General features: G+C 64.9%; 54 protein-coding genes (1 of these 54 only partly in view). 24 read left to right on the top strand and 30 right to left on the bottom strand.

Translation table 11 applies throughout. The features are described 5' to 3' along the window. The 3 genes from HUI96_RS25820 to HUI96_RS25810 form a co-directional block, all read left to right on the top strand. On the top strand, positions 1–676 hold the 3' portion of the coding sequence (locus HUI96_RS25820; RefSeq protein ID WP_188257587.1) for an alpha/beta fold hydrolase. 308 nt of this gene lie to the left of the window's left edge; 676 of the gene's 984 nt are visible here — the last part of the coding sequence; the start codon falls outside the window, past its left edge; it ends in the stop codon at positions 674–676. Positions 677–754: 78 nt separating this feature from the next. Next, a complete protein-coding gene (locus HUI96_RS25815; RefSeq protein WP_188257586.1) occupies positions 755–2023 on the top strand; it encodes a cytochrome P450 in 1269 nt (422 codons plus the stop codon). Positions 2024–2069: 46 nt separating this feature from the next. Further along, positions 2070–3212, top strand: a complete 1143-nt coding sequence (locus tag HUI96_RS25810; RefSeq protein ID WP_188257585.1) for an iron-containing alcohol dehydrogenase — start codon at positions 2070–2072, stop codon at positions 3210–3212. Between the two features lie 94 nt (positions 3213–3306). On the opposite strand, the gene HUI96_RS25805 is transcribed toward HUI96_RS25810, so the two are convergent. Then, on the bottom strand, positions 3307–3771 hold the full coding sequence (locus tag HUI96_RS25805; protein WP_188257584.1) for a DUF3237 domain-containing protein: 465 nt from the start codon (positions 3769–3771) through the stop codon (positions 3307–3309). Between the two features lie 168 nt (positions 3772–3939). Between HUI96_RS25805 and HUI96_RS25800 the strand changes: the two genes are divergently transcribed. Further along, positions 3940–4764, top strand: coding sequence for an SDR family NAD(P)-dependent oxidoreductase (locus HUI96_RS25800; RefSeq protein WP_188257583.1), 825 nt, complete (start codon positions 3940–3942; stop codon positions 4762–4764). Positions 4765–4787: 23 nt separating this feature from the next. After that, positions 4788–5240: a nuclear transport factor 2 family protein gene (locus HUI96_RS25795; RefSeq protein ID WP_188257582.1), complete on the top strand. Its 453-nt coding sequence runs from the start codon at positions 4788–4790 to the stop codon at positions 5238–5240. 54 nt (positions 5241–5294) lie between these two features. On the opposite strand, the gene HUI96_RS25790 is transcribed toward HUI96_RS25795, so the two are convergent. From HUI96_RS25790 to HUI96_RS25775, 4 genes are read right to left on the bottom strand one after another with little or no spacing between them, the layout of a single operon-like run. Continuing rightward, positions 5295–6038 (bottom strand): NIPSNAP family protein, encoded by a 744-nt coding sequence (locus HUI96_RS25790; RefSeq protein ID WP_188257581.1) that lies wholly within the window; start codon positions 6036–6038, stop codon positions 5295–5297. Beyond that, positions 6035–6787 carry an NIPSNAP family protein gene (locus HUI96_RS25785; protein ID WP_188257580.1) on the bottom strand — a complete coding sequence of 251 codons (753 nt, stop codon included), beginning with the start codon at positions 6785–6787 and terminating at the stop codon, positions 6035–6037. Before HUI96_RS25785 ends, HUI96_RS25790 begins: the two co-directional genes overlap by 4 nt. A 30-nt stretch (positions 6788–6817) precedes the next feature. Next, positions 6818–7762, bottom strand: coding sequence for a nuclear transport factor 2 family protein (locus HUI96_RS25780; RefSeq protein ID WP_188257579.1), 945 nt, complete (start codon positions 7760–7762; stop codon positions 6818–6820). Positions 7763–7797: 35 nt separating this feature from the next. Next, a complete protein-coding gene (locus HUI96_RS25775; RefSeq protein ID WP_188257578.1) occupies positions 7798–9024 on the bottom strand; it encodes an NAD(P)/FAD-dependent oxidoreductase in 1227 nt (408 codons plus the stop codon). Positions 9025–9295: 271 nt separating this feature from the next. Between HUI96_RS25775 and HUI96_RS25770 the strand changes: the two genes are divergently transcribed. The 5 genes from HUI96_RS25770 to HUI96_RS25750 all read left to right on the top strand — a co-directional run bounded on the left by HUI96_RS25770 (position 9296) and on the right by HUI96_RS25750 (position 14704). Continuing rightward, positions 9296–10510, top strand: coding sequence for a cytochrome P450 (locus tag HUI96_RS25770; RefSeq protein ID WP_188257577.1), 1215 nt, complete (start codon positions 9296–9298; stop codon positions 10508–10510). Between the two features lie 5 nt (positions 10511–10515). Next, entirely contained in the window at positions 10516–11748 is a 1233-nt protein-coding gene (locus HUI96_RS25765) for a cytochrome P450 (protein ID WP_188257576.1), read from the top strand. A gap of 33 nt (positions 11749–11781) precedes the next feature. Continuing rightward, positions 11782–12996, top strand: coding sequence for a cytochrome P450 (locus HUI96_RS25760; protein ID WP_188257575.1), 1215 nt, complete (start codon positions 11782–11784; stop codon positions 12994–12996). A 20-nt stretch (positions 12997–13016) separates the two neighbouring features. Next, positions 13017–13340 carry a 2Fe-2S iron-sulfur cluster-binding protein gene (locus HUI96_RS25755; RefSeq protein WP_188257574.1) on the top strand — a complete coding sequence of 108 codons (324 nt, stop codon included), beginning with the start codon at positions 13017–13019 and terminating at the stop codon, positions 13338–13340. Positions 13341–13894: 554 nt separating this feature from the next. Continuing rightward, complete coding sequence (locus HUI96_RS25750) at positions 13895–14704, top strand: helix-turn-helix transcriptional regulator (RefSeq protein WP_188257573.1); 810 nt, start codon at positions 13895–13897, stop codon at positions 14702–14704. A 431-nt stretch (positions 14705–15135) separates the two neighbouring features. Here the strand turns inward: HUI96_RS25750 and HUI96_RS25745 are convergent, their stop codons facing one another. The 7 genes from HUI96_RS25745 to HUI96_RS25715 form a co-directional block, all read right to left on the bottom strand. Beyond that, positions 15136–16431 carry a TRAP transporter large permease gene (locus HUI96_RS25745; protein ID WP_188257572.1) on the bottom strand — a complete coding sequence of 432 codons (1296 nt, stop codon included), beginning with the start codon at positions 16429–16431 and terminating at the stop codon, positions 15136–15138. Between the two features lie 51 nt (positions 16432–16482). Continuing rightward, positions 16483–17010, bottom strand: a complete 528-nt coding sequence (locus tag HUI96_RS25740; RefSeq protein WP_188257571.1) for a TRAP transporter small permease — start codon at positions 17008–17010, stop codon at positions 16483–16485. A 23-nt stretch (positions 17011–17033) separates the two neighbouring features. Next, positions 17034–18074, bottom strand: coding sequence for a TRAP transporter substrate-binding protein (locus tag HUI96_RS25735; protein ID WP_188257570.1), 1041 nt, complete (start codon positions 18072–18074; stop codon positions 17034–17036). 178 nt (positions 18075–18252) lie between these two features. Beyond that, the gene (locus tag HUI96_RS25730) at positions 18253–19491 is read right to left on the bottom strand and encodes a cytochrome P450 (protein ID WP_188257569.1); all 1239 of its coding nucleotides are present in this window, start codon (positions 19489–19491) and stop codon (positions 18253–18255) included. Between the two features lie 70 nt (positions 19492–19561). Then, on the bottom strand, positions 19562–20599 hold the full coding sequence (locus tag HUI96_RS25725) for a TRAP transporter substrate-binding protein (protein ID WP_188257568.1): 1038 nt from the start codon (positions 20597–20599) through the stop codon (positions 19562–19564). Between the two features lie 54 nt (positions 20600–20653). Continuing rightward, complete coding sequence (locus HUI96_RS25720; protein ID WP_188257567.1) at positions 20654–21676, bottom strand: TRAP transporter substrate-binding protein; 1023 nt, start codon at positions 21674–21676, stop codon at positions 20654–20656. A 181-nt stretch (positions 21677–21857) separates the two neighbouring features. Continuing rightward, positions 21858–22400 (bottom strand): nuclear transport factor 2 family protein, encoded by a 543-nt coding sequence (locus HUI96_RS25715; RefSeq protein WP_188257566.1) that lies wholly within the window; start codon positions 22398–22400, stop codon positions 21858–21860. Positions 22401–22525: 125 nt separating this feature from the next. On the opposite strand from HUI96_RS25715, the gene wrbA reads away from it, so the two are divergent. The 4 genes from wrbA (at position 22526) to HUI96_RS25695 (ending at position 26788) form a co-directional block, all read left to right on the top strand. Continuing rightward, a complete protein-coding gene (gene wrbA, locus HUI96_RS25710; RefSeq protein ID WP_210320329.1) occupies positions 22526–23146 on the top strand; it encodes an NAD(P)H:quinone oxidoreductase in 621 nt (206 codons plus the stop codon). Between the two features lie 90 nt (positions 23147–23236). Further along, positions 23237–24502 carry an MFS transporter gene (locus tag HUI96_RS25705; RefSeq protein WP_188257564.1) on the top strand — a complete coding sequence of 422 codons (1266 nt, stop codon included), beginning with the start codon at positions 23237–23239 and terminating at the stop codon, positions 24500–24502. A gap of 154 nt (positions 24503–24656) precedes the next feature. After that, positions 24657–25874, top strand: a complete 1218-nt coding sequence (locus tag HUI96_RS25700) for a CaiB/BaiF CoA transferase family protein (RefSeq protein ID WP_188257563.1) — start codon at positions 24657–24659, stop codon at positions 25872–25874. Beyond that, positions 25871–26788: a hydroxymethylglutaryl-CoA lyase gene (locus tag HUI96_RS25695; RefSeq protein WP_188257562.1), complete on the top strand. Its 918-nt coding sequence runs from the start codon at positions 25871–25873 to the stop codon at positions 26786–26788. The genes HUI96_RS25700 and HUI96_RS25695 overlap by 4 nt, the downstream gene beginning before the upstream one ends. Positions 26789–26809: 21 nt before the next feature. On the opposite strand, the gene HUI96_RS25690 is transcribed toward HUI96_RS25695, so the two are convergent. The 9 genes from HUI96_RS25690 to HUI96_RS25650 all read right to left on the bottom strand — a co-directional run bounded on the left by HUI96_RS25690 (position 26810) and on the right by HUI96_RS25650 (position 34874). Next, a complete protein-coding gene (locus HUI96_RS25690; protein WP_188257561.1) occupies positions 26810–27814 on the bottom strand; it encodes a zinc-dependent alcohol dehydrogenase family protein in 1005 nt (334 codons plus the stop codon). A gap of 5 nt (positions 27815–27819) precedes the next feature. Next, positions 27820–28557: an SDR family NAD(P)-dependent oxidoreductase gene (locus HUI96_RS25685; RefSeq protein ID WP_188257560.1), complete on the bottom strand. Its 738-nt coding sequence runs from the start codon at positions 28555–28557 to the stop codon at positions 27820–27822. A 44-nt stretch (positions 28558–28601) separates the two neighbouring features. After that, positions 28602–29579, bottom strand: a complete 978-nt coding sequence (locus tag HUI96_RS25680) for a zinc-binding dehydrogenase (protein WP_237684377.1) — start codon at positions 29577–29579, stop codon at positions 28602–28604. 68 nt (positions 29580–29647) lie between these two features. Further along, positions 29648–30412, bottom strand: a complete 765-nt coding sequence (locus HUI96_RS25675; RefSeq protein ID WP_188257559.1) for an SDR family NAD(P)-dependent oxidoreductase — start codon at positions 30410–30412, stop codon at positions 29648–29650. Between the two features lie 69 nt (positions 30413–30481). Beyond that, on the bottom strand, positions 30482–31279 hold the full coding sequence (locus tag HUI96_RS25670; RefSeq protein WP_188257558.1) for an SDR family NAD(P)-dependent oxidoreductase: 798 nt from the start codon (positions 31277–31279) through the stop codon (positions 30482–30484). Beyond that, positions 31279–31665 (bottom strand): EthD domain-containing protein, encoded by a 387-nt coding sequence (locus HUI96_RS25665; protein ID WP_188257557.1) that lies wholly within the window; start codon positions 31663–31665, stop codon positions 31279–31281. The genes HUI96_RS25670 and HUI96_RS25665 overlap by 1 nt, the downstream gene beginning before the upstream one ends. A 314-nt stretch (positions 31666–31979) precedes the next feature. Beyond that, positions 31980–32291 carry a hypothetical protein gene (locus HUI96_RS25660; protein ID WP_188257556.1) on the bottom strand — a complete coding sequence of 104 codons (312 nt, stop codon included), beginning with the start codon at positions 32289–32291 and terminating at the stop codon, positions 31980–31982. Positions 32292–32312: 21 nt separating this feature from the next. Continuing rightward, positions 32313–33308: an NAD(P)H-dependent flavin oxidoreductase gene (locus HUI96_RS25655; RefSeq protein WP_188257555.1), complete on the bottom strand. Its 996-nt coding sequence runs from the start codon at positions 33306–33308 to the stop codon at positions 32313–32315. 33 nt (positions 33309–33341) lie between these two features. Then, positions 33342–34874: an AMP-binding protein gene (locus tag HUI96_RS25650; protein ID WP_210320328.1), complete on the bottom strand. Its 1533-nt coding sequence runs from the start codon at positions 34872–34874 to the stop codon at positions 33342–33344. 157 nt (positions 34875–35031) lie between these two features. Here HUI96_RS25650 and HUI96_RS25645 point away from each other — a divergent pair, with 157 nt between their 5' ends. From HUI96_RS25645 to HUI96_RS25620, 6 genes are all read left to right on the top strand, one after another. Continuing rightward, positions 35032–35823: an enoyl-CoA hydratase/isomerase gene (locus HUI96_RS25645; protein WP_188257553.1), complete on the top strand. Its 792-nt coding sequence runs from the start codon at positions 35032–35034 to the stop codon at positions 35821–35823. A gap of 184 nt (positions 35824–36007) precedes the next feature. Beyond that, complete coding sequence (locus HUI96_RS25640; RefSeq protein ID WP_188257552.1) at positions 36008–37177, top strand: thiolase domain-containing protein; 1170 nt, start codon at positions 36008–36010, stop codon at positions 37175–37177. A gap of 2 nt (positions 37178–37179) precedes the next feature. After that, positions 37180–37560 (top strand): Zn-ribbon domain-containing OB-fold protein, encoded by a 381-nt coding sequence (locus tag HUI96_RS25635; RefSeq protein WP_210320327.1) that lies wholly within the window; start codon positions 37180–37182, stop codon positions 37558–37560. A 50-nt stretch (positions 37561–37610) separates the two neighbouring features. Further along, complete coding sequence (locus tag HUI96_RS25630) at positions 37611–38531, top strand: SDR family NAD(P)-dependent oxidoreductase (protein WP_188257551.1); 921 nt, start codon at positions 37611–37613, stop codon at positions 38529–38531. Positions 38532–38558: 27 nt separating this feature from the next. After that, positions 38559–39758, top strand: a complete 1200-nt coding sequence (locus tag HUI96_RS25625) for an acyl-CoA dehydrogenase family protein (RefSeq protein ID WP_188257550.1) — start codon at positions 38559–38561, stop codon at positions 39756–39758. An 11-nt stretch (positions 39759–39769) separates the two neighbouring features. Beyond that, entirely contained in the window at positions 39770–40906 is a 1137-nt protein-coding gene (locus HUI96_RS25620) for an acyl-CoA dehydrogenase family protein (protein WP_188257549.1), read from the top strand. A gap of 14 nt (positions 40907–40920) precedes the next feature. On the opposite strand, the gene HUI96_RS25615 is transcribed toward HUI96_RS25620, so the two are convergent. The 9 genes from HUI96_RS25615 to HUI96_RS25575 form a co-directional block, all read right to left on the bottom strand. Continuing rightward, positions 40921–41820 carry an enoyl-CoA hydratase-related protein gene (locus HUI96_RS25615; RefSeq protein WP_188257548.1) on the bottom strand — a complete coding sequence of 300 codons (900 nt, stop codon included), beginning with the start codon at positions 41818–41820 and terminating at the stop codon, positions 40921–40923. Then, complete coding sequence (locus HUI96_RS25610; protein WP_188257547.1) at positions 41817–42932, bottom strand: acyl-CoA dehydrogenase family protein; 1116 nt, start codon at positions 42930–42932, stop codon at positions 41817–41819. Before HUI96_RS25610 ends, HUI96_RS25615 begins: the two co-directional genes overlap by 4 nt. Positions 42933–42934: 2 nt before the next feature. Next, positions 42935–44533: a long-chain-fatty-acid--CoA ligase gene (locus HUI96_RS25605; protein ID WP_188257546.1), complete on the bottom strand. Its 1599-nt coding sequence runs from the start codon at positions 44531–44533 to the stop codon at positions 42935–42937. 54 nt (positions 44534–44587) lie between these two features. After that, entirely contained in the window at positions 44588–45043 is a 456-nt protein-coding gene (locus HUI96_RS25600) for a MaoC family dehydratase (RefSeq protein WP_188257545.1), read from the bottom strand. A gap of 42 nt (positions 45044–45085) precedes the next feature. Then, positions 45086–46291 (bottom strand): acyl-CoA dehydrogenase family protein, encoded by a 1206-nt coding sequence (locus HUI96_RS25595; RefSeq protein ID WP_188257544.1) that lies wholly within the window; start codon positions 46289–46291, stop codon positions 45086–45088. 68 nt (positions 46292–46359) lie between these two features. Beyond that, on the bottom strand, positions 46360–47670 hold the full coding sequence (locus tag HUI96_RS25590; RefSeq protein WP_188257543.1) for a TRAP transporter large permease: 1311 nt from the start codon (positions 47668–47670) through the stop codon (positions 46360–46362). Next, a complete protein-coding gene (locus HUI96_RS25585) occupies positions 47670–48218 on the bottom strand; it encodes a TRAP transporter small permease (protein ID WP_188257542.1) in 549 nt (182 codons plus the stop codon). The genes HUI96_RS25590 and HUI96_RS25585 overlap by 1 nt, the downstream gene beginning before the upstream one ends. A 125-nt stretch (positions 48219–48343) precedes the next feature. Next, positions 48344–49492 carry a C4-dicarboxylate TRAP transporter substrate-binding protein gene (locus HUI96_RS25580; protein ID WP_188257541.1) on the bottom strand — a complete coding sequence of 383 codons (1149 nt, stop codon included), beginning with the start codon at positions 49490–49492 and terminating at the stop codon, positions 48344–48346. A 297-nt stretch (positions 49493–49789) separates the two neighbouring features. After that, a complete protein-coding gene (locus HUI96_RS25575; RefSeq protein ID WP_188257540.1) occupies positions 49790–51199 on the bottom strand; it encodes a helix-turn-helix domain-containing protein in 1410 nt (469 codons plus the stop codon). Positions 51200–51329: 130 nt separating this feature from the next. On the opposite strand from HUI96_RS25575, the gene HUI96_RS29965 reads away from it, so the two are divergent. From HUI96_RS29965 to scpA, 4 genes are all read left to right on the top strand, one after another. Beyond that, on the top strand, positions 51330–51464 hold the full coding sequence (locus tag HUI96_RS29965) for a hypothetical protein (protein WP_273033217.1): 135 nt from the start codon (positions 51330–51332) through the stop codon (positions 51462–51464). Then, a complete protein-coding gene (locus tag HUI96_RS25570; protein WP_188257539.1) occupies positions 51464–52996 on the top strand; it encodes an acyl-CoA carboxylase subunit beta in 1533 nt (510 codons plus the stop codon). Before HUI96_RS29965 ends, HUI96_RS25570 begins: the two co-directional genes overlap by 1 nt. An 8-nt stretch (positions 52997–53004) precedes the next feature. Continuing rightward, positions 53005–55008, top strand: coding sequence for an acetyl-CoA carboxylase biotin carboxylase subunit (locus tag HUI96_RS25565; RefSeq protein WP_188257538.1), 2004 nt, complete (start codon positions 53005–53007; stop codon positions 55006–55008). 1 nt (position 55009) lies between these two features. Beyond that, positions 55010–56874: methylmalonyl-CoA mutase (scpA, locus tag HUI96_RS25560; RefSeq protein ID WP_188257537.1), on the top strand; the 1865-nt coding region annotated here is incomplete at its 3' end.

Here is a 56874-nt window from a genome sequence, read left to right as displayed (position 1 = left end):
CTGGGGCGCGGTGCAGGTGCAGGCGGCGGCGCTGCTGCATCCCGCCAGGGTGCGCGGTATGGTCACCGTCTCGGTTCCGGCCGCCAACCATCCGCCGCAAAAACCGTCGGACGCCTGGCCGCGCCTCTATGGCGAGCGTGTCTTCTACCAGGCCTACTTCCAGCCGGAAGGCGTCGCCGAGGCCGAGTTCGAGCCGGATCTCGAACGGTTCATCCGCGTCTTCTTCCGCAGCCTGTCCGGGCAGGGATCGCTCACCGACAACGTCCTCGTCCGCCCGGCGGGAACCACCCGGCTGCTCGACGGCTTGCCCGACCCGGACGACCTGCCGCCGTGGCTCAGTCGCGAGGACGTGCGCTTCTATGCCGAGAGCTTCCGGCGCAGCGGCCTGCGCGGCCCGCTCAACCGATACCGCTGCATCGATCTCGACTGGACTCTGATGCGGCCGCATGCGGATGCACGCATCGAGCAGCCTTCGCTGTTCATCGGCGGCGTGCTGGAGCCGACGCGCTACATGATCCCCGGCTTCGACCGCTATGCCGACCCGGTGCCGCGCCTCGCCGACGTGCGCGGCGTGCATTTCCTCGATGGCGTCGGCCACTGGGTGCAGCAGGAGGCGCCGGAGGAGACGTCCAGGCTGATCCTCGACTTTCTGGCGATGCTCGAGGGGCCGCGGTGAATCGGTCCCTCCCGAGGTGACAGACCTGCGGGGGCCGGCGGGCGTAACACGATGGCCGGAGAGGATATCCGCACAGTCATGAGCGATCTCGCCAAAGTATGGGACATTCCGGCCGCGACCTGCCCGCTGGGCAGCGTCGGCCACCGCTACAAGCCGTTCGATCATGCGGAGATGCACGCGACGCTGGCCCTGGCGCGCGCCGAAGAACCGGTCTTCTACAGCCCCGACATCGATCACTGGGTGGTGACGCGCTACGCCGACGTGCTTGCCATCCTGCGCGACCCGGAGCGCTTCTCGGCCGCGAACGCCAACACGCCGATTTCGCCCGTGCCGCAGGAGGCTTTGAATATCCTCGGCGAGGGCGGCTATTCGCTGGAGGGCATCCAGGTCAACTGCGATCCGCCGCGCCATACGCGAATCCGCAATCTCGCCGCGCAAGTCCTCAACATGAAGCGCTTCGCGAGCATGGAGGACGACATACGCCGGCTGGTGGTCGCGGATCTCGAGCGCCTGCGGGGACGCGGACGCGTCGACCTCCTGAAGGAGTTCACCCACGAGCTTCCGGCCAAGGTGATCTTCAGGCTGCTCGGCATTCCCGAGGAGGACGCGCAGCAGGTCAAGGCGTGGTCGACCAACCGCCTGCTCCTGAGCTTCTCGCGCCCGACGCACGAGCAGCAGATCGACGCCGCGCGAAACCTGCTGAAATTCTGGCACTACTGCGTCGACCTCGTCGCGCGGCGCATCCGGGAACCGCGGGACGATTTCGCCAGCGAACTTCTGCGGCTGCGCGGTGGCGACGACGCCGCGCTGACGATCAACGAGATCAACTCGGCCACCTTCGGGCTGCTGTTCGCCGGGCATGAGACGACGACCAGCCAGGCGACCAACACGATCGACGCGCTGCTTGCCGATCCCCGCCAATGGGAGGCGATCCGCGCCGATCCGGGCCTGATCCCGAACGCCGTCGAGGAGGGCCTGCGGCTGTTCGGCGCCGTCGTGAACTGGCGCCGTCGCACCACATGCGACGTGACGATCGGCGGGACGACCATTCCCGCCGGCTCGAACGTCATGATCTCCTTCACCTCCGCCAACCGCGACGACGAGCAGTTTGCCGACGCCGACCGTCTCGACCTGACACGGCCAAACAGCCGCAGGCACGTGACCTTCGGCAACGGTATCCACGTGTGCCTGGGCGCGCCTCTTGCCCGTCTGGAGATCAGGGTGATGCTGGAGGAATTGACTCGGCGCTTCCCGGGCATGCGGCGGGCCGGCGACCTGCCCGTCCGCTACGCCCCGGCTTTCGCCTTCCGGGCGCCGCAATCGCTGTGGGTCGACTTCGACGGTTGATCCGCACTGCCGGCCGCGCCGGTTCAAAGAAAAGGAACAGGACCCGATGCAGATGGGACGCTTCCAGCCTCCTTCCCGCCAGATCGTCGTCTATGGCCAGTCGACCAGCACGGCGCTGACGCAGTTCCTCAAAGATTTCTGGGTCACGCAGGCCGTGCTGGTCACCAATTCGTCCCTCGCTAAGCGCGGCGGGCTGGCGGACAAGGTGGCGGCCGAACTCGGCGACACCTGCGTGAGGCGCCTTGAGGGCCTTGCCGCCAACTCGCCACGCGCCGACGTCGTCCGTGTCGCCGATGCGCTGCGCAGCCGCGGCATCGAGGCCGTGGTCGCTCTCGGCGGCGGATCGGTGGTGGAGACGGTAAAGGCGGCCCGCATCTGTCTCACCAACAATGTCGGCGACACCGCCGATCTCGACCGGCTGAAGCTGTCGACAACGGCGGCCTCGCCCCGACCCTATCTGGTCTCGATCCCGACGACGCTCTCGGCCGCCGAATACACCCAGTATGCCGGCATCACCGACGAGCGCACGGGCGTCAAGGACGCCTTCCATCATCCCGACCTCGCCGCCGACGCGGTCGTCCTCGACCCGGAGGCGACCATGGCCACGCCCGACGCACTCTGGTTCAGCACCGGGCTGCGTGCGCTCGACCATGCGGTCGAGACCTGGTGCTCTCCCGTCCGCGCGCCCTATGCCGACGCGACCGCGCTTTATGCGGCACGGGTACTGGCGCGGGCGCTGCCGCGGACGAAAGCCGAGCCGGGTGATCTGGCGGCGCGGCTCGACTGCCAGATCGGCGCCTGGATGTCGATCCAGGGGGCAACAATCGGCATCAGCCACGGCGCCAGCCATGGCATCGGCCATGGACTGAGCGGCGTCACCGGAATGAGCCACGGCGTGACCTCCTGCATCATGCTGCCGCATGTCCTGCGCTACAATGCGGAGATCAACGCCGACCGGCAGGCGGCGCTCGCCGAAGCGATGGGCCAGCCCGACGTGCCGCTCACCGAGATCGTGGCGGCGCTCGTCGCCGAACTCGGCCTGCCGTCGCGGCTGCACGACGCCGGCGTGCAGGAGGGACAGCTCGACGCGATCGCCGATGCGGCACTTGCCAATCCACGCGTGAAAGCCAATGCGCGCCCGATCCCCACGAAGGCGGACATGATGCGAATCCTGCAATCCGCCTGGTAGCAGCGATGGGGCATTTCCGTATTTCTCCGAACCAACGGAACTGCCCTATCTCCTTGTTTTCGCAATCCCGCTGCGCACTTTTGCCGGAATTGCTCTATTCGATCTCGAAGATCTCGTAGACGGCGCCTTCCACGGTGCGGTAGCCGGCGCCGACGGCCAGTATGCCATTCAGCCACATCAGGCGCGGCGCCGCCGTCTCAAACTGAACGATCGTGCGGAAATAGTCCTCGCCATAGGCGACTGCCTCGGAGTTCCTGTAACGCTCCATCACCTCGGGCGGACCGTGCCGGCGCCCGACATAGGTCATGTATATCAACTCACCGGCATCGGTCTCGAGGACCAGCCGCACGTCCAGATGCATACCCCCGTCCGGGCGCATCATCAGGAAGTCGCCGCCCCCCGGCAGGACCCTGCCGCTCAGACGCTCGCCTTCGAAACGGCCGCCGGTGACGAAGACAACGCGCCGTTGATAGCCGATGGGCACGGGCCCGACATGGGTCGCGCCGTTGGCCGTGTCGGCCTGCATCGTGAACAGCGGCTTCAGACGGATCTCTACCATACCTTCTCCCCTCCTGTTGCCGCACCACCATCGACTGGACCGCCCACGGAAGGCGGTCCCCGATATCGGGGACAGATGGCGGAACGGTCCGGCCTAAGCTGACGGACGCCGCGCTGGCAGTCCGTGTAAGCCGGCCCGCACGCCGACCATTTGCGACGAGAGGCTTCGATGAAGAACTACGGTCTCAAGGACCGCGTCGTCTGCATCACCGGCGGCGCGTCGGGTATCGGCCGCGCTGCGGCGATCGCGCTCGCGGGAGACGGCGCCCATGTCGCGATCGTCGACCTGCGCGATGCGGACATCGCGCCCGTGCTCGACGAACTCCGCAGCCGCGGCGTTAAGGCGGCCGGCTTCGCGATGGACGTGCGCGACGCCGCCGCGACGAAGCGGGCCGCCGATCATTTCGAGAGGGAACTCGGCCCGGTCGACGGCCTGTTCGCCTGTGCCGGGATTTCTCGCACCGCGCCTGCGGAAATCCTGCCGGAAGCGGATTTCGAGGACGTCCTTGAGATCAACCTGAAGGGGCTGTTCCTCACCTGCCGCGAGTTCGGCGGCCGCATGGTCGAGCGCGGCAAGGGCTCGATCGTCGTCATCGGCTCGGTGGACGGGCTGGGCGGCCATGCCGGCCGACTGCACTACGTCTCGTCGAAGCACGGCGTCAGCGGCCTGGCGAAGAACCTCGCGATCGAGTGGGGTCGGCACGGCGTGCGCGTCAATTGCATCGCGCCCGGCTTCGTCGACACGCCGCTCTTGCGTCGCAACATGCCGCCGGCCTTCATCGACGCCGTCGTGGACCGCACGCCGCTCGGCCGCATGGGTATGGCAGAGGAAATGGCGAGCGTGGCGCTGATGCTCCTGTCCGACGCCGCCTCCTTCGTCACAGGCGCCGTCCTGCCGATCGACGGCGGCCTGACCTCCGGCTTCTTCACTAAGAAGCAGGGCGGCGACTATTCGTCGAAGAAGCTGCTCGAAGCCGGCGTCTACAGCGAATAAGCGGATCGGGAAGGAGAGCGCAAATGCAGGACGATGCCGTTCCGGTCGCCGACGAACTCGCAATGCGCAACCTGCTGGCGCGCTATGTCCATCGCGCCGATGCCGGCGATCTCGACGGCTTCGCCGCGCTCTTTCTCACGGAGGGCACCTGGACGCGCGAGAACTCGCCACCCGCCGCGCAAGGCGGGTCGGGCCTGCCGGCCGAGACCATGACCGGCCATGAGCAGATCAAGCAGATGATCGAGAATTCGATCATCAAACGCTTCGACCGCAAGTTCCGCCACCAGATGACGGATGTCCTGATCGAGCCGGGTGATGGGCCGGACGACGCGCATGGCCGCTGCCGTGCGCTGATCACCGACTGGCGCGACGGGCCGGGCAAGATCGCGATGTGCGGCGCCTATAGTTTCCGCTTCGCGCGCACTCCGCAGGGTTGGCGCTTCAGGAGCGTCAGCGTGCGCGTTCTGCCGGATTGATTCCGGCAGTATTTGCGGTTGATCGTGGGGCCTTCGAGGCCCGATATGATCTTCTCAACCCCGAGCCGCCAGATTGGGCCGCGCGATTCCGTATCCGATCGGCTGCAGGATGTGGATGTCGGTGCCGCGCAGCAGCGGCCGGCCGTAGCGCCGCCGCTCCTCGTCGCGGACGGCAAGCAGGCCGGGATCAATCTGGTGGGCGAAACTGGCCTGCCGGCAGCTTTCCGCGTCGGGCCAGGCAAGCAGGGTCACGGCCTGGTTCATACGCGTGCCGAACCATGTCGCGAAGACGCCGAGCACGCGGGCTCCCCTCGCCCGCAGGAACGGAAGATCGTGATCGGCCAGTGACTGGTGCGCGAGATTGGGATCCTGGTTGAGCACGTCGTGGAAGCGCAGTTCGTGGACACCGCCGACCGGCTCCTGGCTGCCAGCCTCGCGGAACCGCTCCCACACCGGCGATGGGCGCAGGATGAAGACGTGCGAGCGCTCGACGCGTTGCTGCCCGCCATAGTTGGCGCCCATCTTCGCAACCCACTCGGGATCAGCATAGAAGCGCTCCCAGGCGTTCATCCGGTCGTCGAGGTCGCGCCAATGCAGGATGTAGCAGTAGAGCGGCGACAGTGGACCCGCATAGCCTTCCCAGAAGGCGAGTGGGGCCGGGATGCCGTTGCGGGCGAACAGCGGCGGAACGTCCTCGCCCATCAGCCGATGGAAATCCGGCATCCGCCCGGGAACCATCTGATAGAGGCGCAACTCGTAGTAGCTGTCGATCGTGAGCGGCGGAGCGAGCCGAGTCATGGCGTTACTCCGAGATTGGCTTGCGGCAGGTTCCAGGAGATGGGCCCCAGAAGATAGGCATCGGGCGAGCCGAACAGGTTGCGCCCGTGGCGCTGGCGCTCCGCCTCGCGCCGCGCCCGCACGGCGGGATGCCGGTCCATCTCGAACCAGGCACGCTGCTGCGAGGCCAGATCGGGCCAGGCGAGAAGGGTGACGAAGCGCGGCCGCTCCGGCCCGATCGTCACCTCGAAGAGGCCGAGGAGCCTGGCGCCAAGTTCGCGCAGCGCCGGCAGGTCGACGCTGCCGAGGCTGTCCCCCGCCTCGGCCTGCGACCCGTTGAGCACGTTCTGAATACGCAGTTCATGCACGCCGCCCACCGGGCCGGGGACGGGATCCGCACCGGCCTTGCGCCATGCGGTGGAAGGCTCCAGCAGCCAGGTCTCGATGCTGTCGACCAGCGGCTGGCCGTCGGTGAGCTCGGCGCGGCGGGCCCGCCAGAACGGGTCGGTCCAGAAGCGCGGAAAGCGCTCGTCGCGCTCCTTCATGCTGTTCCAGCGGATGATGTAGAGGAAGCCCGGCGCCTGGCGGCCGCTGAGCACCGCCCAGGAGCCTAGCGGGCGATGGACGCCGTAGCGGTCCCAGAGCGACTCGGCGTGCGCCGGCGGCCCGCCCGGCTCCTCCGGCGCGCCAGCAAAACCCATGTCATGCACCAGCGCAAGCTCGGAAGCCATGCGCCCAGGCGTTACGGAGTAGAAGCGGAATTCGAACATGAGCCCGGTATCTATGTTGCCGTCACGGCGTCAATTCGGCACCGCCCCCTCGCCCACCAGAAAGCCATCGAAAGCGTTCTGGAAGACCAGCGGATTGAAGTATTCGCGCGTCCAGGCGATTTTTCCGCCACGCAGATTGACGATCATCACGTAGCGCTGGTCGTACACCCTGCCGGTCTCCGGAACCTCGCTGCGCCCGCCCGCTTCCACGATGACCACGTCGGGGTCCGTGGATTGGTGCAGGTCGTAGATGGTGAAGACCGGGCCACGGCGCTTTTCCAGCACAGTCCTGTAGTGGTGGACGATGTAGTCGCGGCCCTCGAAGGTCTGCCTGAGCCCCTCCTTTGCCGGCATGAACGGATTGAACTGCGTGGCGTCCTCGGTAAAAAGCGCGCCCCAGGCGTCGAAGTCGCGCTTCATCAGCAGGCGGTAGAAATCGATCGCCACCGTCTCCTGCGGCGTCTTCGGCTGAAACGCGTCGACGGGCGTGCCGGGCCCGGTGGCCGATCGCGCAGCCGACGGATTGGGATTGGCGGTGACGTCGGAGCCGGCGAACGCCCGCTGCCATATGATCGGGTTGAAGTGCTCGCGGTTGAGCACGATCTTGCCGTCGCGCAAGCGGAAGGTGAAGACGTAGCGCTGATCGTACAGCCGGCCGGTCTCGCCGATCGTGCTGCGGCCAGCGGCCTCGACGACGATGACGTCCGGATCGGTTGTGCGGTGCAGCTTCTCGATCTCGAAGACGTGGTCGCGGCGGTTGGGGATCGATTTCCTGTAGTACGACAGGAGCTTCTCCTTGCCGTGCCAGGCGGACTCCAGCACCGCCACGCCGGCCGCGAACGGCATGTCCTGCACCGCATCCTCCGCCCACAGCTCGGCGAAGGCGTCGAGGTCCTTCTTCATCAGGTTGGTGTAGAAGCCGAGCACGGTGCGTTCGTTGGCGTCTCTCGGCGCGATCTGGTCGGCGCGTGTCATCCTTCCTTCCCTTGTGAAATTCGCGTGGCGCCCGATCAGCGGTTGGCCGCCTCCCAGGCGCGCAGGTCAAAGCCGTCCGACGCAGCCTCCTCCCAGCGCGGCGTGGCGCGGCTGGAAAGAATCTTGCGCGCCGCCATGAAATCCCCCGGACGGTTCACCGATTCGACGGCGATCAGCCTGCCCCTGTGGAATAGCAGGATCGAGAAGCTGCGGGTCGCGGGATCGCCGAGGCGCACGGTCGCATCGTGCCCGGCCGAGAGCCCCACCATCTGCAACTTGAGGTCACCCTGATCGGTCCAGAACCACGGCACCGCGGCATAAGGCGCGCCCTTGCCGACCAGCCGGGCGGCCACGGCACGCCCCTGATCGGCGGCGTTCTGCACCGACTCCAGCCGGATGAAGCTGCCGGCGTGCTGGCTCGGAAACATCGCGCAGTCGCCGATTGCCGAGATCGCCGGATCCGACGTCAGCAAGTAGGAATCGACCTTGATGCCGTTTTCAATATCGAGGCCGGCCTCGCAGGCGAGTTGCGCGTTGGGCAGCACACCGATGCCGAACACGACGAGATCGGCGGGAAGTCTGCGCCCATTGGTCAGTTCGACAGCAGTCACCCTACCCCGCTCACCGTCGATGCGCGACAGGCCCTGGCCGAAGTCGAGCATCACCCCCCAATCGCGATGGGCGTCGGCGAAGAACTCCGCCATCTCCTTCGATACGGCGCGCGCCATGGGCCGGTCGGCCAACTCCACGACATGCACGTTCTTGCCGTTGGCGCGCGCCACGGCCGCGAACTCCAGCCCGATGAAGCCGGCGCCGATCACGACGACGTTCTCGATCTCGCCCAGTCGCGTGGCCAGCGCATCGGCGTCGCCGAGATTCTTGAGGCCGAAGACGCCGTCCAGTTCCGCCCCCGGCACTGGCAGCGAGCGATTGTGCGCCCCGGTGGCCAGCACGAGGTGGTCATAGGGAAGAGCGTTGCCGTCGGCGAGGCTCACACGCCGGTTGGTACGATCGAGCGCGGTCGCCGCGCTGTTGACGAGGTCGATCCGATGATCGGCGAAGAATTTCTCCGGACGGAAAAGCAGGCCGGGCGCATCGGTCTTGCCGAGCAGATAGGCCTTGGACAGCGGCGGCCGCTGGTAAGGCATGCCGGCCTCGTCACCGACAAGCGTGATCGATCCGGCAAACCCGTCCTGGCGCAGGGAGGCGGCAGTCTGGAACCCGGCTTGGCCTGCGCCGACGATCACGATCGCGTTCAGCATGTCATCCTTCGTTCGTTGGCGTCGGCCCAGCCTCCGCCCTGATACCTGCAGATGATCGGCTTGCGGCGAAAGGACGCGTATCCCTCCGTCAAGGGACGCGGAGCTTTCCCCAGGAAGGGGGACAGATAAGGTGCATGTCGGGTGGTCTTCTAACGCCGATCATAGGACTTTGTACGAACCGCCGCGGCCATGCTTTGCGGGGGTGGCCTGCCCCCTGGGGTGGGCGGGCAAGACAATGCCAGAGCGATTGGTTTGAGGCTGATAGTCGAGCATGAGTGAAGCAGCGCTGAGCACGGAGACGGCCGATGCGCCGGTTCTCCACGTCGATCCCTATTCGCTCGAGGTCCTGCGCGATCCCTATCCTTTCCACGAGCGGCTGCGCGAGGCCGGCCCGGCCGCCTTCATCGAGCGCTACGGCGTCTATGCCGTCGGCCGCCACGCCGAGGCGACGATCGTGCTGAACGATCATTCTCGCTTCACCGCGCGCGGCGGGATCGGCATCCAGGACATCCGCAAGCCCGGCGACTTCCGCATCCCCAATCGCCTGCTTGAAAACGACCCGCCCGGCCACACCGCCATCCGCGCCACCCTGACGAAATACCTGTCGCCGATCGTGATCCGGCGCTGGCGGGAGCATTTCGAGACCGAGGCGAAGCGGCTGGTGGAGGATCTGGTCGCGAAAGGCGAGTTCGACGGCGTCGAGGATGTGGCGGAAGCCTTCGTGCTGAAGGTCTTTCCGGAAGCCGTCGGCGTGAAGCTGCCGCGCAAGGAAATCCTCGCCATCGGCGAGATGCGCTTCAACCAGAGCGGCCCGCCCAACGAGCTCTACCACCGCGCGATGGAACGGGCGAAGCCCTATCTCGAATGGTTCGAGAACAGCGTACGGCGCGAAGGCGTCACACCGGGTTCGATTGCCGAGATGCTGTTCGACGCCGAAGATCGCGGCGAGTTCGAGGAAGGAATCGCCTCCAACATGGTGCGCTCGTTCGTCGGCGGCGGCACCGATTCCACCATTACCGGCATCGGCCATACGCTAAACAAGCTGGCGCAGAACCCCGACCAATGGGCGATCGTAAAGTCCGATCCGAGCAAGGTGCGGGCCGCCTTCGAAGAGGCAGTGCGGCTGGAATCGCCCTTCCAGGTGACCTATCGCACGACCACCGGCCCCGTTGAACTCTCCGGCCTACGCCTTCGGCCTGACACCAAGGTCGGCGTGTTTCTAGGCTCTGCCAACCGCGATCCGCGCAAATGGGAGGATCCGGACAGGTTCGATGTCACGCGCGATACCACCGGCATCCATCTCGGTTTCGGTACCGGCGCGCATATCTGCATCGGCCAGATGATCGCGCGGCTCGAGGCCGAGGCGATTCTGAAGGCGCTGGTGACACGATTTGAGGTGCTGGAGCCGGCCGGCGAGCCACGCTACCGACCGATCAACCAGATGCGCACGCTCGATTACCTGCCGCTGCGCGCCGTCGTGACGTAACCGCCATGCTGCGCGAAGCCACACAAGCCACGGCGCAGGCAGGCAAGGACGGGATCGAAGCCCCGGTCCTGGACATCGATCCTTTCACCGAGACGGTGCTTGCCGATCCCTATCCATTCCACGCCGCATTGCGCGAGACCGGCGCGGTGGTGTTGCTGAGGCCGTACGGAATCTATGCGGTCGGACGGCACGAAGAAGCCAAGACTGTGCTTTCCGACGATGAGCGGTTCATGGCAAGCGCCGGCACGGGGATGTACGACCTGCGCAAGCCCGGCGCTTGGCGGCCGCGCAGCCCGCTGTTGGAAACCGACCCGCCCGAGCACACGAAGCTGAGGGCCGTGCTCACCCGCATCATCTCGCCCTTCGTCATCCGCAAGTGGCGCGCTGATTTCGAAGTCGAAGCAGAGCGGATCGTCGAGCGCATTCTCGACCTCGGCACCTTCGACGCCGTCAAAGAGATCGCCGAAGGTTTCGTGCTCACCGTCTTCCCGAATGCCATCGGCGTCGACATTCCGCACGAGAACGCGGTCGCCATCGGTGACATGAACTTCAACGCCATAGGTCCGAACAACGAGATCTTCCAGCGTTCGCTGAGGAAAGTGGAACCGATCCTGGAATGGTATCAAAAGAGCTTCCAGCGAGAGAGCATGCGGCCGGGAGGCTTCGGCGAGCAGATCTATCTGGCGCAGGATGCCAGCGAACTGCCGGCTGACAGCGCGCCTGGATTGGTGCGCTCCTTCATCCGCGGCGGCATGGACACCACCATCGCCGGTATCGGCTTCGCGCTGAACCAACTGGCGCGCAGCCCCGAACAGTGGGACGCCATCCGCACCGAACCAGCGCTCGTGCGCGGCGCCTTCGAAGAAGCTATCCGCCACGAAGCGCCGTCGCAGACGCAGTTCCGTACAGTCGTGCGCGAAACGGTTCTGGGCGGCGTACGGCTCGATGCCGACAGGAAGGTCGCCATCTTCATGGGCGCCGCCAACCGCGACCCCAGGCGCTGGGACCATCCCGACAGCTACGACATCCGCCGCGGCGCAGCCGGCATCCACCTCGCCTTCGGCAGCGGTGCTCATATCTGCATCGGCCAGATGATCGCCCGGCTCGAGGCGGAAGTCATCCTATCGGCGCTGGCGCGGCGGACCGCGACCATCGAGATCGCCGGCGAGCCGTCCTACCGGATCATCAACACCTTGCGCACCCTGAAGGAACTGCCTCTGCGCGTGACCCGTGCCTGAGCACCGTGCAGTTCGCCGTAGGAACCACCAAGAATGACGAACGCCGCCTTTGAACGGTTACCCGAACCTCCGGTCCTCGACGTCGATCCGTTCTCGGACGAGAACATCGAGAACCCCTATCCCTTCCACGAAAGGCTGCGAGAGACCGCGCCGGTCGTGTTCATCCCGAAATACGGCATCTATGCCGTCGGCCGCTACGAGGAAGTGCGGACCGTCATGAGCGACTATGTACGCTTCACCTCGGAAGGCGGCATCGGCATGTCGGACATCCGCAAGCCGGGCGCCTGGCGCACGCCGAGCCCGATCACCGAAGTCGACCCGCCGCGGCATACGAAAATCCGCGGCGCCCTGACCAAGGTCCTCTCGCCGCTGGTGATCCGGCAGTGGCGCGAGCACTTCGCCGCGGAAGCCGAGACGGTGGCGGAGCGCGCCGTCGCCAAGGGTGAGATCGAGGCGGTACGCGAACTCGTCGAAGCCTTCGTGCTTAAGGTCTTTCCCGACGTACTCGGCGTCGACATGCCGCGCGAGAATTTCGTCGCCATCGGCGAGATGAACTTCAACCAGATCGGCCCGAACAACGAACTTTTGAAGAAGTCCCTCGACCGAGTCTCGCCGATCCTTGATCAGTACCAGCACAGCTTTCAGCGCGAGAGCATGCTGCCCGGCGGTTTCGGCGAGAAGATCTACCAGGCTGAAGATGCCGGCGATTTCGAGAAGGGCACAGCGGGCGTGCAGGTACGATCCTTCCTGCGCGCCGGTGTCGACACCACCATCGCCGGCATTGGCCACACGCTCAACCTGCTGGCGAGCAACCCCGGCGAATGGGCGAAGGTGAAGGCCGATCCGTCGAAGGTGCGAGGCGCCTTCGACGAGGCGATCCGACTTCAATCGCCCTCGCAAGTCATGTTCCGGACGACCAAGGGTGGACAGGTCCTGTCCGGCCTGCGTCTCCAAGACGACACCAAGATCGCCAACTTTCTCGGATCCGCCAACCGTGACGCCCGCAAGTTCGCGGACCCCGAGCGCTTCGACGTCGACCGCGAGACCGCAGGCATTCATCTAGCGCTAGGCGTCGGGCACCACATCTGCATCGGCCAGATGATCGCGCGGCTCGAAGCCGAATGCATTCTCGGAGCGCTGTTGCGGCGCGTCGAGAGAATCGAGTCTGCCGGCACGCCGGAGTACAGGCTCGTCAATACATTGCGGACGCTTGAGCGCCTTCCGCTGCGGCTCGTCCGCGCCGCCTGACAGCAAACGAGGTTCTGCCGATGCCCAAAGTCACTTTCATCAACCCCGACGAATCCCGGATCGAGCTCGACATCCCCGTCGGCACCAGCCTCATGCGTGCGGCGACGGCGCATGGCATAGACGGGATCGTCGGCGACTGCGGCGGCGGGCTGACATGCGCCACCTGCCATGTGCTGGTGGAGGACGGCTATCTGGACAGGATGCCGCCGGTCCAGCCGAACGAAGACCAGATGCTCGACTTCACGGCGATGGGACGGTCTCCGTGCAGCCGCCTGAGCTGCCAGCTCGTAGTGACCGAAGAGATGGACGGGCTTACCGTGCGCATCGCCGACCCGCAGCTTTGAAGCTGCGGCGCAATCCGAAGACAACGACAAGGGCCGTAAAGTCCGGCCCTCTCTCCACCCTGAGCTGGCAAGCCGCGCGAGCTTGTTTGGCCGACGGCGTGTACGTCGGCCAATTGGGGAGGAGGGCTAAACGAGTTCGGGCAATAGGGGCGATCCGAGACGGAGACGACCCGAGCCTGATCCGGATTCCCAAGATTCGTTGCGGCGCGCGAGTTCGCCCCGCTCGAGCGCTATCGAGCCCCTCGCTCCATTCCGATGAATGACCCCAGATTGCTGCGGCGACTCCTTGCGAAAACGGGTCGGCGGCATGCGCAGTTGCCGACCGACGGCCGGCTGCTCGGGGCTGCGGGGAGCGGCCGAAATACTTCGGATCCCGAAAAACACGGTGCGGAGCAAAATACAAAACCTGAGCTAAAATGTTCACTATGTGTGACAGCCATTTATATAAGCATTTTCAATTACATAACTGGCGTGCATTGCAACATTGATTTCGTATTGAAATATTTTCAGAATGAAATTATCGTGTTGCCAGTTGCATTGTCAGGGAGGAGTTAATGACAATCACGCTGAATGCCGCGCATGCGCCGACGGACCGCCCTGTGCTTCAGGACGGTTCCGCGCTCTCGGCCATCGTGGAGTCGATCGGCGCCCATGATTTCGCCGAACGCGTGCTGTCCTTCGCCGCCGCCGTCGTCGGGGCCGACCATTGCGCGGCTTACCAGCTCCGTGGCGGGGAACTGTCCCTGCTCGTCTGCGCCAACCTCGAAGCGGCACCTGCCGGGCCGGATCTCTCGGCCTACGAGATAAAGCGCCAGCTCAGCATGGTTGCCGTTGATGCGGTGCGCATCGAAATCGCAGGCATCCCGGAAGCCGGGGCACGCGCCTGTGGATTCGCCGCCGGGCGCCGGCAGCGTATCCTCGTCGCGACGCGCAAGGCCGACGCCGCCTACTGCCTGAGCATCGTTCGCCCGGCGCAGCACGATCCGGCGCAGGACATGGACATCGAGTTGCTGCGGCGCACCGCCGGAATACTCGTTTCCGCGATCGCCAAGCACAATGACTTGGTCGCCAACAAGCCCAACCTCACGCCGGCCCTCAGTTCGCTGCCGGAGATCGAGGAATGTGTGCTGTCGGCGACCGATCTGTCGCGGCGCGAAGGCGAGGTTTGCGCGCGCATCCTCTACGGGCTTTCCTCCTACGGCATCGCGCTCGATCTCGGCATCGGCAAGGAGAGCGTGATGACCTATCGCAAGCGAGCCTATCTGAGGCTCGGGATCGGCAGCCAGCGCGAGTTGCTGATCTGGTATCTGGCGCTGTGGAGCGCGACGCGCAGCGAGCCCGAAGCCGCCGCCACCCTGAACTGACAGGCGGCCGCCACAGTAGCAATCAAGCCTCCTCCCCTGCCTGACCCGCTTCGATGCGGGTCTTTTTTTGTGCCGACATGGAGGCGGTCGTCTTCCGATCATGCGGGGCGGTGCGCGCACATCTCAAAGCTGGCGCACAGAACACCGAGGGAGGCTAGGCAATGTATTGAAAAGGTCTGTATCGCCCCCTGATAAGGGCACACGTTCGCATTCGGGCGGCGCAGCGCCTCAAGAGATCTCCGCGGCCTACCCGCCAGAGATTTCGCTTATCTCGGCAGCAAAAAGTGAGAGCGTCGGATGCTCCGCCTGACGGCGACACCTCTGCGCCGCTTGGGCAGCGTCCGTTGAGGATAGGGGCCGCTCAAATCCTGCGGTTAAACAAGAAACGGGCGCGGAGCGCCCGTTTTCCCGATTGGCTTTGGATGCCCCGATCAGTCGAAGAACAGGGCCGGAAGGTAGAGCGACAGGATCGGAAACGACGCGATGACGAAGACGCGGATGATGTCGGCCGCCACGAACGGGCCGATGCCGCGCACCACCGTAGTGATCGGGATGTCGGGGGCGAACGACCTGACCACGAACAGGTTCACGCCGACTGGCGGCGCGATCATGCCCAGTTCGCATAGCACGATCACCAGGACCCCGAACCAGACTGGATCGTAGCCGAGGCCGGTGACGATCGGGAAGAACAGCGGCACCGTCAGCAGCATCATGGACAGCTCCTCCATGAGCGCGCCGAGGATGATGTAGATGACGCAGATGACGATGATCACCATGAACGGCGAAAAGCCGGAATCCTGCACGAACGACAGAAGCGCAGTGTGCGCACCGGTGTAATTGAGGAACTCCGTGAAGATCAGCGCGCCGATCATCAGGCCGAAAATCACGGCGGTGGACTGGGCGCTGTCGAGCAGGATGTCGTAGAGCACTTGCTTGGTCAGACGGCGGCGGGCGAGCGCGAGGCAGAAGGCGCCAAACGCGCCAATGCCCGCCGCCTCGGTCGCCGTGAAGATGCCGCTGTAGATGCCGCCGAGCACCAGGGCGAACAGCAGGGCCACCGGCCAGACGCTGAGGAGCGCCTCGTAGCGCTCCTGCCGCGACGACTTCACGGCGCTCGGAGCCGACGCCGGATCGCGCCAGACCGTCCATTTGACCGCCGCGACATAGCCGAGGATGCCAAGCGCGCCGGGAACGAGCGCCGCGGCGTAGAGCTTGCCGATATGAGTCTCGGTCATGATCCCGTAGATCACCAGGAGCACGCTCGGCGGGATGATGATGCCGAGCGTCGCGCCCGCGGCAATGGTGGCCGCGCTCAGGCTGTCCTTGTACTGGAACGAGCGCATCGACGGCAGCGCCACCTTGCCCATGGTCACCACGGTGGCGACGCTCGACCCGCACACCATGGCGAAGCCGCCGCAGGACCACACCGTTGCGCTCGCAAGGCCGCCTCGTCTTCCGCCGAGGAAGGCCTGCGCGGCCTTGTAGAGCTCGCGCGACACGCCCGTGCCGGCGATGAAATTGCCCATCAGGATGAACAGCGGGATGACGCACATCGAGTAGGACATCGCCGCGTCGCGGGTGGTCAGCGCCAGCATGATCGACGACTGCTTCCAGCCGATCAGCATGCCGAAGCCGACGAAGCCGGTTATGCCGAGCGCCACCGCAATCGGAACGCGCAGGAAGATGAGGACGAATGACAGGAGAAAGCCAGCGCCGGCGGCGACCATGGGATCAATCCTTCTCGGGCGAGTGGGTGACGGGTCCGTCGCGCGCGGACGCTATACAGGCAAGTGCAGCTTCTCGGGGGCGGCGACCGTCTCGGGGCTGTCGCTCTTGGATGCCGCCGCGGGCGTTCCTACGGCGCGCGGGAGCGCGATCAGGAAGACGATGGCGTTGACGAAGGAAAGCACCGCGATGAAGTAGAAGACGGGCGCCAGCGGCAGTTGAAGCGACGGCGTCGCGTCGCCATAGCCGACGGCCTTGTCGCCCAGCGCCCAGAGCTGCCAGCCGATGAGGCCGAACATGGAGCAACTGGCGACCGCGGAGAAGATCTCCTCCGCTATGCGCATGGCGCGGGTGGAAACAATGTCGATCAGATCGATGACGATGTGGAGTTGCTTCATCGCCACCCCCGGAAGCATCAGGAAGATGATGCAGGCGAGAAGGATCTCAGTGATCTCGGAGGCGCCGGTGAGCGGATGGTTGAAGAGGTTTCTTCCGCACACGTCGATGAAGGTGATGATCATCAGCAGAAAGAGCAGGGCCGAGCCAATCAGGCCGGTCAGACGATCCATCCATTTCAGCATGGGTGATGGCTTCCTTTCCGGGGCTACTTGGCTTGCGCTTCCTGGGCCGCGACTTCGCTGCGCAGCTCTTCCAGCACGGCGAGCGGATCGGCTAGGCCCTTGGCCTTGGCGCGTTCCGCCCAGGCGGCCTCGAGCGGCGCGACCGCCTGCCTGAGCTCGGCGACGAAGTCGGGATCCGCGGTTTCGAGCTTCAGCGTTTCGACCACCCTCATGGCCGCTTCGGCTTGCCGGTCGGCTTCGTAGTAGGTAGCCCCGCCGAGCGCCGCCAGCTTCTCGTGCGATATCGTCTCGATGGCCGCGCGGTCTTCCGGCGCGATCCTCTCCCAGGCATCGGGATTGACGATGACGCCGAGCGCTGCGCTGAACAGGCCGCCGGGGATCAGCGTGCCGTGCCCCATCAACTCGGTCATCTTGAAGTTGGCGATGGTCTCCCGCTGCCCGAGGCTGCCGTCGATAGCGCCGGTCGACAGCATCTCGAATGCTTCGGTCGACGATTTCAGTATCGGGATGGCGCCGACGCGGTTGAGCAGGTCGGTCGTATAGGGCCCGGTGCTGCGCAGCTTGAGCCCCTTCATGTCGGCGACCGAGCGCACCGCCTTTGTCGTCGTGAAGACGTTGCCTGGGGCGTTGCTGAAGATGGTCAGCAGCTTGACGCCGTCGAACTCGTTCAACGGCTCCATATGTTTGCGATAGATGCGATTGAAGGCCGGCGCGAAGACGCGGGGGTCGCTGCCGATGAAGGACAATTCCCCCATTTCGGCCAGCGGGAAGCGGCCGGGCGTGTAGCCGGCGACGATGAAGGAGATGTCGGCCAGCCCGTCACGGACGACGTCGAACTGGCTTTGCGGGGTGCCGACCACCTTCGGCAGGACCTCGACCTTGACGCGGCCCGCGGTCACCTCCTCGATCTCGGCGAACCACGGATACATCGCCTTCTCGTTCATGTGGTGCTGCAGCGGCAGCCAGGACGAGTAGCGCAACGTCACGGCCTCGGCCCAGGCGACGGTCGCCGAAAGAGCCGCCACGGCCAGAGTCGCGAGGCCCCAGAGTCTTCTCGTGAACACGATCATCCTCCCTCTACGATGCATTCGGGCATCCGCGGACGGCGCTCCCCTCGCGGCCGTCTCTTGTCCCAGGCGGTCGATTCTACCCGGTCGCCATCCCGGCACTGTCACTCGCATCGGGGACAGCGCCGCCCGGCGCGTCAGGCCGGTCGGGCGCAGCCGTCGCCCGTCCGCGCGGTCATTCCGGGACGATCCGTAGCGGCAGCCTGCCGAGCATCCGCATCTGGTTGACGGGGCGGTAGACCGGCTCGTCCGCGAGTTCGATCGACCTGGCGCCGCGCGCCAGCGCGGTCAGGATCGCGTCGGCCTCGAGCCGGGCGATCATCTGGCCCACGCAATTGTGGTCGGCGACACCGAAGCCGAGATAGTTGCCGACCGTCTCGCGCGAGATGTCGTAGCGCTCGGGATCATCCCAGCGCCGCGGATCGCGGTTGGCCGCACCGAGCAACACGGTGACCTTGGTGTCACCCGCCAGCCGGTAGTCGCCCAGATGGGTGTCGCGGATCGTCGTGCGCCAGGTGAACTGGAAGGGCGTGTCCATGCGGATGCCCTCCTCGAAGGCTGGGCGCACCTTCTTCAGGTCCGCCTTCACCAGCGCGAACTGGTCCGGGTTGCGGGCGAGGTGATGGAGCGTATGGCCGATGGCGCTGATAGTGGAATCGACTCCGCCCCCGACGAATGAGCGCGTTATGTTGGAGGCGACGCCCTCCTCGAGTTGGCCTGCCTCCTCGGCCTGGAACAGCAGGTCGGCGATCGACCCCGGCTCTACGTTATGGCGCTGGCAGGCCTCGTCGAACCAAGGGAGATAGGGCTCGGCCGCCTTCATCGCCTTATGATAGAGCTCGTTGTGGGGACAGCTCTGGTTGAAGCGCATCTCGGCGATGGTCAGTGCCGCCTTGCGCTCGAGACGGACGCCGACCGCCGCGGGAAAGGCGGAGATGACGTAGGGCTCGGTGACCTGATCGACCGCGTCGAAGGTGCCCATGGCGAGGACGCGCCCGGCGACTTCCGCAGCTCTCGCCTCGAAGAAGTCGCGCATGCGCCGGATCACCGTCGGCGGCATGGCGCGCGTCACCACTGAGCGGATCTGCGTGTGCTTTGGCGGATCGACCTCCTGCAGCCGGCTCGGGATGCGGAACTTTCCGGGCTTGCGGATGTCCTGCATGCTGGTGCCGGCGCTGGTCATGAAGCGCGAATAGTCGGAGAGCACCGTCTTGCACTCCTCATGCCGGCCGACCGCGTACATGTCGTATTTCGACAGCCAGACGATCGGGGCGGCGTCGCGCAGCGCCTTGTGCATCGGATAGGGATCGACGAGATTCTCGATCGCCCACGGATCCCAGTCGAATGCGGGAGGATCCAGCGTGGCAACGGGTTCCGCATGGACCGCGGCTTCGGCTTCGCTGTCTAGCTGCATCGGCTCTCTCCTGCCTTCTCGTAATGCCCGGCCGGCAGTGCGGCAGACCGGGCAGAAAGATCCCGTCCGCTCAGTTGCCGACCTGCTCGGCCTTGGCTATCTCGGCGCGGAACTCGGCTAGCACGGCCGCTGGATCGGCGACGCCCTTGGCCTTGGCGCGCTTGATCCAGTCCTCCTCGATCGGCCTGACGACCTCCTTCAGGCCATCAACGAAGGTCTTGTCGGCCATCACGATCTCGTAGTTGTTGTCGCCGAGCACCTTCATGCCGTCGACCTCGCGGGTGTGGAACGCGGTACCCACGGAATGTCCCAGCTTCTCGACGGTTATGGCGAGTATCGCCTTTTGATCCTGCTCCGAGATCTCCGCCCATTTGTCAGGATTGATCGCCATGATGTGCGCGGAATTGGCCATGCCGCCGGGGACCACTGTGGCGTATTTCATGAGGCCGGTGGCATTGTTCACGACCACCGTGTCCGCCTGCGTGATCTGGCCGTCGATGGCGCCGGTCGACAGCATCTCAAAGGCTTCCATCGACGATTTCAGGATCGGCACGCCGCCGAGCGAGGTAAGAGTTGCGGTGATGATGCCATTGGGGCTGCGTAGCTTGAGGCCCTTCAGATCCTCGATCTTCGTGACCGGACGCCGGTTGTTGAAGGGCTGCACCGCCGTGATGTTCCACATGGTGATCGGGAAGATGCCCTCGAATTCGTCCAGCGCAAGGAAGTGCTTGCGGTAGATGCGCTCGAAGACGAGCGACATCTTCGATGCGTCGTCGCCGAGCAGCGGCAGCTCGCCCATCTCGATCAGCGGGAAGCGCCCCGGCGTGTAGGCAGGGATGATAAAGGACATGTCGGCCAGGCCGTCGCGTACGACGTCATACTGGCTGAGCGCGGTTCCAACCGTCTTGGGCAGCACCTCGACCTTGACGCGGCCCTCCGTGACCTTCTCGATCTCGGCGAACCAGGGGACGAACTGTTCCTGCACCAGCCAGTGGCCGACCGGCAGCCAGGAGGAATAGCGCAGCGTGACCTCTTGCGCTGCGGCAACCGTGGCGCCCAGCGCGACCGCTGCCGCCAGGCCCAGACCGGCAAGTCTTTTCAGGAACATCTGTTACTCCACTGATTGCTGGGGCCGGCACATTGCCGCCCGATGCCGGATGGGTCAGTCATTTGCCCGCGCCGATGCGGCGCGAAGCTCTGCAAGCACGGCGGCAGGGTCGGCAATACCTTTCTGCCTGGCAGCTTCGATCCATTTCTGCTCAACTGGCGAAAGCGCGGTCTTGAGCCTGTCGCCCTCCTCCGGGCTAAGCGTGTCGATCGCATAGCCCTTCGCCTTCATCGCCTCGAAAGCCTTGGCGTTCTCGCGCGCGTAGGATTCGCCCACGGTCTTGGCGAGCTTCTCGCCCGAGATTGCCAGGATCGCCTTCTGATCCTCCGGCGCGATCTCGTTCCACTTGTCCTGGTTGACGACAATCGCGTGGACCGTGTTGAAGAGTCCGTCCGGCACCACGGTGAAGCTGTCCAGGAAATCGATCCCGTTAGTCGAGACCACCGTCTCCGGGATCATCAGGCTGCCGTCGATGGCGCCCGTCGACAGAAGTTCGTAGGTCTCGGAAGCCGATTTAAGGATGGGCACGGCGCCGAGGAGGTTGAGCGCCTCGGTGGCTGCATTGGACGCGCTCCTGAGCTTGAGACCCTTGAAGTCCGCGACCGCCTGGACCTTCTTGCCGCGAGTCGCGACATGGCCGGCGCTCCCGGTATAAACCGCCAGAAGCGCCACGCCGTCGAACTCGTTGGCGTCGGCGAAATGCTTCATGTAGAGGCGGTGGAAGGCTGGGCCGGTCGATGTAGTATCGCCGGTGAGCGGCAGTTCCCCCATCTCCGCAAGCTTAAAACGGCCGGGCGTGTAGCCGACGACGATCCAACTCATGTCCGCCAGCCCGTCTCGGACGACGTCGAACTGGCTTTGCGGCGTGCCGACCGTCTTGGGCAGGATGTCTACCTTCACCCTGCCCTCGGTGACCGTCTCGATTTCTTCGAGATAGGGCACGATGTTGCTCGCAACGTACCAATGGTTCGTCGGTAGCCAGGAGGAATAGCGGATCGTCACCGCGTCGGCGAAGGCCGACCCGCCCGAAAGCAGCATGGCGCAGGCGCCCGCCAACGAGATCAGTCTTTTCATCATTGCAGGCTTCCCTGTCGTGTCTCAATGCCGGCGCGGCACGCGAGACGTCGCCGCGCCCTCACGACGGCTCGCGTGGCTGGATGCCGCGGTCTGGCTCATTTGGCAGGCTCCGATCGTCAGAGGCTGGGAGAATGGCGTCCGGGCGGGATTTGTCTGTCCCCCGCCGGGTGACAGGCCGGATTCACCAAATCGGCCCCCGCCCGAACATCGGCAGCTCACGGTAGGAAACGTCGTCAGGGCCGGGCAGGCTCGGGCGCAGGATCATGTGCCTTGGCTGCGAGGGGTCCGGCGCCGCGGCGCGGCTCTCTTTCAGCCAATCGCGCGTGACGCCGCGATAGGCGATGCGCCAGACACCGTCGCGGCACTCGTAACGATTGAAGGTGCGCGAGCCGGCGGTGACCTCCTCGCCATTGGGCCGGCGATGGTAGGAGATGCGGTGCACCTCGCCCTCCGCTCTCTCGCCCTCGACCTTGTACCACTCGTTGAGCACGTAGTGCGCCGTCACCTCGAACTGCAGCAGATAGCCGGAGAAGATGTAGTCGACCCATTCGTAGCCGGTTCCTTGCCAGGCGTCGCCGTGGTCCTCGATCGCGTCCGGAAAGAAGATCGAGCGGATGAGCTCGGGATCGCGGCGGTCGATGCCGCGGCAGTAGGCCATCTCGAGCTCGTGCAGTTGCTCCTTGATCAGGAGCTTTTCGACTTCCGATTGCAGGCGCTGTTCCATATCCCCGGTCCTGTTGAAGCCCCCCGATCAGGACGTCGATCGTCCGGAGCGTCTGTCCCTGCCCGAAGGTGCATAGACCGCAGTCACGGCCCTTACGTTTGTCCGCGAAAATGGAGGTACGCCGCGTGGCAAGAATCGCGATCGTCTACTACAGCAGCACCGGCCACCATTACGCGCTTGGCCGGGCCGTGGAGGAGGGAGCGCGAGCCGAAGGGGCGGAGACGCGCCTGCGCAAGGTGCGCGAACTGGCGCCTGATGCCGCCATAGACAGCCGCCCCGGCTGGCGCGAAAATCTGGAAGCGACCAGCCATGTGGAAGAGGCCACGCTCGCCGACCTCGAATGGGCGGACGGCTTCGTCTTCGGCACGCCGACCCGTTTCGGCCTGCCTTCGGCGCAGCTCAAGCAGTTCCTCGACCAGACCGGCGGGCTGTGGGCACAGGGCAAGCTGCAGGATAAGCCGGTGAGCATGTTCTGCGGCGCCGGCAATCCGCACGGCGGACAAGAAGCGACGCTGCTGACGCTTGCCACCGTCTTCTATCACTGGGGTTCGGTCATCGTCCCGATGGGCTACACCGACCCGTCGCTCAAGCCGGCGGGCGGCAATCCCTATGGCGTGAGTTTTACGGCCTCGAAGGACGGGCTGCCGGCCGAAACGGCAGAGGCGGGACGCTATCTCGGCCGTCGTATCGCGCGCTACGCCGATGCGCTTGCGACTGCGCGGGGGCGCATTCAGGGCCGCGGCTGAGACGCTGCCCCCTTCGGCGTCCCTGCCGCGCAGGACAGATGCCCGATCTGGACAGCCTAGTCTGACCGCGGCATCAAAAGGAGGCGCACGATGCTGACCAGCGGTCCGGATACCGGTCCATCGGCGCGCCTGTCGCCGCAGACGCAATATGCGGCGTCGGCGCTCGTCCTCTTCCTGACGCTACTCGGCAGCCATCTCGCCACCCCGCTCTATCCGCTGTGGCAGGTCGAGTTCGGGCTGAGCACGTCGGCGATCACTCTGATCTTCGCCTGCTACCCGATCGGCGTAACTGCCGGCCTGTTGTTCGGCGGCCGCCTCGGCGATCAGCTCGGCCGCAAGCCGCTGATCCTGATCGGCATTCTGGTGACCGCGCTATCGAGCCTGACCTATCTGGCGGCGACCGGCATGGCTTATCTGGTCATCGCTCGCCTGCTCAACGGAATCGCCATCGGCCTGATGAGCGGCCCGGCCGTCGCGGCGATCGTCGAGCTCCATCCGCGCAGCGACCGCTCGGAGGCTTCGCGTATCAGCGCGATCGCGACGCTGGCCTCTCCGGCGGTCGGCCTGCTCGTGGCGACGCTCGTCGTGCATTTCGGTAGCAGCCACGACATGGTCGTGACCCTCCCCTTCGTCCTGCAGTTGTGCGGGCTGGCGGCGGCGCTTTGCCTGTTTCTCGCCTATCGCGAGACCGTCTTGCCCGGCAGCCGCCGCAGCTTCCGGCAAACATCTTTCGCACCGCAGGGCCTTCGCGTTCCTGCCGAGATCCAGTCGGGCTTCGTCTTCGCATCGGTCACCGGCGCGCTGAGCTGGGCCAATACCGGCCTGTGGCTGGCGCTCGGTCCGGCACTGGTGTTCGACGTGCTTGGCGCCACCAACAAGCTGCTCGGCGGCCTCACGGTGGTCGCGTTCCTCACCACGGCGGGCGTCATCCAGCTCTTCACCAAGGGCATGCCCTACCGGCGGGCGATCATGATCGGCATGGTGCTGGTGCCGCCCAGCCTGCTGCTCATCGTCGCCACGCTGGTCTGGAAATCGGCGGCCGGCCTCGTCGCCGGCGCCGTCATGGCCGGCGCAGCGCAGGGCCTCTCCTGGATGGGCTGCTCGGAACTGGTGAACCGCATCACGCCGTCCGAGATCCGTGCCTCGGTCCTGTCGGGCCTCTATATCAGCGGCTATTTCGGTGCTGCGGTGCCGATCGTCGTCACCGGCGTGATCGCCGACCGGCTCGGGCTGTTGCCTGCGATCGTCATCCTCAGCGCCGGCTTCAGTATGCTGGCGGCCTACCTGGCGGTGCGCAACTGGTCGTTCGGTCGGGCGGAAAGGCGCGCGGCACTCGCAGGCTCCCCTGCCGCATAGCCGCCGCCGGTCACTGTCCCCGGCAGGGAGGACATAGCTCCCAGCTTCGCCCAGATAGGTTCTTTCGTAAATGCAAAACCCGGCTCGCTCCGAATCGGCGGCATCCCTGACGGAGGCCGGCGGGACGAAGCAGCGTCGTCTTCCGAGGACCGCCATGACCGAACCTGCCCGGCACGGACCGCTGACCGGCCTGCGCGTCGTCGAGATCGGCCATTTCGTCGCCGCGCCCTTCTGCACGCGCATCCTGGGCGATCTCGGCGCCGACATCATCAAGATCGAGCCGCCGGAGGGCGACCCGGTGCGGCAGTGGGGCGAGCAGATCGACGGGAACTCGCTCTGGTGGTCCATGCATGGCCGCAACAAGCGCTCCGTCACGCTCAACCTCAAGCAGCCCCGCGCCGCCGACATCGTGCTCAAGCTGGTCGAGAAATCGGACGTGGTAGTGGAGAATTTCCGCCCCGGCCAGCTCGCCCGGCTCGGGCTCGGCGACGAGGTGCTGCGCCGCGCGCGGCCTGACCTGGTGATCGCGCACATCTCCGGCTACGGGCAGGACGGGCCTTACCGCGACCGCGCCGCCTTCGGCGTCATCGGCGAGGCGATCGGTGGCCTGCGGCATCTCAGCGATCATGCTCCGGGCACGTCCGATCTGCCGCCGGTGCGCGTCGGCGTCAGCATCGGCGATTCGCTTGCCGGGCTCTATGCTGCCTTCGGCATTGTCTCGGCGGTGTGGCAGCGCGACCGGGTTGGGGGCGACCGCAAGGGGCGCACGGCCGACGTCGCGCTGACGGAAACGGTACTGAGCATGATGGAAGGGATGCTGCCGGAATATGGCGCGCTGGGGAAAATCAGGCAGCCGACCGGCTCGCGCATCCCGACGGCTGCACCTTCGAGCGCCTATCCAAGTGCGGACGGCCGGTGGATCCTGATCGCCGCCAACTCGACGCCGCTGTTCGCGCGGCTCTGCGCCCTGATCGGGCGGCCGGACCTTCCCGACGACCCCAAGTTTTCCGACAACCGTTCGCGCGTGGCGAACGTCCAGGAACTCGACTCGATCATCTCGACATGGACCCGGCAATTGCCGGTCGCCGACATCGAGCGCCGCCTGAACGAGGCCGACATCCCGTGCACGCAGGTCTATACGGCGGCCGAATGCGCGCGCGATCCGCAGTTCCTTCACCGCGGTATGGTGCGGACGGTGGAGGACGGGCTGCTCGGACAAGTCCTGCATGGAGGGGTGGTGCCGCATATACCCGACGACCCCGGCGCGATCCGCTGGCCCGGCCCGGCGATCGGCGAGCATACCGACGCCGTGCTCGGCGAAATCCTGCCGGCCGAGCAAATCGCGATGCTGCGCAGGGAGGGGGTGATATGACCGCCTCGTCACCCGCGCGAGATGTCGAGATCGTCGAAGTCGGGCCGCGCGACGGCTATCAAGGCATCGGGCCTTTTATCCCGACCGCCACCAAGATCGCCTTCCTTGAACGCCTGGCCGCGACGGGGCTTGGCCGGATCGAGATCGGCTCTTTCGTCAGCGCCGCGGCCCTGCCGCAGTTGAGCGACACCGCCGAGGTGCTGGGCGCCTGCAGCGCCATCGCCGGCATTCGTCCGCAGGTGCTGGTCCCCAACGAGACATACGGTCGCGCCGCGCTCGATGCGGGAGCGACCTTACTCGCCTTCGTCCTGTCGGTTTCGGAAGCGCACAACCGCAGCAACGTTCGCCGGCATCCGCTGGAATCCGTTGAGGAGTACCGACGCTTGGTCGCCGCCCTGCCGGCGGGGATAGACGTCCGGCTGAACCTCGCGACCTCCTTCGACTGCCCGTTCGACGGGCGCGTGGCGGAAGCCGACGTGCTGTCGCTGCTCGAAGCGCTGGTGCCGGTCCGCCCCGACGCCGAGATCTGTCTCTGCGACACCACGGGACGCGCTTCGCCTGACCACGTCGAGCGCCTCTTCGCCGCGAGCCTCGCGCGATTTCCGCAGGTGCGGCGCTGGGCCTTGCACGCGCATGACACCTACGGGCTGGGCCTGGCGAATGTCTATGCCGCCTGGAGGCAGGGTATCCGCGTCTTCGACGCGTCCTTCGCAGGGCTCGGCGGCTGCCCCTTTGCGCCTGGCGCGACCGGTAATGTCGCGACCGAGGACCTTGCCTGGATGTTCCGGCGCATGGGGGCCGCGACCGGCATCGATCTCGACGCGCTGGTGCCGATTGCCTGCGACGGCGCCGCCATACCCGGCGGGCTGCCCGGCGGACGCGTCCGTCAGGCGCTGACCGCCTCGGCGCGGTAGCGCGGAAGCCGGGCTGCGACTTCAGATGGTAATAACGACCTTGCCGAAATGTCCGCCGGAACGCAGGCGCCGATAGGCTTCGGCCGCCTCGTCGAACGTATGGATCCGGCCGATAACGGGCCGCATGCCGTTCTGGCCGATCGCCCGGTTCATGGCCCGGAACATGTCGCAACTGCCGACGGTGATGCCGGTCAGGCGGATGCAGCGGCTGATGATTGCGCGGGGATCGATCGTGGAGCCACCGGCGACGAAGCCGATCGAAACGATCCTGCCGCCGATACGGACGGCGCGGAACGATTTCTCCAGCGTGCCGGGGCCGCCCACCTCGACCACGAGATCGGCGCCCGTTCCGTCCGTGAGGTCGAGGACCGCACGATCCCAGTCCGGCTCGGCCGCGTGATCCAGCACATGGTCGGCGCCGAGAGCGGTGAGGCGCACACGCTTTTCGGCGCTGCCGGAGGTGTGGATCACGCGCGCGCCCATGATTCTGGCGAACTGCAGCGCCATCACAGAGACGCCGCCGCTGCCCTGCAGGACGACCGTCTCGCCGGGCTGCAGGCGGGCGACTTCAGCAAGCGCGTTCCAGGCGGTCAGCGCCGCGCAGGGCAATGTTGCCGCCTCCTCGAAGGACAGATGATCCGGAACCGGGATCGCCGCATGCGCCGGCAGCACGACGTACTCGGCGAGCACGCCGTCGATCGAGCCGCCGAGCGCGCGCCGGCGAGCCGCCGCGGTGATCGGTCCAGAGACCCAGTCGGGATAGAAGGCACCCGCCACACGATCGCCGATCGCGAGGCCGCTGACGCCGTCGCCAAGCGCCACCACCTCGCCGGCGCCGTCCGAAAGCGGGATCAGAGTGTCCGGGATACCTGATCCGTAGTGGCCGTCCGCCACCAGCATGTCGCGATAGTTGAGTGAGGCCGCACGCATCCGCACCAGCACCTCACCCGGCCCCGGTACCGGCTCGGGCAGTTCGACGGCCTCGAGTTGCTTCGGGCCTTCGCCCTTCAATTGATATGCCCGCATCGCAGCTATCTCGCCAGGTAGCCGCCGTCGACCGCGATCTCGACGCCGGTGATGTATTTGGCCTCGTCGGAGGCGAGGAAGAGCACGGCGTTCGCGATGTCCTCAGTCTCGCCGATACGCCCCATCGGGATGCCGTCGAGCATGCGCTGGCGCGTGGACGGATCGGCCTTCGCCGTCGAGTTGCGCATCGGCGGCATGACGCCCGGCATCACGACGTTCACACGAATGTTGTCGCGCGCAAACATCACCGCCGCCGTCTTCGACATGCCGAGCACCGCGCCCTTCGAGGCGCCATAGCCCAGATGCAGCCCCATGCCGACCTTGGCGGAGATGGAGGAGATGTTGACGATCGCTCCCCCGCCCTTCTCGCGCATATGCGGCACCACGGATTTGATGCCGAGGAACGGGCCCTTACCGTTGATGTCGGCCTGCCGCTCCCAGGCGGCGTCGTCGAAGATCTCTGTCGTTCCGGGACCAGTACCGGCATTGTTGACGAGGATGTCGAGACGCCCGAAAGCGGCGACGACCGCCTCGACAACTTCCATCCACTGCTTCTCGTCGGTAACATCCAGCGTCCCGAAGATCGCGCCGTCGCCGAGCGAGCGCACGATTGCCCTGCCCTCCTCCTCCAGGAGGTCGGCCACGCACACTTTCGCCCCCTCCTCGATGAACCGCTTCGCGGTCGCGGCGCCTAGCCCGGAGGCCGCCCCCGTGACGATCGCAACCTTGCCGGCCAAACGCATCGCAGTCTCCGTCCTGTTCGAGTTGATTGACAGTGCCGGCCACGTCAGGGACGCAGCACGATCTTGCCGAAATGGCGATTGGCGCGCATGTGCTCATGGGCGTCCACCGCCTCCGCCAGCGGGACGCTGCGGTCGATCGGCAGCGCGAGCTTTCCGGCCGATACCGCCTCCCAGAGATCGGCCTTCATGCGCTCGAGGATGGCGCGGATCTCGGCAAGCGAGCGCGTGCGGAAGGTGACGCCGACATAGGCGAGCCGCTTCGCCGCATGCAGGTCGAAATCAAACTCGGTCTTGGTGCCGCCCAACCGGCCTACATTGACAATGCGGCCGAGCACGGCCGAGGCCTTCATCACCGAATTGATGCTCGGACCGGAAACCATGTCGACCACGACATTCGCGCCCTTGTCGCCCGTCGCCGCGAGCAAAAGGTCCGGCCATGCGGGATCGGCGGGATCGAGAGGCAAGGTTGCGCCGAACGGCTTCAGCTTGTCCCGCTTCGCGGAATCTCCGGACGTGGCGGCGATGACGGATGCGCCGCGCAGCCGCGCGATCTGCATCGCCATCAGGCCGACGGCCGAACTCGCACCATGGACGAGAACCGCATCGCCTTCGGCCAGGCGTCCTTGCGTGACCACCGCGTCATGCGCCGTCATCAGGGCAAGCGGCAGCACAGCCGCCTGCTCGATGTCGAGGCCGTCCAGCCTGATCGTACGGCCCTCGTCGGCCACGGCGTAGTCGGCATAGCCGCCGCTGCCCGAGCACATCACGCGCACGCCGACCCGCAGGTTCTTCACCGCCTTGCCGCATTCGACAATCTCACCAGCCCATTCGATGCCGATCGGCTTGCCCAGTGCTTCCCTGGTCGCGACGCCCGCACCCCTGGCGGCATTGAGGTCGGCGCGGTTCATGCCGGCGGCGGCCACCTTGACCAGCACTTGCTCGTCGCCGGGGACCGGCCGCGAAACCTCCCGTATGGCCAATCCAGCCTCGGTGGCCACTCCGGCCCGCATGGTTGCACTCATTGTCCGTACCTCGAGATTGCTATCCGCATCGCGTGTTGTGGCCTTCGGCAGAGTCGGCCGCCACGCAGTCAATGCATATGCAGGCCGCCATTGACGTCGATGGTGGTTCCCGTGACGAAGGCGGCGCCGGCCGACGCGAGATAGGAAGCGGCGGCAGCGATCTCCTCCGGCAGGCCGATGCGCCCGAGCGGCAGGGCGTCGAGCTTGGTGTATTTCTGCCCGTCGGCCGCCTTGCCGGTCGCCTGCGCCAGCATGGGCGACTCGATCGGACCCGGGGCGATCGCATTGACGGTGATGCCGATCGGTCCGAGGTCGCGGGCGGCAGCGCGAGTCAGCCCGAGCACGGCGGCCTTCGACGCCGAATAGGCGATGCCCGACTGCAGGCCGCCCATCTGGCCGGCTGCCGAAGAGACCGTGATGATGCGACCGTGTTCGACCGGCCGGTCGCGACGGCGCCGCGCCATCTCGCGCACGCACAGGAACGTGCCGCGCGCATTGATCCGGTTCACCCGATCCCAGTCGTCCACCGTCGATTCCGCGAGACCGATGCCGGTGGCCGTGCCGCCGGCCCCGAGCACCCCGGCCAAATGTGCCAGCACGGCGACGGGACCAATCTCGGCTTCGACCTTTTCGAACGCAGCAATTACGGCCTGTTCATCGGAGACATCCAGCGCTATGCCGATATGTCCGCTGCCCGGCAGCGCTGCGGCGGCCTTGCGCGACGCCTCGCCATCCAGGTCGGCGACGATCACCGTCATGCCGTCCTCCGCGAATTTTTTCGCCGTTGCCAGGCCGAGCCCACCCGTGCCGCCGGTGACCAATGCGATCCTCATCGATGCAAATCTCCCTTGCAGAATCCCGCTCTCGTGCCCGCGCCGATCGGCATCGCCCTTCGCAGGCGCTCAGGCAGCGCCGTCCTGCGACCCGACGGTCCGCTCCCACGCTTCAACCAGATGCTCGGCGACAAAGACGGAAGAGGTCTGGCCCCCGTCGACGGCAAGCACCTGGCCGCTGACGAACGCCGCATCGTCGCTGGCGAGGAAGGCGACCGCGGCGGCAATGTCCTCCGGCCGGCCGACATGGCCGAGCGGCATGGTGCCGACGATCGTGGCCTGGAACCGGGCCGTGGCGAGCCGGCCCTCCGTCTGCGGCGTGGCGATGATGCCCGGCGCGACCGCGTTCACGCGGATTCCTGCCGGCCCGTATTCAGCCGCCATGTGCCGCGTAAGGCCGATCACGCCGGCCTTGGCTGCCGAGTAAGCGGCCCAGCGGCGGTAGCCGGAAAGGCCTATCGAGGAGGCGATGTTCACGATCGCTCCCCTGGTCTCGCGCAGTTCCGGCAGGACGTCTCGCGACAGCCGGAAGGTCGTGCGCAGGTTCACATTGAGCTGGAAGTCATAGATCTCGTCCGTCGTCTCATGCGCCGGCGGGGCGTTGCCGACCCCGACATTGTTGACGAGCACAGCGACAGAGTCGAATTCCCGCTTGCAACGGTCGATGATCGCCGACGGCGCGTCGTCCGCCGTGACGTCGGCCACTAGCGTGGCAATCCGCTCGCCTGATAACGTCGCCAGCGTATCTGCATTCCTGTCGACGGCGAGAACGAGCGCGCCCTCGTGGTGCAGCCTTTCGGCGATGGCGCGGCCAATGCCCTGGCCCGCGCCGGTGACGATGGCGGCACGGCCGCGGAGCCCCTTCATCAGACCTTGCCTGCCGCCCACTCGGCCGAATAGTCTTTACCGATCTGCACGACCTGGTGGTCGAACATCAGGATGCGCGTCGCCTCCATGTCGAGGAACTTGCGCTCGTCCTCGATCATCTCCTTCTGGAAATAGGGCAGCGCATGCATCTCCTTGCGTGCCTCGAGGCTCTCGAACCAGGATTCGGAAAAGCCGTCATAGTCGAGCGGGCCGACATTCGGCCAACCACTGCTCGGCGCCATGTGATGCTGCACATAGCGCTTGATGTATTTGGAAAGAACCGGATTGTTGGCGATCAACGGGCCGTGCACCTCGCGCCAATGGCGGGAGAACTCCTCGCGCGTGAGACCGGGCTTGCGCTTGTAGAATCCGAGAGTGATCAGCATCTCTTTTCTTCCAATGACGGGGGCGACGGGCGAAGCCCGACTGATGCGATGGAACGGCGCGACGGTGATGCAGCGTCGTGGCATCCTGTATCCCTGCCGCGAGGGACGTGTCGGGGTTTTGTTTCAGCCCTGATCCGGTCGGATACCGGCTGCTCGCGCGCGGGGTGAATTTGCCAATAATCGCTGCCCCGGAGATCGCCGTTGAAGAGCGGGCTCGCCAGCGAGCCAGCACAAGAACGGTCTAGCTCCGCGAACAAGCGATTCCAGCCTGCACCCTTGTGCACGGTGGCCAATGCCGGTCAGCAACCCGCAATCTAGGAAGGATAGCGCATCTGTCCGTGATCGCGATGATCGGTGCGGTGGGTTGGAATGGCGGGATACCGGCGCTCCTCCTCGATGATCTTAACGACATGAAGCGCCGCGTTGCGCAGGTAGTATGTAGGCGACCCCTGACGTTCGAGCAGTTCGGCAGCGCGGAGCACCGAGCAAAGAGCGCGATATAAATCGTCAGCTTTCTGTTCATCCGGAATCGTGATCGTCGCGCGACGGCAGAGTCGCCGCAGCTCGAGTTCCGTGGGCAAGGAGCTGTTGCCGGACAGTACTTGGCGCAGTTCGGTCAAACGCACGCTCGCTTTCCCCTTTCCGACTCACTGAGTGTTTGCGCTGGCATAGCCTTCTCGCTCGACGACCTCATGCAATCGTCGGGTGTTGGCGAGGCCGAATCGATATTGCGCAGTGAACGCCGCGACGATCTCGGCGACGCTTTGTTGGTGGTGCAGCGCGCCTACGCCGTGACCGGCGCTCCAGATGTCGCGCCAGGCCTTGGAGTTGCCGAGGAGATCGCCATAGTCGGCCTGCGGCCGCTCCCCGTCGAATTTGACGCCTGCCCGCTCCAGCGATGCCCTTAGAAAGTTGGCCGGCGTTCCGGAAACCTTGTCGGTGTAGACGATGTCGGCAGCCGAGCTGTCTATCACCATCTGCTTGTAGGCAGCGTCCGCATTGGCTTCGGTCGCCGGGATGAAGCACGATCCACAGTAGCCGAGGTCGGCTCCCATCACCTGCGCGGCGAGTAGCGCGTGCCCGCTCGAGATCGCGCCGGAAAGAAGCAGGGGCCCCGCCCACCATTCGCGGATTTCCTGGACAAGCGCGAAGGGCGACAGCGAACCCGCATGGCCACCCGCGCCTGCGGCCACCGCGATCAGACCATCGGCCCCGCGTTCGATGGCCTTGCGCGCATGAACGAGATTGACGACGTCGTGCAGCACGATGCCGCCATAGGAATGAATCGCGTCGTTCACATGGGGCTTCGCGCCGAGCGAGGTAATGATGACCGGAACCTCGTGTCTGACGCAAAGCGCGACCTGTTCATCGAGAAGCCGGTTCGAGCCGTGGACGATGAGATTGACTGCATAGGGTGCGGACGGCAGGTCCGGATGCTCCGCATCATAGGCGGCAAGCTCGTTCCTGATACGTGAAAGATACGCGTCGAGGACTTCCGGCGTACGCGCATTGAGTGCCGGCATCGAGCCGACAACGCCTGCCTTGCACTGCGCCAGCAGCAGTTCCGGCCCCGACACGATGAACATCGGCGCACAAACCAGAGGGAGCGCCAGCCGCTTGCCGTGAGGAGTCCAGTAATTCATGCTTTGGTCGTCCCGTCAGAGCGTCGTTCCGGTTCAGATCGCACGCTGCCGGCCCTTCCAGTGAGGATCGCGCAGCTTGCGCTTCAGGAGTTTTCCGCTGTCCTCCCGCGGCAACGAACCATGGAACTCGATCTTGCGCGGGACCTTGTAGTTTGTGAGCCGCTCCTTGAGATAGGCTCGGATGTCTTCTGCGTCGGCAATGGCGCAGTCGCGCAGTTGGACGGCCGCGACGAGGCTTTCGCCGAGATCGTCGTCGGGCACGCCATAGACGGCGCAGTCCCGGACTTCCGGATGCATCAGAAGGACCGCTTCGATCTCGGCCGGATAGATGTTCACGCCACCCGATATGACCATGTCGTTCTTGCGATCGCAGAGAAACAGGAAGCCCTCCTCGTTGACATATCCGATGTCGCCAAGCGTGATGAGCCCCTCATATTCCACCTCGCGCCGTTGCTGGTCGCGGCCGACATAGGTGAAGTCTCCATAGGCGGGATTGCGCGCATAGATCTCGCCGATCTGCCCCGCAGGCAGCGGAGTACGCCCGTCGCCGAGGACTGCATAGCGCGTTCCATCGAGCGGCTTGCCGACCGTACCGGGATAGCGCAGCCAGTCGGGCGATCGGCAGAAGAAGGTCACGCCCTGTTCGGTGCCGCCATAAACCTCGTTGATGACGGGACCCCACCAGTCGATCATCTCGCGCTTGACTTCGGGCGGGCACGGACCCCCGGTGTGCGTCACGGATCTCAGCGATGACAGGTCGTAGCGGTGGCGTACGTCGCGCGGCAGCTTCAGGAGCCGGACGAAGGCCGTCGGCACGAGGGCGACGTGCGTGATCTTGTGTTCATCGATGATCCTGAGCACGCCTTCGGCATCGAATTTCGGCTGCAGCACGGCGATGTCCGCCTCGGCGACAGCAGCCCTTCCGCTTGCGTCCGGCATTGCATGATAGAGGGGGCCGAGCACGAGCGCCCGCGTTCCGGGGCCTATCCCGAAGGTCAGCCGCTGGAACTTCGTGAATTGCTCCATCTGTTCCGGCGTCATGGAAGGCTTTCGCACGGCCTTCGGGCGGCCGGTGGTTCCTGACGTATAGAGAATTGCGCCGCGCGGGGCCTTCGCTGCCTCCGTCCAGGGGTCAAACTCCTGCAGCCATTCATCCCAGATGCGCGCTTCGGGAAACAGCTGCCGCGCCTTGACGGTCGCTTCGCATTGCTCTGCCGAGTTGCCCTCGGTCGGCACGAGGAACAGTTCCATGGTGTTGGGGATCGCGTCGTCCACGCCAAGCAAGACGTCGGAATGGGCCACGAGGACGCGCGGCTTGGCATCGCCAAGCACATAGGCGATCTCGTCGCTCTTGTTGTGCCAGTTCAGCGGGACGGCATAGACGCCGATCGTGGACGCTCCCCGGCTTGCCTCGAAAAAGGAGAAGTCGTTGCGCATGAGGATCGCCACGGCGTCGTTCTCGCCGAGTCCGAGAGAATGGAAGCCGCGGGCGGCGCGCAGCCCCTGCTCGAAGAGCTCGTCCCGCGTGACCATCCTGTCGCCGATGATGATCGCATCTCTGAGCACACGGGCCTCCCTGCCTGTCGCGCAGGCCGCCGTCGCGACCTCCACTCTCGCTCTCTTCATGAAAGCAGGAAAAATGGTGGCTGGCGGTCCCTATGAGAGGGGATGTGAGGCGCCATGAGCCGCCAGCTTACTCGATGCGACCGGCAGGAGGAGATGGATGAGCAAAGACTGGGTGGGCCGCGAGATCCACGACGGGATCGGCGTTCTTACGCTGAACCGCCCCGAGGTGATGAACGCGGTCTCGCCAGGCGTCGTGGCGGTCTTCCAGGAGGCTTTCGTTGAACTGACCAGGCCGGGAAGCGGTGTTCGCTGCCTTGTTGTCACGGGCACCGGACGGGGGTTTTCCTCGGGCGCCGATCTGTCGGAGGACAGCGGCAACGATGTCCCGGCGGACGGCGCGGCTTCGGTGCTGCAGCGGGTCTACCATCCGCTCCTCAGATTGCTGCGCGATTGCGAGTTGCCGATCGTGACGGCGGTGAACGGTGCCGCCGTCGGTGCGGGCATGAGCCTCGCCATGATGGGCGACATCATCGTATGCGCACGCTCGGCCTATTTCCTGCAAGCTTTCCGGCGCATCGGGCTGGTGCCCGATTGCGGGTCGAGCTGGCTGCTCCCCCGCTTCGTCGGCGCTGCGCGTGCGCGCGAGATGTCGATGCTCGGCAACAAGATCACCGCAGAACAGGCGCTGGAATGGGGTCTCGTCAATCGCGTCTTCGATGATGCCCAGCTGATGCCGGAGGCGCTGTCATTGGCAAGGCAGCTTGCCGACGGGCCTGTCTCCGCGCTTGCCAAGATCCGCCGGCTCTACTGGGAAACGAGTGGCAATTCGTTCGAGGAACAGTTGGAGCTCGAGGATCGCCTCCAGCAGATCGCAAGCAAAGGCGCCGAGTTCGCCGAGGGCGTCGCCGCATTCCGTGAGAAGCGTCCGGCGGATTTCAGGGCGATATGACCGAAGCGGCGTTCAGGGCGGCAGGCAATTGCCGGGAGCAAAGCAAGGGCCGGCGGATCTCCGCCATCCCTACGGCTCGATCGAACTCCGGCGCCCTCCTCCCATCCATGCGGCCCAAAGGTCCTGAGCCACGTCGTCGTCACCAGCGGTGATCGATGGCCGACTTTTCCGGGGAGAACAGTTTTTGACGATCAACGGCAAGGCATACATCGCAGGCGCCTTCGAGCATCCGACGCGCAAGGCGACCGGCAAGACGATACCGCAGTTGCACGCGGAGATGGCGGCCGGAGCGCTTGCCGATGCGGGTCTGACCAGCAGAGACGTGGACGGCTTTTTCTGCGCCAGCGACGCGCCGGGAATGGGCGGGCTCAATATGGCCGAGTATCTCGGCCTCCGCCCCCGCTATGTCGACAACACGGACACGGGCGGCTCCTCCTATATTCTCGCCGTCGGACATGCTGCGCAGGCGATCGCAGCCGGCAAATGCTCGGTCGCGCTGATAACGCTTGCCGGCATGCCGCGCACGGGTCGGGGGCCGAAGGGCGAGGGCGCGTTCTTCGATGATCCGATCTGCCCGGACGTGCCCTACGAGTTGCCGTTCAGACATACGATCGCCAACCTCTATGGCATGTCGGCCAAGCGTCACATGTATGAGTACGGCACCACGAGCGAGCAGCTCGCCTGGGTGAAGGTGGCAGCCTCCCACCACGCGCAGCACAACCCGCACGCCATGCTGCGCGATGTCGTCACGGTCGAAGACGTCATCAACTCTCCGATGGTTTCCGATCCGCTGCACCGACTGGACTGCTGCGTCATCAGCGACGGCGGGGGCGCGCTGATTGTGGTTTCGCCAGAGATCGCCAGAAGCCTGAAGCGGCCTCTGGTCAAGGTGCGGGGCGCCGCCGAGGCGATCAAGCACCCCAATGGCGGCCGCAACGACATCACCTTCTCCGGCGGTGTCTGGTCGGGGCCGGCCGCTTTCGCGGAGGCGGGGGTGAAGCCATCCGAAATCAAGTACGTTTCGATCTACGATTCCTTCACCATCACCGTGGCGATCACGCTCGAGGACCTCGGCTTCTGCGAGAAGGGCGAAGGCGGCCGCTTCGTCGCGGATGGCAACCTGATATCCGGCGTAGGCAAGCTGCCTTTCAACACGGATGGCGGCGGCCTTTGCAGCAACCATCCCGCCAATCGCGGCGGCATGACGAAGGTCATAGAGGCCGTTCGCCAATTGCGCGGCGAGGCGCATCCCGCCGTTCAGGTGAAGAATTGCGATCTGGCGCTCGCACACGGAACGGGGGGCTATCTGCCCACGCGGCACGGAAGCGCAACGCTCATTCTGGAGAGGGTCTGATCATGGACGCGGCTGTCGAAACGATCACGCCCGAACGCGATGTCGCGCCGCAGTGGCGCTCGACCGGTGGAAAGCTGCTGATCCAGAGATGCGAGGAATGCGGCGATGCGTTCCACTATCCCCGCGTCGTCTGCCCCTACTGCCTCGGCAGCAAGCTCGCCTGGGTCGAATGTTCGGGAACAGGGCGCATCTACTCCTTCAGCGTCATGCGGCGCGGCGATCCCTACGCTATCGCACTCGTCGAACTCGACGAGGGCCCGCGTCTGATGACCAACATCGTCGGCTGCGATCTCGACGCGATCGCGGTCGAGCAGAAAGTGCAGGTCACCTTCCGCGACGTGGACGGAATAGCCACGCCCATGTTCCGGCCGCGTGAGGCCTGAGAACGGCCCAAGCCGACAATCATGAAAGCGCAATCTGGAGGCTACGAGACATGACGTTGAGACTTGACGGAAGGGTGGCGGTCGTTACCGGCGCTGGCGCCGGATTGGGGCGCCAGCATGCACTGCTGCTCGCCAGGCAGGGCGCCAAGGTGGTGGTCAACGATCTCGGCGGCAGCACCGCCGGCGTCGGCAGCGATTCCGCCGCGGCCGACAAGGTCGTGGCCGAGATCAAGGCGGAGGGCGGCACGGCAGTTCCCAACTATGAGAGCGTGTCCACGCAGGAGGGCGCTGAAAAGATCATCAAGACGGCCGTCGACGCGTTCGGGAAGATCGACATACTGGTCAACAATGCAGGCATCCTTCGCGACAAGTCCTTCGGCAAGTCGGACATGAAGGATTTCGCCGAAGTGTTCCAGGTCCACTACTGGGGCACCGTCTTCTGCACGAAGGCCGCCTGGGGCCTGATGAGCGAGCAGAAGTACGGGCGCATCGTCTTCACGACGTCGGTTGCCGGAACCAGCGGCAATTTCGGCCAGTCGAACTACGGCTCCGCGAAGGCGGGTATGCTCGGCCTCATGAACTGCCTGGCGATCGAGGGGCGCAAGAACAATGTGCTCGTAAACGCCGTCTCGCCCGGTGCATTGACCCGGATGACCGACAATCTCGGGCTCGACGAGAGCTTCATGAAGAAGCTCGATCCGGCCTTCGTCTCGCCGGCCGTCGCCTGGCTCGCCAGCGAGCGATGCGACGTGACCGCGACCATCATCACCGCCGCGGCCGGCGGCTTTGGCCGCCTGCACTTCTTCGAGACCAAGGGCGTTCAGTTCGATCCGTCACAGCCGATAACGGTCGAGCTGTTCGACCGGGCCTTCGACCGGATCAGCGACCTGTCGACCGCCGACCCGACCACCCCGGGCACCGAGGGCAAGATGCAGGAGCGGCTCGACATGCTGGCGAAGCCGGCCGCCTGACCAATCTGCTAAGACGGGAGGCAGGTCATGGATCTTTCCCTGAGCGCCGAGGACAGGGCATTCCGCGAGGAAGTCCGCGCATTCTTCCGCAAGCATCTGCCCGCCGATATCGCCGAAAAGGCGCGGAGATCATTTCACTTGCATCCGGAGGATATGCTGCGCTGGCAGCGTATCCTCCACGCCAAGGGCTGGGCCGCTCCCGCGTGGCCGAAGCAGTATGGCGGGCCGGGCTGGACTGCGCTCCAGCGTTACATCTTCGACGAAGAGCTGTGCATGGCCGACGCGCCCCTGCCTCTGATGGCCGGGCAGGGCGTGAACATGGTCGGTCCCGTTATCTACACCTTCGGCAGCGAGGAGCAGAAGGCGCAATATCTCCCGCGAATCCTGTCGGGCGAGGACTACTGGTGCCAAGGGTTCTCAGAACCGGGTTCGGGCTCGGACCTCGCCTCTCTGAAGACCCGCGCTGTCGCCGACGGCAACGACTACGTCATCAACGGGCAAAAGATCTGGACCAGTCTCGCGCACAACTCCAACATGATCTACTGCCTCGTGCGCACCGATCCCACGGTCAAGCCTCAGCAGGGTATATCCATGCTGGTCTTCCCAATGGATACGCCCGGCATCACGGTGCGCCCGATCATCTCGATCGACCGCGGGCACAGCCTCAATGAAACCTTCTTCGAGGATGTCCGGGTTCCGCGTTCCAGCCTCATCGGCGAGGAAGGCAGGGGCTGGACATATGCGAAGTTCCTGCTGGGGCACGAGCGCTTTACCATTGCAGAGATCGCCCGGTCGAAGCGCCGCCTGCAGCGCCTGCGCCAGATCGCGCGTGCAACAGCCGTTGGTGATGCCACGCTCGCGGACGATCCATCGTTCCGCGACAAGGCGGCAGCGATCGAGATCGATCTTCTCGCGCTCGAACGAATGGGGCTGCGCATCGCCTGGGAGATGGACCAGGGCATAGACAACATGCTCTCGGCCAGCATCCTGAAGCTGCGCGGATCGCAAATCATCCAGGCGGTGACGGAACTGTCCGTCGAGGCCATGGGCTACGCCGGACTCGCCTATGAGAGCCTGCCCGATGGTCTCTCCCATTCGCCGTCCGCGCCCGACATAGCCCAGGGCAAGATGGAGGAATTCCTCTTCCTACGCGCCGCGACCATCTATGGCGGATCGACTGAGACGCAGCAGAACATCCTCGCCAAGATGATCTACGCCGGAGCCTGAGGAGACGGGTCATGGATTTTCACCTCAGCGACGAACAGGCGATGCTCAAGGAAAGCCTGTCGGGCTGGCTAGAGCGCAATTACGGTTTCGATCAGTGGCGAAAGCTCACCAGGCGTCGGCCGCCGCAGTCGGCTGAGAATTGGGACAGTTTTGCCGCCATGGGCTGGCTCCGCCTTTCCCTGCCGGAGGAAGCCGGCGGCATGGGCCTGGGCGCGCTCGAAGAGACCAATATCGGCGAAGCGTTCGGGTCGCGCCTCGTCGTGGAACCCTATCTTTCGGCTATCGTCCTTTCGGCCGGCCTGGTAGCGCGGGCCGGCACGCCGGCGCAGAGATCGGCGATGCTGCCTGCCATCGGCGACGGGCAACTGCGGATCGCTTTCGCCTTTGCGGAAGCGGAGTCGCGCTTCGAGCTCAGCAGAATCCAGACGCGGGCGATGCGGACCGAAGCCGGCTATGCCCTCAGCGGGCGCAAGATCCTGGTTCTCGACGCTCCGGGAGCCGACAGGATCATGGTGCTCGCGCGCACCGCCGGCGAGATCTCAGCGGAGGCGGGGCTTGGTCTGTTCATCGTGGATCCGGCCAGCCAAGGTGCCTCCATGCACCCCTACACGACCGTCGACGACCGTCAGGCGGCCGACATCATATTTGACCGGGTGATCGCCGAGGAGGCGCTGGGGGATCCGGAGGCAGCCTATCCAGCGGTCGCAGCTGCCACCGACCGCGCGCTCGTCTATCTCTGCGCGGAAGGTGTCGGCGCTATGGGCGCGCTGTGCGAACAGACGCTCGCCTACGTCAAGATCAGAAAGCAGTTCGGCCAGCCTATCGGCGACTTCCAGGTGATCCAGCACCGCATCGTGGACATGCGGGTCCAGTTGGAATGCGCCCGCGCGCTGACGCTCTATGCCGCCAGTGTCTCGGATGGAGAGCCTGTCGAGCGCGCACGCGCCGCATCGGCCGCAAAGGCGCAGGTCGGGCGCTCCGCACGCTTCGTCGGCCGCGCGGCGGTCCAACTGCACGGCGGCATCGGCATGACGGACGAACTCGCGGTCGGGCACTATTTCAAGCGGCTGCTGATGGTCGAGACCATGCTCGGCGACATCGATTTTCATCAGAAGCGTTTCGCCAGCCTGCCGTCAGAACTGGCGTGAGATCGCCGTCCTGTTCAGGAATATTCGGGTTCATCCCACCAGGGAAAATAGTCCGGCATGTCGCGGGAGACGCGGTTTGGAAAGGTGGGCGGCCGCTTCTCCAGGAAACTCGAGACTCCTTCCCTGGCATCGTCCGAACGGCCGCGCGCATAGACGCCGCGGCTGTCGAGCCGATGAGCCTCCATGGGATGCCGTGCTCCCGCCATTTGCCAAAGCATCTGCCGCGTGAGTGCGACCGAGACCGGGGCGGTGTTGACCGCAATCTCGCGGGCGTAGGCGTAAGCGGCCGGAAGAAGCTCGTCGGCGGTGTGCAGGGAACGCACGAGGCCAGCCTCCAGCGCTTCGCTTGCAGAAATGATGCGCCCCGTGAGGCACCAGTCCAGCGCGCGATCCAAGCCGACAATGCGTTGGAGGAACCAGGTCGAGGCGCCCTCCGGCACGATGCCCCGCCGCGTGAACACCATGCCGAAGCGCGTATCGGCGGCCGCGAATCGGGCATCCATCGCAAGCGTCATGGTGATGCCGACGCCGACCGCGGCGCCGTGGATGGCACCGATGACCGGTTTGAGGCCGCGATAGAGCCGAAGCGTGAGGCGACCCGCACCGTCACGGACCTTCTCATGCGAATAGTCTACGCTGCCGTCGGGGCGGACCGGCGAGTCTGACCCGCCAACCGCGCGGCTGTCGTAGTCGAACGTGCTCGCCCCTTGCGACAAATCGGCGCCCGCACAGAAGAGCCTGCCATTGGCCCGAACGACGACCACCCTGACATCGTCGTCGGTGTCGGCGCGATCGAGCGCGGCGATGATCTCGTCGATCATCGCTTCACTGACGGCATTGAGCCTGTCGGGTCGGTTGAGCGCGATCGTCGCGATCCTGTCGTCTACCGAGTAGAGGATGTTTTCGAAGCTCACGGCCCGTCGGCTCCTGTCCTGTCCTTGACGGCAAGCTCGTCGTAGCGGCGGAAATGGTCATCCCCGCTGCCGAAGCTTGCCGAGATGACGAGCGCCCGCTTGAAGTAGCGCCCGATCGCGAGCTCGTCGGTGATGCCCATGCCGCCGTGGAGTTGCACGGCTTGCTGGCTCACGAAGCGCAGTTGGCGGTCGACGGCGATCTTCATGGCCGCTGCTGCGGCCGCCCGTTCGCGAGCTTCGCCGTCCTGAAGGGCAAGCGTGGCCATGTAGACCATGGACACGGACTGCTCGATCGCGATCGCCATGTCCGCCAGACGATGCTGAAGCGCCTGGAACGAGACGAGCGGCTGCCCGAACTGCTTGCGTTCGCGCAGATATGCCGACGTCTGGCGTGTCATTTCGCGCATGATGCCTACCGCTTCCGCGCCGAGCGCAACGATGGCGGCATCGATGGCCGGCTCGAGTAGCCTCACGGCGGCACCCTCGCGTCCGATCAGGTGCCCTTCGACGGCGCCAAACGTAATGTTGGACGTGGCCTCGCCGTCGATCGCGTCGAAGTCCTCCCGTGTTATCCCGGCCGCTGCGGCATCGACGAGAAACAGCGACGGCGTACCGAATGCGGTCCTTGCGGTCACCAGATAGTGCGTGGCTACCGGCGCGCAGGATACAACGGATTTCCTGCCTGAAATGCGGTGGATCGAACCGTCGGTCGTCGCGCTGGCGCCGACACTCTCAAGGCGAAAGCGGGTGGCGTATTCGGAGTGGGCAAGGACCGTCAGCGCGCGGCCGGCCGCGATGGCTCGCAGGTGACTCCCGGCCGGTTCGTCCGGGGAAGCCGCCAGCGCGGTCGTCGCCAAGACAGTGTGCATGAACGGCACGGCGGCAAGGGCCCTGCCAAGCTCCTCCATGATCAGCATGACATCGACAGGACCGCCGCCATACCCGTCGAACTCTGCGGGCACGGCAGTGGACGGCAGCGCGATATCGTCAACTAAACCGCGCCAGGCGTCGCCACGCCGTGGTGCCATGGTCAGATCTCGGCGGCGCGGCGCAAGATAGCTGGAGAGGGTGTCCCGCAGGATCGTCTGCTCAGGCGTGAAGGACAGATCCATCGTCAGATCGTATGCTCTCGTTGCCCCCAGAACGGTGCGCGCAGCTCGCGTTTCAAAATCTTGCCCGATGGATTGCGCGGCAGCGCGTCGACGAACTCGACGGATTTGGGGCATTTGAACGAGGCGATCCCCGATCGGCAGTGGGCTATCAGTTCGGCCTGCGTGACGGTCTGACCGGCGCGCAACGCGACGAAGGCCTTGACTTCCTCGCCCCATTTCTCGGAGGGCACGCCGACGACGCCCACCTCGAGCACGGCGGGATGATCCGCGATCGCCTGCTCGACCTCCGCTGGATAGATGTTCTCGCCGCCCGAGATGATCATGTCCTTGATGCGGTCGCGGATGTAGAGGTAGCCATCGGCATCGAAGTAGCCGGCGTCGCCCGAATGGTACCAGCCGTCGCGCAGCGCTTCGGCGGTTGCCTCGGGACGGCCGTAATAGCCCTTCATCACCGAGCCGCCGCGCAGCAGTATCTCCCCGCTCTCCCCGGGCGGCAGGTCATTTCCCAGCGGATCGACGATGCGGATCTCCATGTCGTGCAGCGGTCGGCCGCAGGACGCCAGAAGTTCCGGACGATCGAGATCATGATCTTGTGGAAGCAGCGTCGTCCCCATGGTCGTCGTCTCGGTCATGCCGAACATCTGGACGAAGCCGCATCCGAGTTCCTTGACCGCCCGTCGCAACAGGTCGACCGTGATTGGCGAGCCGCCATAGCCGACGATCTGGAGGGACTTGGTATGGCTGCGATCGAAGGCGGGATCGTTGATGACCTGCTGGATGACGGCGGGAACGAAGCCCGCCTTGGTGATGGACGCGGAAGCCAGCGCCTTGAGAATGAAGGGACTTCCCGCCTCTCGGGTGATGTAGTTCGCGGCGCCAACGTATGGCGCATACATCGCCCAGCAGGTACCGCCACTGTGAAAGAGCGGCAGCGGCGTCAGCACGATATCTCTTGTGCTCCATTCGCCCAGTTCGCCGCTTTCGGTGTGCCGCACCGAATTCAGCACGTTGGCGTTGGTGAGCATCGCGCCCTTGGGGCGTCCGGTTGTGCCGGATGTGTGGAGTTGCAACACGACATCGTCGGGCGATGCGGGAAGCTTCGGGTCGACGGTTGACTGCCGGTCGCGCCACGCGTCGAAACTCTCCGCGCCCTGGACATTGCCGCCCATCACCACGATCCCGCGAAAGTCTGGCCGCGCTGCCTTGATCTCCTCGAGCTTCTCCGCAAAATCCCTGTCGATGAAAAGGAACTCGGTATCGAAGTTTTCGAGCAGGTACTGGATTTCCGGGAGGGCCAGACGCCAACTGATTGCGGTCAGCACGATGCTAGACTTGGCGCAGCCCATCAGCACCTCGAAGTAACGCGAATCGTTCTTGCCGAGATAGGCGACGCGGGTTCGGGGCTTGCATCCCGCGGCGATCAGGCCGTTGGCGACACGGCTGCTGCGCTCGTCCCAATCCGCAAAGCTGAGAATCTGATCCTCGTAGTACAGGGCGGTTTTTGCCGGGCGGCGCCCCGCGTGGCAGCGAACGATGTCGGCCACGCTGGCGATCCCGGCCCGCGCCGCCTCTTCCTCCGGACTGTCGTCCACAATGCTCATTCTGTCCTCCAGGAAGCCAGGCATGATCCATGGCGGCAACGCGCCGCTGCGGGCTCACGCGAAGTAGAGAAAGATGATGTCCGCCACGAGCGCGGGACGCTTCTCACCCTCGATCTCGATGGTGAGTTCAGCCGTTGCCCGCAGGCCGCCAGAAGCTTCCTCGACGGACTTGATCGAGGTGATCAATCGAACGCGCGATCCCACGGGAACGGCGTTCAGGAAACGCAGCTTGTCTATGCCGTAGTTGAGGATCCGCGAGGCCTTCACCGTGTAGAGCGGCGGCTGGAGCACGCCGAGCAGCGAGAGCGTCAGATATCCATGAGCAATCGTCTTGCCGCCGGGGGCTTCCTTCTCGGCTCGCTCCACATCGACATGAATCCACTGCTTGTCGCCGGTCGCCTCGGCGAAGTCGTCGATCATCTTCTGCGTGACGGTGAGCCATTCGCCGGGTCCGATCGCCTCGCCGACCGCTGTCTTAAGTTCGCTTGGGCTCTCGAAAACCCGTGTCATGCAATGTCCCTTCCTTTGGATTGCTCCGATCCGAGCGCCGGCTCAGCCGCTGGCGACGAACCTTGCAATGATGTTGCGCTGGATTTCGTTGGAGCCGCCGTAGATCGAGCGCGCCCGGTCGTTGAGGAAGCGCGCCGTGGGTCGGAGCGCGAAGCCTGGGCCGATCGGCGGCGCATGGCTGCCGGGACAAAGGGCGCGGCGCTGGTCTGGTATGGCGAGTTCGCCAAGAGCGCGCATGGCCAGTTCGCCGGCCGCCTGCTGCACCTCCGAGCCGCGAACCTTGAGAATGGAAGCCATCATGTCACCGACACTGTCGCCGGCCGCCAGGCTGGATATCACCCGCTTCTCGGTCCAGCTCTGGGCGGTGATCTCGATGTCCAGTTCGGCGTAGCGGCGACGGAACGCCGGATCGTCCCATAGCCGCGTGCCGTCGATTGGGTCCGGCGTCTGTGCAGCGACGAGCGCTTCGCGCAGAAGTGCGCGCGCGACGGCCGCATAGCTCCCGCCACGTTCGAACTCGAGCAGGTACTTGGCGATGGCCCAGCCCTGGTTCTCATCGCCGACCCGGTTGGCGACGGGCACACGCAGATCGTCGAAGAAGACCTGATTGACCTCGTGCTCGCCGGACATGGAGATGATCGGGCGGACCTCGATGCCCGGTGCGTCCATGGGCGAGAGCAGGAAACTGATGCCTACCTGTTGGCGGCCCTCGGTCGAGGTGCGAACCAGCATGAAGATCCAGTTCGCGTTATGCGCGTGCGTCGTCCAGATCTTCGAACCGGTGACGACGTAGTCGTCGCCATCGCGTACGGCGCGCGTCGTCAACGACGAGAGATCGGACCCCGAACCAGGCTCGGAGAAGCCCTGGCACCAGTAGTGTTCTCCGGAACGTATCCTAGGCAGAAAGAACGCCTTCTGCTGCGGCGTACCAAATTTCATGATCACCGGGCCGCATAGTTGCAGCCCAGCCAGGAAGAGCTGCGGCGCATTTGCGCTGGCGCACTCCTCCTCGAATATGTGCCTTTGCATGGCGTCCCACCCCGTGCCGCCATGCTCTACGGGCCAGGCCGGAGCGATCCAGCCCCGCTCGAACAGCGTCCTGTGCCACCAGGCGCCCAGCTTGCGCTCCGCGGCCACACCTGTCTGGCGCGCGGCCCAGGCGCGAATCTCGGGCGTCAACTTTTCCGCGAGGAACGACCGGACCTCGGCCTGAAAGGCCAGATCCCGTTCGGAGGGGCGTCCATCCATCTGTTCTCTCCATGGCAACGCCCGCGAGTGTCCTGCCGGAACGACGCGCCAGATCGGTCGAGGAAGCCTCAGTTGAGGAAGTACTGCGGGACCGCGAGGGTGAGTTGTGGGAACAGGACCATGATCACGACGAGGAAGAGATCCATGGCGAGGAACCACATCACCCCTCTGAATATGGCCGTCAGCGAGACGAGATTTCCGACTACGCCCTTGATCACGAAGACGTTCATGCCGATCGGCGGGGTGATCATGCCGATCTCGAGCAGCTTGGTCAGCAGAACGCCGAACCAGATCAGGCTGTGGCCGCCTTCCGAGACGATCGGCAGGACTATGGGCAGCGTCAGCAGCATCGCGCCGATCGGCTCGAGGAAGCAGCCAAGGACAAGATAGACGGCGACGATCATCATGATGATGACCATCTCGTTGTCGCTCACGCCGAGCACGGCGTCGGAGATGATGCTGCCGACGCCGGAGATGGCGAGGAACCGCGTGAACAGGCTGGCGCCGACGCCGATGATGATCAGCGCGCTCGTGGTCAGGAGGCATTCGATCGCCGCTGCCTTGAACCGGCGCCAGGTCAGGGCGCGCTTGGCGACGCCGACGACGCAGGCGAGGAACGCCCCGACGGCGCCGGCCTCCGTCGCCGTGAAGACCCCGCCAAACAATCCGGCGAAAATACCGATCATCACGAGAAGGATCGGCCAGGTATCCGCCAGCGCGGCCATCTTCTCCGAGAACGGGACATGCTGGACGACGCGCGGGGCGAGAGCCGGATTGAGCTTCACCCGAACCAAGACGACGACGATGTAAGCGATCGCCGACAGGATGCCGATCGCGAAGCCGCCGAGGAAAAGCTGGGGAACCGGCTGACGCGCGATGACGCCGTAGAGGATCATCAGGATCGATGGCGGAATGAGCGCGCCGATCGTTCCGGCGACGGCGACCGTTCCGGTGGCGAGTTCGGGATGGTAACGCGCCCGCATCATTTCCGGCACGGCGATGCGCCCCATGGCCGCCGAGCACGCCACGGACGACCCGCAAACCGCCGCGAAGGCGGACGAGCCGAGTACGGCGGAGATGGCCAGCCCGCCGGGGAGGCCGGAGAGCCAGACCTTTGCGGCGTCGAACAGACCTTTCGTGAGTTGGGCGTGATAGCTCACGAAGCCGAGCAGCAGGAACATGGGAACCGAACTCAGCACCCAGTTGGCTGAGAACTGGTAGGGAATGATGCCGATCGCGCCCCACGCGACGTTCCAGCCGACGAGCGCCCAGATTCCGCAGTACGAGACGCCGATCAGTGCCAATCCGATGGGAATGCGGATCGCCAGCAGCAGCAACAGGATCGCTAGGCCGGCAAAGCCGATCTGAATTTCGGTCATTAGGGAATCCCGTATTCGGCGGCAGGATCAGCGTCTTCCAGCTTCTCGTTCAGCCCGGATTCCGACCCCGTGACGTAGCAGGCGAACTTGTAGGCGACCACGATGAGGACGAGGACGCAGCCAAATGGAATGACGTAGTAGGCCGGCCAGATGACGATGTCGGAGGTGCCTTGCGTCACGAATGCACCGACGGCCTGCTTCTTGCCCGCTTCGATGAAGGTGCGCACGGCGAGAAGGCCGAAGATCACCAGTGCGAACAGGTAGGAGAAGCCCTCGAGATGGCGCTGCAGCCACTTCGGCATCATGTCCGTCACGAGTTCGACGGAGATGTTCCTGTTCTTCTCCTCGGTGAAGCAGAGCGACAGGAAACCAATGATTATCATGTAGTAGTTGGAGACAATCTCGATCGTCCCTTCCACAGCGGAATGGAAGAAATAGCGGAGTATGACGTCCACCGTGATGTGGATCATCATGACTATGATGAATATCCCACCGAGGTTGGTGAATAGATCGATCAATCTCGAGATGAGCCTGCCGAGACCGAACATGCGCTCCTCCGCACTTCGCTGCGACGAGGGACCGGCGTAGCCGCACCATGCAGCCTGCCTGCCCGAAGATTTTCTGGGTAGGATCGGGACGGGCCAACCGCGCCCTCGATCCTGGGAAGGACGGCCTACATTCCGTAGGTCTCGACGTTGATCTTCGAGTACGCCTCGTTCCAGAGCAATTCCTGATAGGCCTCCGCGCTCTCGACGTTGGCGACGAGGCCGACCCATTTCTCGAACAGCTCGGACATCTTCTGAACCGCCTGGTCGGTGTCCTTGAGGCCGTATTTCTCGGCATAGGTCTTGGCGATCAATTTCAGGTCGGCGTTCGTGAACTCGCGCGTCGCCTTGAGGAAATCTTCCGAAGGAGTGACAATCTCGATGCCCTTCTTTTGAGCGGCTTCCAGGGCAGCCAGATTGTTCGTGCGGTAGTTCCAGGAACCGTAGGCGGAGCCATGCGCGCCAATGCGCAGAAGTTCGGTACGCTGTTCTGGCGTCAGGCTGGCCCAGACGTCGAGATTGACGTTCATCAGGCCGGTGCCGCCGAAGCCGCCGCCCGGCACGTCGTGAATGATGTACTTCACCGCGTCGACGAGGCTGAGATCCACCAGTTCCGCGGTGCCCGAAAGCGAACAGTCCAGAATGCCTTGGCTCAGCCCTTCGAAGATCTCGTTCTGCGGCACCGACACCGAGGTCGCGCCAACCGAATTTGCCCAGCGGGTCCAATGCGCGCCCGGCGCCCGGATTCGAACGCCCTGCATGTCGGCCGCCGTCTCGATCTTCTTCATGCACATCATTGTGTATTCAGTCGACGAGCTGGACGTGAACACCTGGTTCTGCGCCGCCATCTCGTCGGTGCAGGCGGGGCAGTTCAGGGTGATGTATTCGATCAGCGCGCCGGTCCATGCGAGGCCGCCACGATCCCCCGTATCGTGCCGGGAGAACAGCATGGTCATCTCCGACACCATGGTCGAGTTCGGGAATTCCGCCGGGAAGTATGGGAAGAGTACCATGCCCATCTCGGCGATGTTGTCCCGCACGCCGCCGGACATCTCGGTGAAGCTGAGCAGCGACTGCGGGTAGACACGGATGTTGAGATCGCCCTTCGAGATCTCCTTACCGTAGGCGGCCGAGGCCTCCTGCGCCTTGGCGCCGGTCGAGTTGGGCGCAAAGCCTGTGGCGTAGCGCAGATCCTTCGCCGCAGCCTGGCCCGCGCCAAGCGCAAGTCCAAGAAGAACGGTCGTGGTTATGCGTCCGAGTAGATTTGTCGAAGCCATGTGTTCCTCCCAGGAAGCGCCAGGCAAGCCGTCGCTCGCTTCATTTTTCGAGTAGCACTTCGCGGAAAAATCTGAACTGGCAGGGTTGGCGGCCAATGTCCCTTCGTCGGGGGACCACCTCGAGGCTGGTTTTCAGACGTGCCCCGCGCCGTCGAGACGTGCCCGAATCTCCAGCAAGGCCGATCTCTCCGGCCGCCTGGGGGAAAGAAGGAACAAGCAAACGAGCGCAGATCGCTCCAGTGCGTTCGGAAATGGCCCCCTAGTGCAAACGAGCGCTTCGCGTTTGATGTCGCGGCACTAAATCATCGAATAGGGAAGCGAGGCTCTAAGATTGTGATCCACGCTAAGCCGCCGTTTGAGCGGCGGGACAGCACGCTGCGGGCAGTTTGTGCGCTCGCAAATACGGCAGGAAATTCCAATCGGCTCAAATGCGGCGCGGTTGGTCAGGTCTAGTGCGTCAGCATAGACAAAGTCCTTAGCATAGGAAATTTCGCAACCGATCGTGATCGCATAACGGCGGTGCGGCGCATGGTAACCGCCACCTTTCTTGGTGACTTCAGTGGCGATTGAGAGATACCGGACACCATCCGGCGTTTCCGCGAGTTGGCGGATGAAGCGCCCGGGCATCTCGAATGCCTGGTGCACGTTCCACAGCGGGCATGCTCCGCCGAAACGGGCGAATTGCAGCTTCGCTGCGCTATGACGCTTGGTGATGTTGCCCGCCCTGTCGATGCGCGCGAAGAACACCGGCACGCCCTTCAGTCCCGGCCGCTGCAACGTCGAGAGGCGGTGGGCTACCTGTTCCAGGCTGGCGCCGAAGCGTGTTGCCAAAAGCTCGATGTCGTGACGCAGACCCTGAGCCGCGGCGAGAAACAACTGGTAGGGCAGCACCAGCGCGCCGGCGAAATAGTTGTAGAGCCCGATCTTGCAGATCTCGAACGCTTCCGTCGAGCGGAACTCGGCTTTTCGCGCCAGCGCCGCCGCCTGCTCGCCCATTTCCAGTTCGGCGATCTGGAAGGCGGTCTGGAAGTTGCGCGTGGCGGCGGGCGAATAGGGGTTGAGGAAGAGCAGTTTCGACCTGGCATCGAAGCGGCGGATGATATCCTCGTCGGCCCCCGCGCGCGCTACCCGCACGCCGTGACGGCTCTCGAGATGGTTGGCGAGGGCGGCGCCCGCCTCGGCTTCGCCGATGCCGAGTTCGCCAGACAGCCGCTCCGCCGCGACATCCAGTTCGTGGATGTAGTTATCGACGAAGTGGAAGAAGTCGCGCACCTCCTCATAGGGTGTCGGCTCCGCCACGGCGGCGCGGCCGATCGTGTCGTCGAGGCTGGCAAGCTGCTCGCTGTTGCGACGGTAGGCCTGATGGCAGGAGATCAGCGCCCGTGCGAGCCCCGGCGCATTCTGCGTTACCAGCTTCAGCTCCTGCAGATTGGGAGTATAGCTCTCGAACAGAGGGTCGCTCAGCGTTTCCGACAGTGCTGACAGCAGCCTGTCGCCGTCGCCCTTCGAGATCTCGGCGATGTCGATCTGGAACTTTTCCGCTAGCGCCAGCAGCACCGCGGCCGAGACCGGTCGCTGATTGTTCTCGATCTGGTTGAGATAGCTGGTGGAGATGCCGATGCGTTCGGCGAACGCGCTCTGCGTGGCGTTGTTGGCCTCGCGCAGTTCCCGGATCTTTCGGCCGACATAGAGCTTGGGTGGCGCCATTCGCAAATTCGCAATTCGCAATTAGCTACTTTGTACATTACGCCTTTTCACCCCTTCAACCATTTTCTCCACTCCCTGCGCCGGGCTAGCTGTCGGTTGCCGTCCATCCGCAATCGACCTGGAGAAAACGATGCCCCTTTTCAATGCGATTGCCGAAAGGCGCGCGGACGCTCCGTTCATCTTCGTCAATGTCGTGAAGGCGGGGTCGGCCGCACTTGTCTTCCCGATGGCCTGGAAGGCGTTGGAAGCGAAGGCCGCCCGCTGATGCGCGCCGTCCTCGAACAGCTTGAAGCGCGCCGGGCGGAAGCCCGGCTCGGCGGCGGGCAGAAGCGCATCGACGCTCAGCACGCCAAGGGCAAGCTCACCGCGCGCGAGCGCCTCGACGTGCTACTCGACGAAGGGTCGTTCGAGGAGTTCGACATGTACGTCACCCATCGGGCGACCGAGTTCGGCATGGCCGGCCAGAAGGTGGCTGGCGATGGCGTGGTGACCGGCTGGGGCACGATCAACGGCCGCTTGGTCTACGTCTTTTCCCAGGATTTCACCGTGCTCGGCGGCTCGCTGTCGGAGACCCATGCGCAGAAAATCTGCAAGATCATGGACATGGCGCTCAAGAACGGAGCGCCAGTGATCGGCCTCAACGATTCCGGCGGAGCGCGCATTCAGGAGGGCGTGGCATCGCTTGCCGGCTATGCCGATGTCTTCAAGCGCAATGTCGATGCCTCGGGCGTGGTGCCGCAGATTTCGGTCATCATGGGGCCGTGCGCGGGCGGAGCTGTCTATTCGCCGGCCATGACCGACTTCATCTTCATGGTGCGTGACAGTTCCTACATGTTCGTGACCGGCCCGGACGTGGTGAAGACCGTCACCAACGAGGTGATAACCGCGGAGGAATTGGGAGGCGCACGCACGCATACGCAAAAGTCTTCGGTCGCGGACGGCGCCTACGAGAACGACATCGAAACACTGGAGCAGGTGCGCCGGCTGTTCGATTTCCTGCCGCTCAACAATCGCGAGAAGCCGCCGGTGCGCCCCTTCTTCGACGATCCCGCTCGCGTGGAAATGCGGCTCGACACGCTGGTTCCCGACAGCGCCAACAAGCCCTACGACATGAAGGAGTTGATCCACGCGATCGCCGACGAAGGCGATTTCTTCGAGATCCAGGAAGCTTTCGCCAGGAACATCATCACGGGCTTCCTGCGTATGGAAGGCCAGACGATCGGCGTCGCGGCGAACCAGCCAATGGTGCTCGCTGGCTGCCTCGACATCGATTCCTCGCGCAAGGCCGCGCGTTTCGTGCGCTTCTGCGACGCCTTCTCCATCCCGATCCTGACGCTGGTCGACGTGCCGGGCTTCCTGCCGGGAACCGCCCAGGAATATGGCGGCGTCATCAAGCACGGCGCCAAGCTGCTGTTCGCCTATTCGCAGGCCACCGTGCCGATGGTCACGCTGATCACGCGAAAAGCCTATGGCGGGGCCTATGACGTGATGGCGTCGAAACACATCGGCGCGGACATCAACTACGCATGGCCGACCGCCGAGATTGCGGTGATGGGGGCCAAGGGCGCGACCGAGATCCTCTACCGCTCCGAACTCGACGATCCGGCGAAGATCGCGCAGCGGACGAAGGAGTATGAGGAGCGCTTCGCCAATCCCTTCGTGGCAGCCGAGCGCGGCTTCATCGACGAGGTCATCATGCCGCATTCGTCGCGGCGCCGCATCGCCCGCGCATTCGCGGCCCTTCGCGGCAAGAAGCTCGATGCGCCGTGGAAGAAGCACGACACGATACCCCTGTGAAAGGCGCCATGTTCAGGAAAATCCTCATTGCCAATCGCGGCGAGATCGCCTGCCGCGTCATCAGGACCGCCCGGAAACTCGGCATCGCCACCGTCGCGGTCTATTCCGACGCCGATCGCGACGCTCTGCATGTGAAGATGGCGGACGAGGCGGTCCATATCGGCCCGGCGCCGTCAAGCCAGTCCTACATCGTCATCGGCAAGATCCTCGATGCCGTGAAGGCGACCGGCGCGGATGCGGTCCATCCGGGCTACGGCTTCCTGTCGGAGAACGCGAATTTCGCCGAGGCGCTTCGGGCGGCCGGCGTCGCCTTCATCGGCCCGCCGCCCGTTGCCATCGAGGCCATGGGCGACAAGATCACCTCCAAGAAGATCGCGGCATCCGCCGGCGTCAGCACCGTGCCCGGCCACATGGGCCTGATCGAGAATCCCGAGGAGGCGGTCCGCATCGCCTGCGGCATCGGCTATCCGGTGATGATCAAGGCCTCGGCCGGCGGTGGCGGTAAGGGCATGCGCATCGCCTGGAACGACGCCGAAGCCCGCGAAGGCTTCCAATCCTCGAAGAACGAGGCGAAATCGTCCTTCGGCGACGACCGCATCTTCATCGAAAAATTCGTCAGCCAGCCGCGCCACATCGAGATCCAGGTGCTGGGCGACCGGCACGGCAACCTGATCTATCTCGGCGAGCGTGAATGCTCGATCCAGCGCCGCAACCAGAAGGTCGTTGAGGAGGCGCCGTCGCCATTCCTCGACGCCGCCACGCGAAAGGCGATGGGCGAGCAGGCCGTGGCCTTAGCGAAGGCCGTCGGCTATTTCTCCGCCGGCACGGTCGAATTTATCGTCGATGGCGACCGCAACTTCTACTTCCTCGAAATGAACACCCGGCTCCAGGTCGAGCACCCGGTGACGGAACTCATCACCGGCATCGACCTGGTGGAGGAGATGATCCGCGTCGCGGCCGGCGAGAAACTGCGCATCACCCAGGACGATGTGAAACTGAACGGCTGGGCCATCGAAAGCCGCCTCTATGCCGAGGACCCGTATCGCAACTTCCTGCCATCGATCGGCCGGCTCACGCGCTATAGCCCGCCGGTCGAAGGCAGGCGCGACGACGGCACCGTAGTGCGCAACGACAGTGGCGTCTTCGAGGGCGGCGAAATCTCGATGTACTACGATCCGATGATCGCCAAGCTCTGCACCTGGGCGCCGGATCGGCAGCGCGCGATCGAGGCCATGGCAGGCGCGCTCGACGATTTCGAGGTCGAAGGGATAGGCCACAATCTGCCGTTCCTGTCGGCCGTCATGGGCAATGCGCGCTTCCGCGACGGCCGACTGACCACCGCCTTCATCGCCGAAGAATTTCCCGGCGGCTTTGCCGGCGTTCAACCCGACGAGGGCGCGGCTCGCCGGCTTGCGGCGATTGCCGCCGCGATCAATCTCGTCGTTGAACGGCGCGCGGTGCGGATTTCCGGCACACTTGCCGACCATCGGCGGCCGGTCGGGAGCGACTGGGTGGTCACGCTCGACGATTTCACCTTCCCGCTTCGCAGCGAGATGATCGATGCCGGCTTCCTGATCAGCTTCGACGACGGGATGGTGGCGCAGGTCGTGGGCGAATGGCGCCCGGGCCATACCCATGCTGCCTTCGTGGTGGATGGCGAGGCCATGGGCATCAAGGTCAATCCCATCGGCCAAGGGTGGCGCCTGCGCTGGCGCGGTATGGATATCGTCGCCCGCGTACGGTCGCCGCGCGTGGCCGAGTTGGCAAGACTGATGCCGCGCAAAGCGCCGCCGGATACCTCCAAGACGCTGCTCTGCCCGATGCCCGGTGTCATCACCGCGGTGTCGGTAAGGGAAGGCGACCAGGTCGAGGCCGGACAGGCGCTGGCCGTGGTCGAGGCGATGAAGATGGAGAATGTGCTTCGCGCCGAGCGCCGCGCCACGGTGCGGCGCATCGCGGCCCGCGCGGGAGCCAGCCTGGCGGTGGACGAGTTGATCATGGAGTTCGACTAGCATGGCTGCAAACCCATCGCTCGATTCCTGGCGTAAACTAGCCGAACACGAACTGAAGGCGTCGCCCGATACCCTCGTCTGGAAGACGCCGGAAGGCATCAACGTCAAACCGCTCTACACCGCTCGGGATCTCGAAGGCGCCAGCCATCTGGACAGCCTGCCGGGCGAGAAGCCGTTCCTGCGCGGACCGCGCGCTACGATGTATGCCGGCCGGCCCTGGACGATTCGGCAATATGCGGGCTTCTCGACGGCGGAGGAATCGAACGCCTTCTATCGAAAGGCGCTCGCCGCCGGCCAGCAGGGCGTGTCGGTCGCCTTCGACCTCGCCACCCACCGAGGCTACGACAGCGACCATCCCCGCGTCGAAGGCGATGTCGGCAAGGCCGGTGTGGCGATCGATTCCGTGGAAGACATGAAGATCCTGTTCGACGGCATCCCACTGGACACAGTGTCGGTGTCGATGACCATGAACGGCGCGGTGATCCCCATACTGGCGAGTTTCATCGTCGCCGGCGAAGAGCAGGGCGTGCCGCGCGGCCAGCTTTCCGGTACCATCCAGAATGACATCCTCAAGGAGTTTATGGTCCGCAACACCTACATCTACCCGCCCGAGCCCTCGATGCGGATCGTCGCAGACATCATCGAATTCACCGCCAAGGAGATGCCGAAGTTCAATTCGATTTCCATCTCCGGCTATCACATGCAGGAAGCGGGCGCGACGCTGGTGCAGGAACTCGCCTTCACGCTGGCCGACGGGCGCGAATATGTCCGTGCGGCGCTTAAGAAGGGGCTGAATGTCGATGACTTCGCCGGCAGGCTCTCCTTCTTCTTCTGCATCGGCATGAACTTCTTCATGGAGGCGGCGAAGCTGCGCGCGGCGCGCCTCTTGTGGACACGCATCATGGAGGAGTTCGAGCCCAAGAAGGCCTCCTCGCTGATGCTGCGCACGCACTGCCAGACCTCCGGCGTGTCCTTGCAGGAGCAGGATCCCTATAACAACATCGTGCGCACCGCCTATGAGGCGCTCGCGGCCGTGCTTGGCGGCACGCAGTCATTGCATACGAACTCCTTCGACGAGGCGATCGCGCTGCCGACCGAGTTCTCTGCCCGCATCGCGCGCAACACCCAACTCATCCTCCAGCAAGAGACCGGCGTCACCAAGGTCGTCGATCCGCTCGCCGGCTCCTACTACGTCGAGAGCCTGACCAACGACCTCGCCGATGCCGCCTGGAAGCTGATCGAGGAGATCGAGAAGATGGGCGGCATGACCAAGGCGGTCAACGATGGTCTGCCCAAGCGCCTCATCGAGGAAGCGGCGACGCAGCGGCAGGCTGCGATCGACCGGGGCGATGATGTCATAGTTGGCGTCAACAAATACCGGCTCGAAGACGAGCAGCAAATCGACATTCTCGACATCGACAACAAGGCGGTGCGTCTGTCGCAGATCAGGCGCATCGAGGCCACGAAGCGTCTGCGCGATCCGAAGCGCGTGGACGCCGCGCTGGCCGCACTGGGCGATGTGGCGGCAAGCGGCAAGGGCAACCTGCTGGAGGCTGCGGTGGAAGCCGCGCGCGCACGTGCTACGCTGGGCGAGATATCGGATGTCATGCGCAAGGCATTCAGCGATCATGCTGCCGTGCCGAAGGTGGTGCGCGATGTGTACGGTCGGGCCTATGCGGGCGAGCCGGAATACGAGACGCTGGTCTCACGGCTAAAGGAGTTTTCCGCCGCATCGGGCGATACGCCGCGACTTCTGGTCGCTAAGCTTGGCCAGGACGGTCACGACCGCGGCGCCAAGGTCATCGCCTCGGCCTTCGGCGACATCGGCTTCGAGGTGATCGCCGGGCCGCTCTTCCAGACGCCGGA

This window comes from Pseudaminobacter soli (ex Zhang et al. 2022) (genome assembly GCF_014595955.1).
Lineage (GTDB): Bacteria > Pseudomonadota > Alphaproteobacteria > Rhizobiales > Rhizobiaceae > Kumtagia > Kumtagia pseudosoli.
The sequence above is the reverse complement of the archived record's forward strand: the minus strand, read 5'-3'. Positions and strand labels throughout refer to the sequence as shown.

Coding starts and splice junctions, on each gene's coding strand:
- HUI96_RS25815 (WP_188257586.1), top strand. CDS start 755: ATGAGCGATCTCGCCAAAGTATGGGACATTCCGGCCGCGACCTGCCCG.
- HUI96_RS25810 (WP_188257585.1), top strand. CDS start 2,070: ATGCAGATGGGACGCTTCCAGCCTCCTTCCCGCCAGATCGTCGTCTAT.
- HUI96_RS25805 (WP_188257584.1), bottom strand. CDS start 3,771: ATGGTAGAGATCCGTCTGAAGCCGCTGTTCACGATGCAGGCCGACACG.
- HUI96_RS25800 (WP_188257583.1), top strand. CDS start 3,940: ATGAAGAACTACGGTCTCAAGGACCGCGTCGTCTGCATCACCGGCGGC.
- HUI96_RS25795 (WP_188257582.1), top strand. CDS start 4,788: ATGCAGGACGATGCCGTTCCGGTCGCCGACGAACTCGCAATGCGCAAC.
- HUI96_RS25790 (WP_188257581.1), bottom strand. CDS start 6,038: ATGACTCGGCTCGCTCCGCCGCTCACGATCGACAGCTACTACGAGTTG.
- HUI96_RS25785 (WP_188257580.1), bottom strand. CDS start 6,787: ATGTTCGAATTCCGCTTCTACTCCGTAACGCCTGGGCGCATGGCTTCC.
- HUI96_RS25780 (WP_188257579.1), bottom strand. CDS start 7,762: ATGACACGCGCCGACCAGATCGCGCCGAGAGACGCCAACGAACGCACC.
- HUI96_RS25775 (WP_188257578.1), bottom strand. CDS start 9,024: ATGCTGAACGCGATCGTGATCGTCGGCGCAGGCCAAGCCGGGTTCCAG.
- HUI96_RS25770 (WP_188257577.1), top strand. CDS start 9,296: ATGAGTGAAGCAGCGCTGAGCACGGAGACGGCCGATGCGCCGGTTCTC.
- HUI96_RS25765 (WP_188257576.1), top strand. CDS start 10,516: ATGCTGCGCGAAGCCACACAAGCCACGGCGCAGGCAGGCAAGGACGGG.
- HUI96_RS25760 (WP_188257575.1), top strand. CDS start 11,782: ATGACGAACGCCGCCTTTGAACGGTTACCCGAACCTCCGGTCCTCGAC.
- HUI96_RS25755 (WP_188257574.1), top strand. CDS start 13,017: ATGCCCAAAGTCACTTTCATCAACCCCGACGAATCCCGGATCGAGCTC.
- HUI96_RS25750 (WP_188257573.1), top strand. CDS start 13,895: ATGACAATCACGCTGAATGCCGCGCATGCGCCGACGGACCGCCCTGTG.
- HUI96_RS25745 (WP_188257572.1), bottom strand. CDS start 16,431: ATGGTCGCCGCCGGCGCTGGCTTTCTCCTGTCATTCGTCCTCATCTTC.
- HUI96_RS25740 (WP_188257571.1), bottom strand. CDS start 17,010: ATGCTGAAATGGATGGATCGTCTGACCGGCCTGATTGGCTCGGCCCTG.
- HUI96_RS25730 (WP_188257569.1), bottom strand. CDS start 19,491: ATGCAGCTAGACAGCGAAGCCGAAGCCGCGGTCCATGCGGAACCCGTT.
- HUI96_RS25725 (WP_188257568.1), bottom strand. CDS start 20,599: ATGTTCCTGAAAAGACTTGCCGGTCTGGGCCTGGCGGCAGCGGTCGCG.
- HUI96_RS25720 (WP_188257567.1), bottom strand. CDS start 21,676: ATGATGAAAAGACTGATCTCGTTGGCGGGCGCCTGCGCCATGCTGCTT.
- HUI96_RS25715 (WP_188257566.1), bottom strand. CDS start 22,400: ATGGAACAGCGCCTGCAATCGGAAGTCGAAAAGCTCCTGATCAAGGAG.
- HUI96_RS25705 (WP_188257564.1), top strand. CDS start 23,237: ATGCTGACCAGCGGTCCGGATACCGGTCCATCGGCGCGCCTGTCGCCG.
- HUI96_RS25700 (WP_188257563.1), top strand. CDS start 24,657: ATGACCGAACCTGCCCGGCACGGACCGCTGACCGGCCTGCGCGTCGTC.
- HUI96_RS25695 (WP_188257562.1), top strand. CDS start 25,871: ATGACCGCCTCGTCACCCGCGCGAGATGTCGAGATCGTCGAAGTCGGG.
- HUI96_RS25690 (WP_188257561.1), bottom strand. CDS start 27,814: ATGCGGGCATATCAATTGAAGGGCGAAGGCCCGAAGCAACTCGAGGCC.
- HUI96_RS25685 (WP_188257560.1), bottom strand. CDS start 28,557: ATGCGTTTGGCCGGCAAGGTTGCGATCGTCACGGGGGCGGCCTCCGGG.
- HUI96_RS25680 (WP_237684377.1), bottom strand. CDS start 29,579: ATGAGTGCAACCATGCGGGCCGGAGTGGCCACCGAGGCTGGATTGGCC.
- HUI96_RS25675 (WP_188257559.1), bottom strand. CDS start 30,412: ATGAGGATCGCATTGGTCACCGGCGGCACGGGTGGGCTCGGCCTGGCA.
- HUI96_RS25670 (WP_188257558.1), bottom strand. CDS start 31,279: ATGAAGGGGCTCCGCGGCCGTGCCGCCATCGTCACCGGCGCGGGCCAG.
- HUI96_RS25665 (WP_188257557.1), bottom strand. CDS start 31,665: ATGCTGATCACTCTCGGATTCTACAAGCGCAAGCCCGGTCTCACGCGC.
- HUI96_RS25655 (WP_188257555.1), bottom strand. CDS start 33,308: ATGAATTACTGGACTCCTCACGGCAAGCGGCTGGCGCTCCCTCTGGTT.
- HUI96_RS25645 (WP_188257553.1), top strand. CDS start 35,032: ATGAGCAAAGACTGGGTGGGCCGCGAGATCCACGACGGGATCGGCGTT.
- HUI96_RS25635 (WP_210320327.1), top strand. CDS start 37,180: ATGGACGCGGCTGTCGAAACGATCACGCCCGAACGCGATGTCGCGCCG.
- HUI96_RS25630 (WP_188257551.1), top strand. CDS start 37,611: ATGACGTTGAGACTTGACGGAAGGGTGGCGGTCGTTACCGGCGCTGGC.
- HUI96_RS25625 (WP_188257550.1), top strand. CDS start 38,559: ATGGATCTTTCCCTGAGCGCCGAGGACAGGGCATTCCGCGAGGAAGTC.
- HUI96_RS25620 (WP_188257549.1), top strand. CDS start 39,770: ATGGATTTTCACCTCAGCGACGAACAGGCGATGCTCAAGGAAAGCCTG.
- HUI96_RS25610 (WP_188257547.1), bottom strand. CDS start 42,932: ATGGATCTGTCCTTCACGCCTGAGCAGACGATCCTGCGGGACACCCTC.
- HUI96_RS25605 (WP_188257546.1), bottom strand. CDS start 44,533: ATGAGCATTGTGGACGACAGTCCGGAGGAAGAGGCGGCGCGGGCCGGG.
- HUI96_RS25600 (WP_188257545.1), bottom strand. CDS start 45,043: ATGACACGGGTTTTCGAGAGCCCAAGCGAACTTAAGACAGCGGTCGGC.
- HUI96_RS25595 (WP_188257544.1), bottom strand. CDS start 46,291: ATGGATGGACGCCCCTCCGAACGGGATCTGGCCTTTCAGGCCGAGGTC.
- HUI96_RS25590 (WP_188257543.1), bottom strand. CDS start 47,670: ATGACCGAAATTCAGATCGGCTTTGCCGGCCTAGCGATCCTGTTGCTG.
- HUI96_RS25585 (WP_188257542.1), bottom strand. CDS start 48,218: ATGTTCGGTCTCGGCAGGCTCATCTCGAGATTGATCGATCTATTCACC.
- HUI96_RS25580 (WP_188257541.1), bottom strand. CDS start 49,492: ATGGCTTCGACAAATCTACTCGGACGCATAACCACGACCGTTCTTCTT.
- HUI96_RS25575 (WP_188257540.1), bottom strand. CDS start 51,199: ATGGCGCCACCCAAGCTCTATGTCGGCCGAAAGATCCGGGAACTGCGC.
- HUI96_RS29965 (WP_273033217.1), top strand. CDS start 51,330: ATGCCCCTTTTCAATGCGATTGCCGAAAGGCGCGCGGACGCTCCGTTC.
- HUI96_RS25570 (WP_188257539.1), top strand. CDS start 51,464: ATGCGCGCCGTCCTCGAACAGCTTGAAGCGCGCCGGGCGGAAGCCCGG.
- HUI96_RS25565 (WP_188257538.1), top strand. CDS start 53,005: ATGTTCAGGAAAATCCTCATTGCCAATCGCGGCGAGATCGCCTGCCGC.